This window comes from Proteus sp. G2609, from assembly GCF_963896135.1.
In the GTDB taxonomy this organism is placed as follows: domain Bacteria; phylum Pseudomonadota; class Gammaproteobacteria; order Enterobacterales; family Enterobacteriaceae; genus Proteus; species Proteus mirabilis.
Map to the genome: position 1 here is coordinate 57672 of NZ_CAWQNB010000029.1, position 57671 is coordinate 115342.

61 protein-coding genes (1 of these 61 only partly in view) are annotated in these 57671 nt (G+C 37.8%); 34 read left to right on the forward strand and 27 right to left on the reverse strand.

What is annotated here, in order from left to right:
- A protein-coding gene (locus AACV01_RS08515; RefSeq protein ID WP_161682702.1) for a phosphoethanolamine transferase crosses the window boundary here: on the forward strand, positions 1 to 221 show its final stretch. It extends 1147 nt beyond the left edge of the window; the window shows 221 of its 1368 coding nt (coding positions 1148-1368); its start codon lies beyond the left edge, outside the window; the stop codon is at positions 219 to 221.
- A 160-nt stretch (positions 222 to 381) separates the two neighbouring features.
- On the opposite strand, the gene cpxP is transcribed toward AACV01_RS08515, so the two are convergent.
- Positions 382 to 948 carry a cell-envelope stress modulator CpxP gene (gene cpxP, locus AACV01_RS08520; protein WP_161682704.1) on the reverse strand — a complete coding sequence of 189 codons (567 nt, stop codon included), beginning with the start codon at positions 946 to 948 and terminating at the stop codon, positions 382 to 384.
- Between the two features lie 183 nt (positions 949 to 1131).
- Between cpxP and cpxR the strand changes: the two genes are divergently transcribed.
- From cpxR to trmL, 13 genes are all read left to right on the forward strand, one after another.
- Entirely contained in the window at positions 1132 to 1830 is a 699-nt protein-coding gene (gene cpxR / locus AACV01_RS08525) for an envelope stress response regulator transcription factor CpxR (RefSeq protein WP_004246432.1), read from the forward strand.
- A gap of 12 nt (positions 1831 to 1842) precedes the next feature.
- Positions 1843 to 3231, forward strand: a complete 1389-nt coding sequence (cpxA, locus tag AACV01_RS08530; RefSeq protein ID WP_004246433.1) for an envelope stress sensor histidine kinase CpxA — start codon at positions 1843 to 1845, stop codon at positions 3229 to 3231.
- 82 nt (positions 3232 to 3313) lie between these two features.
- Positions 3314 to 4459, forward strand: coding sequence for a UDP-galactopyranose mutase (gene glf, locus AACV01_RS08535; RefSeq protein WP_161682706.1), 1146 nt, complete (start codon positions 3314 to 3316; stop codon positions 4457 to 4459).
- 14 nt (positions 4460 to 4473) lie between these two features.
- Entirely contained in the window at positions 4474 to 5232 is a 759-nt protein-coding gene (locus AACV01_RS08540; protein WP_161682708.1) for a DUF707 domain-containing protein, read from the forward strand.
- Between the two features lie 692 nt (positions 5233 to 5924).
- Positions 5925 to 6494: an acyltransferase gene (locus AACV01_RS08545; protein WP_126656216.1), complete on the forward strand. Its 570-nt coding sequence runs from the start codon at positions 5925 to 5927 to the stop codon at positions 6492 to 6494.
- Positions 6491 to 7666, forward strand: a complete 1176-nt coding sequence (locus AACV01_RS08550) for a glycosyltransferase (protein ID WP_126656215.1) — start codon at positions 6491 to 6493, stop codon at positions 7664 to 7666. The genes AACV01_RS08545 and AACV01_RS08550 overlap by 4 nt, the downstream gene beginning before the upstream one ends.
- Complete coding sequence (locus AACV01_RS08555) at positions 7653 to 8795, forward strand: O-antigen ligase family protein (protein WP_161682710.1); 1143 nt, start codon at positions 7653 to 7655, stop codon at positions 8793 to 8795. The genes AACV01_RS08550 and AACV01_RS08555 overlap by 14 nt, the downstream gene beginning before the upstream one ends.
- Positions 8776 to 9960: an oligosaccharide flippase family protein gene (locus AACV01_RS08560; protein ID WP_126656213.1), complete on the forward strand. Its 1185-nt coding sequence runs from the start codon at positions 8776 to 8778 to the stop codon at positions 9958 to 9960. The genes AACV01_RS08555 and AACV01_RS08560 overlap by 20 nt, the downstream gene beginning before the upstream one ends.
- Before the next feature lie 4 nt (positions 9961 to 9964).
- A complete protein-coding gene (locus tag AACV01_RS08565; RefSeq protein ID WP_126656212.1) occupies positions 9965 to 11068 on the forward strand; it encodes a glycosyltransferase in 1104 nt (367 codons plus the stop codon).
- Positions 11065 to 12177 carry a glycosyltransferase family 4 protein gene (locus AACV01_RS08570; protein ID WP_161682712.1) on the forward strand — a complete coding sequence of 371 codons (1113 nt, stop codon included), beginning with the start codon at positions 11065 to 11067 and terminating at the stop codon, positions 12175 to 12177. Before AACV01_RS08565 ends, AACV01_RS08570 begins: the two co-directional genes overlap by 4 nt.
- 14 nt (positions 12178 to 12191) lie before the next feature.
- Entirely contained in the window at positions 12192 to 13358 is a 1167-nt protein-coding gene (locus AACV01_RS08575; protein WP_004249909.1) for a nucleotide sugar dehydrogenase, read from the forward strand.
- A 25-nt stretch (positions 13359 to 13383) separates the two neighbouring features.
- Positions 13384 to 14394, forward strand: a complete 1011-nt coding sequence (locus tag AACV01_RS08580; RefSeq protein ID WP_012368665.1) for an NAD-dependent epimerase — start codon at positions 13384 to 13386, stop codon at positions 14392 to 14394.
- Between the two features lie 3 nt (positions 14395 to 14397).
- Complete coding sequence (trmL, locus tag AACV01_RS08585) at positions 14398 to 14901, forward strand: tRNA (uridine(34)/cytosine(34)/5-carboxymethylaminomethyluridine(34)-2'-O)-methyltransferase TrmL (RefSeq protein WP_161682714.1); 504 nt, start codon at positions 14398 to 14400, stop codon at positions 14899 to 14901.
- 137 nt (positions 14902 to 15038) lie between these two features.
- Here trmL and AACV01_RS08590 read toward each other — a convergent pair whose 3' ends face one another.
- The 6 genes from AACV01_RS08590 to AACV01_RS08615 all read right to left on the reverse strand — a co-directional run bounded on the left by AACV01_RS08590 (position 15039) and on the right by AACV01_RS08615 (position 19513).
- A complete protein-coding gene (locus AACV01_RS08590) occupies positions 15039 to 16016 on the reverse strand; it encodes a glycosyltransferase (RefSeq protein ID WP_161682716.1) in 978 nt (325 codons plus the stop codon).
- Positions 16017 to 16025: 9 nt separating this feature from the next.
- Positions 16026 to 16583 carry a serine acetyltransferase gene (locus tag AACV01_RS08595; RefSeq protein ID WP_161682718.1) on the reverse strand — a complete coding sequence of 186 codons (558 nt, stop codon included), beginning with the start codon at positions 16581 to 16583 and terminating at the stop codon, positions 16026 to 16028.
- 2 nt (positions 16584 to 16585) lie between these two features.
- Entirely contained in the window at positions 16586 to 17407 is an 822-nt protein-coding gene (gene cysE, locus AACV01_RS08600; protein ID WP_049196648.1) for a serine O-acetyltransferase, read from the reverse strand.
- Positions 17408 to 17518: 111 nt separating this feature from the next.
- Positions 17519 to 18532, reverse strand: coding sequence for an NAD(P)H-dependent glycerol-3-phosphate dehydrogenase (gene gpsA, locus AACV01_RS08605; RefSeq protein ID WP_004246453.1), 1014 nt, complete (start codon positions 18530 to 18532; stop codon positions 17519 to 17521).
- Positions 18532 to 19005: a protein-export chaperone SecB gene (gene secB, locus AACV01_RS08610; RefSeq protein ID WP_004246454.1), complete on the reverse strand. Its 474-nt coding sequence runs from the start codon at positions 19003 to 19005 to the stop codon at positions 18532 to 18534. The genes gpsA and secB overlap by 1 nt, the downstream gene beginning before the upstream one ends.
- A 70-nt stretch (positions 19006 to 19075) precedes the next feature.
- Positions 19076 to 19513 (reverse strand): rhodanese-like domain-containing protein, encoded by a 438-nt coding sequence (locus AACV01_RS08615; protein ID WP_004246455.1) that lies wholly within the window; start codon positions 19511 to 19513, stop codon positions 19076 to 19078.
- Between the two features lie 3 nt (positions 19514 to 19516).
- Between AACV01_RS08615 and AACV01_RS08620 the strand changes: the two genes are divergently transcribed.
- The 4 genes from AACV01_RS08620 (at position 19517) to AACV01_RS08635 (ending at position 23684) form a co-directional block, all read left to right on the forward strand.
- Positions 19517 to 19804 carry a hypothetical protein gene (locus AACV01_RS08620; protein WP_071531011.1) on the forward strand — a complete coding sequence of 96 codons (288 nt, stop codon included), beginning with the start codon at positions 19517 to 19519 and terminating at the stop codon, positions 19802 to 19804.
- Between the two features lie 65 nt (positions 19805 to 19869).
- Positions 19870 to 21201 (forward strand): 30S ribosomal protein S12 methylthiotransferase RimO, encoded by a 1332-nt coding sequence (rimO, locus tag AACV01_RS08625; RefSeq protein ID WP_004246457.1) that lies wholly within the window; start codon positions 19870 to 19872, stop codon positions 21199 to 21201.
- A gap of 219 nt (positions 21202 to 21420) precedes the next feature.
- Positions 21421 to 22713 carry a murein hydrolase activator EnvC gene (gene envC, locus AACV01_RS08630; RefSeq protein ID WP_036971897.1) on the forward strand — a complete coding sequence of 431 codons (1293 nt, stop codon included), beginning with the start codon at positions 21421 to 21423 and terminating at the stop codon, positions 22711 to 22713.
- A 2-nt stretch (positions 22714 to 22715) separates the two neighbouring features.
- A complete protein-coding gene (locus tag AACV01_RS08635; protein WP_161682720.1) occupies positions 22716 to 23684 on the forward strand; it encodes a divergent polysaccharide deacetylase family protein in 969 nt (322 codons plus the stop codon).
- 87 nt (positions 23685 to 23771) lie between these two features.
- Here AACV01_RS08635 and tdh read toward each other — a convergent pair whose 3' ends face one another.
- Positions 23772 to 24797 (reverse strand): L-threonine 3-dehydrogenase, encoded by a 1026-nt coding sequence (gene tdh, locus AACV01_RS08640; protein ID WP_004246460.1) that lies wholly within the window; start codon positions 24795 to 24797, stop codon positions 23772 to 23774.
- Positions 24798 to 24806: 9 nt separating this feature from the next.
- Positions 24807 to 26006: a glycine C-acetyltransferase gene (locus AACV01_RS08645; protein WP_017628701.1), complete on the reverse strand. Its 1200-nt coding sequence runs from the start codon at positions 26004 to 26006 to the stop codon at positions 24807 to 24809.
- Between the two features lie 267 nt (positions 26007 to 26273).
- On the opposite strand from AACV01_RS08645, the gene rfaD reads away from it, so the two are divergent.
- The 4 genes from rfaD to AACV01_RS08665 are packed head-to-tail and all read left to right on the forward strand — an operon-like array spanning position 26274 to position 29969.
- Positions 26274 to 27212 carry an ADP-glyceromanno-heptose 6-epimerase gene (gene rfaD / locus AACV01_RS08650; protein ID WP_004249924.1) on the forward strand — a complete coding sequence of 313 codons (939 nt, stop codon included), beginning with the start codon at positions 26274 to 26276 and terminating at the stop codon, positions 27210 to 27212.
- Positions 27213 to 27221: 9 nt separating this feature from the next.
- Positions 27222 to 28274: an ADP-heptose--LPS heptosyltransferase RfaF gene (gene rfaF / locus AACV01_RS08655; protein WP_012368660.1), complete on the forward strand. Its 1053-nt coding sequence runs from the start codon at positions 27222 to 27224 to the stop codon at positions 28272 to 28274.
- Positions 28271 to 29230: a lipopolysaccharide heptosyltransferase RfaC gene (gene rfaC, locus AACV01_RS08660; RefSeq protein ID WP_161682722.1), complete on the forward strand. Its 960-nt coding sequence runs from the start codon at positions 28271 to 28273 to the stop codon at positions 29228 to 29230. The genes rfaF and rfaC overlap by 4 nt, the downstream gene beginning before the upstream one ends.
- Position 29231: 1 nt before the next feature.
- The gene (locus tag AACV01_RS08665; protein ID WP_046334882.1) at positions 29232 to 29969 is read left to right on the forward strand and encodes a glycosyltransferase family 25 protein; all 738 of its coding nucleotides are present in this window, start codon (positions 29232 to 29234) and stop codon (positions 29967 to 29969) included.
- A 17-nt stretch (positions 29970 to 29986) separates the two neighbouring features.
- Here AACV01_RS08665 and AACV01_RS08670 read toward each other — a convergent pair whose 3' ends face one another.
- The 5 genes from AACV01_RS08670 to rfaQ are packed head-to-tail and all read right to left on the reverse strand — an operon-like array spanning position 29987 to position 35349.
- Positions 29987 to 31063, reverse strand: a complete 1077-nt coding sequence (locus AACV01_RS08670) for a glycosyltransferase family 9 protein (protein WP_161682724.1) — start codon at positions 31061 to 31063, stop codon at positions 29987 to 29989.
- 1 nt (position 31064) lies between these two features.
- On the reverse strand, positions 31065 to 32027 hold the full coding sequence (locus tag AACV01_RS08675) for a polysaccharide deacetylase family protein (RefSeq protein WP_161682726.1): 963 nt from the start codon (positions 32025 to 32027) through the stop codon (positions 31065 to 31067).
- Positions 32028 to 32063: 36 nt separating this feature from the next.
- Positions 32064 to 33161 (reverse strand): glycosyltransferase, encoded by a 1098-nt coding sequence (locus AACV01_RS08680; protein WP_060555866.1) that lies wholly within the window; start codon positions 33159 to 33161, stop codon positions 32064 to 32066.
- Positions 33158 to 34288: a glycosyltransferase family 4 protein gene (locus AACV01_RS08685; protein ID WP_049196628.1), complete on the reverse strand. Its 1131-nt coding sequence runs from the start codon at positions 34286 to 34288 to the stop codon at positions 33158 to 33160. The genes AACV01_RS08680 and AACV01_RS08685 overlap by 4 nt, the downstream gene beginning before the upstream one ends.
- On the reverse strand, positions 34285 to 35349 hold the full coding sequence (gene rfaQ, locus AACV01_RS08690) for a putative lipopolysaccharide heptosyltransferase III (RefSeq protein WP_046334887.1): 1065 nt from the start codon (positions 35347 to 35349) through the stop codon (positions 34285 to 34287). Before rfaQ ends, AACV01_RS08685 begins: the two co-directional genes overlap by 4 nt.
- Before the next feature lie 217 nt (positions 35350 to 35566).
- Here rfaQ and waaA point away from each other — a divergent pair, with 217 nt between their 5' ends.
- From waaA to coaD, 3 genes are read left to right on the forward strand one after another with little or no spacing between them, the layout of a single operon-like run.
- Positions 35567 to 36844: a lipid IV(A) 3-deoxy-D-manno-octulosonic acid transferase gene (gene waaA, locus AACV01_RS08695; RefSeq protein WP_161682728.1), complete on the forward strand. Its 1278-nt coding sequence runs from the start codon at positions 35567 to 35569 to the stop codon at positions 36842 to 36844.
- Positions 36844 to 37623, forward strand: coding sequence for a glycosyltransferase family 2 protein (locus AACV01_RS08700; protein WP_036971876.1), 780 nt, complete (start codon positions 36844 to 36846; stop codon positions 37621 to 37623). Before waaA ends, AACV01_RS08700 begins: the two co-directional genes overlap by 1 nt.
- Positions 37613 to 38098, forward strand: a complete 486-nt coding sequence (gene coaD, locus AACV01_RS08705) for a pantetheine-phosphate adenylyltransferase (protein ID WP_004246474.1) — start codon at positions 37613 to 37615, stop codon at positions 38096 to 38098. Before AACV01_RS08700 ends, coaD begins: the two co-directional genes overlap by 11 nt.
- Here the strand turns inward: coaD and mutM are convergent.
- Positions 38095 to 38919 (reverse strand): bifunctional DNA-formamidopyrimidine glycosylase/DNA-(apurinic or apyrimidinic site) lyase, encoded by an 825-nt coding sequence (mutM, locus tag AACV01_RS08710; protein WP_161682730.1) that lies wholly within the window; start codon positions 38917 to 38919, stop codon positions 38095 to 38097. The two genes, coaD and mutM, sit on opposite strands and share 4 nt — an antisense overlap.
- 121 nt (positions 38920 to 39040) lie before the next feature.
- Here mutM and rfaL point away from each other — a divergent pair, with 121 nt between their 5' ends.
- Positions 39041 to 40309: an O-antigen ligase RfaL gene (gene rfaL / locus AACV01_RS08715; protein WP_161682732.1), complete on the forward strand. Its 1269-nt coding sequence runs from the start codon at positions 39041 to 39043 to the stop codon at positions 40307 to 40309.
- On the opposite strand, the gene AACV01_RS08720 is transcribed toward rfaL, so the two are convergent.
- The 7 genes from AACV01_RS08720 to radC all read right to left on the reverse strand — a co-directional run bounded on the left by AACV01_RS08720 (position 40302) and on the right by radC (position 46337).
- Entirely contained in the window at positions 40302 to 41480 is a 1179-nt protein-coding gene (locus tag AACV01_RS08720; protein ID WP_049199796.1) for a glycosyltransferase family 4 protein, read from the reverse strand. The genes rfaL and AACV01_RS08720 overlap by 8 nt on opposite strands.
- Positions 41477 to 42583, reverse strand: a complete 1107-nt coding sequence (locus tag AACV01_RS08725) for a glycosyltransferase family 4 protein (RefSeq protein WP_036919452.1) — start codon at positions 42581 to 42583, stop codon at positions 41477 to 41479. Before AACV01_RS08725 ends, AACV01_RS08720 begins: the two co-directional genes overlap by 4 nt.
- Positions 42584 to 42586: 3 nt before the next feature.
- Positions 42587 to 43588 carry a glycosyltransferase family 9 protein gene (locus AACV01_RS08730; RefSeq protein WP_012368652.1) on the reverse strand — a complete coding sequence of 334 codons (1002 nt, stop codon included), beginning with the start codon at positions 43586 to 43588 and terminating at the stop codon, positions 42587 to 42589.
- Between the two features lie 138 nt (positions 43589 to 43726).
- On the reverse strand, positions 43727 to 44854 hold the full coding sequence (locus AACV01_RS08735; RefSeq protein WP_012368651.1) for a glycosyltransferase family 4 protein: 1128 nt from the start codon (positions 44852 to 44854) through the stop codon (positions 43727 to 43729).
- Positions 44855 to 45002: 148 nt separating this feature from the next.
- Complete coding sequence (gene rpmG / locus AACV01_RS08740) at positions 45003 to 45170, reverse strand: 50S ribosomal protein L33 (protein ID WP_004246483.1); 168 nt, start codon at positions 45168 to 45170, stop codon at positions 45003 to 45005.
- An 11-nt stretch (positions 45171 to 45181) separates the two neighbouring features.
- Positions 45182 to 45418 carry a 50S ribosomal protein L28 gene (gene rpmB, locus AACV01_RS08745; RefSeq protein ID WP_004246485.1) on the reverse strand — a complete coding sequence of 79 codons (237 nt, stop codon included), beginning with the start codon at positions 45416 to 45418 and terminating at the stop codon, positions 45182 to 45184.
- Between the two features lie 247 nt (positions 45419 to 45665).
- Positions 45666 to 46337: a RadC family protein gene (gene radC / locus AACV01_RS08750; protein WP_046334891.1), complete on the reverse strand. Its 672-nt coding sequence runs from the start codon at positions 46335 to 46337 to the stop codon at positions 45666 to 45668.
- A gap of 307 nt (positions 46338 to 46644) precedes the next feature.
- Here radC and coaBC point away from each other — a divergent pair, with 307 nt between their 5' ends.
- The 3 genes from coaBC (at position 46645) to slmA (ending at position 49020) form a co-directional block, all read left to right on the forward strand.
- A complete protein-coding gene (coaBC, locus tag AACV01_RS08755) occupies positions 46645 to 47853 on the forward strand; it encodes a bifunctional phosphopantothenoylcysteine decarboxylase/phosphopantothenate--cysteine ligase CoaBC (RefSeq protein WP_049219319.1) in 1209 nt (402 codons plus the stop codon).
- Positions 47837 to 48295: a dUTP diphosphatase gene (dut, locus tag AACV01_RS08760; protein WP_004246490.1), complete on the forward strand. Its 459-nt coding sequence runs from the start codon at positions 47837 to 47839 to the stop codon at positions 48293 to 48295. The genes coaBC and dut overlap by 17 nt, the downstream gene beginning before the upstream one ends.
- A 119-nt stretch (positions 48296 to 48414) precedes the next feature.
- Positions 48415 to 49020, forward strand: coding sequence for a nucleoid occlusion factor SlmA (gene slmA / locus AACV01_RS08765; RefSeq protein ID WP_004246491.1), 606 nt, complete (start codon positions 48415 to 48417; stop codon positions 49018 to 49020).
- 318 nt (positions 49021 to 49338) lie between these two features.
- Here the strand turns inward: slmA and pyrE are convergent, their stop codons facing one another.
- Entirely contained in the window at positions 49339 to 49983 is a 645-nt protein-coding gene (pyrE, locus tag AACV01_RS08770; protein ID WP_004246493.1) for an orotate phosphoribosyltransferase, read from the reverse strand.
- Between the two features lie 81 nt (positions 49984 to 50064).
- Entirely contained in the window at positions 50065 to 50781 is a 717-nt protein-coding gene (gene rph, locus AACV01_RS08775; protein WP_004249760.1) for a ribonuclease PH, read from the reverse strand.
- A gap of 126 nt (positions 50782 to 50907) precedes the next feature.
- Between rph and AACV01_RS08780 the strand changes: the two genes are divergently transcribed.
- The 3 genes from AACV01_RS08780 (at position 50908) to AACV01_RS08790 (ending at position 52653) form a co-directional block, all read left to right on the forward strand.
- Positions 50908 to 51771 carry a YicC/YloC family endoribonuclease gene (locus tag AACV01_RS08780; RefSeq protein ID WP_004249947.1) on the forward strand — a complete coding sequence of 288 codons (864 nt, stop codon included), beginning with the start codon at positions 50908 to 50910 and terminating at the stop codon, positions 51769 to 51771.
- 280 nt (positions 51772 to 52051) lie between these two features.
- A complete protein-coding gene (locus AACV01_RS08785; protein ID WP_004246496.1) occupies positions 52052 to 52273 on the forward strand; it encodes a type II toxin-antitoxin system Phd/YefM family antitoxin in 222 nt (73 codons plus the stop codon).
- Entirely contained in the window at positions 52270 to 52653 is a 384-nt protein-coding gene (locus AACV01_RS08790) for a type II toxin-antitoxin system death-on-curing family toxin (RefSeq protein WP_049196622.1), read from the forward strand. Before AACV01_RS08785 ends, AACV01_RS08790 begins: the two co-directional genes overlap by 4 nt.
- A 161-nt stretch (positions 52654 to 52814) precedes the next feature.
- Here AACV01_RS08790 and murQ read toward each other — a convergent pair whose 3' ends face one another.
- A complete protein-coding gene (murQ, locus tag AACV01_RS08795; RefSeq protein WP_161682734.1) occupies positions 52815 to 53714 on the reverse strand; it encodes an N-acetylmuramic acid 6-phosphate etherase in 900 nt (299 codons plus the stop codon).
- Positions 53715 to 53822: 108 nt separating this feature from the next.
- Between murQ and AACV01_RS08800 the strand changes: the two genes are divergently transcribed.
- Positions 53823 to 54560 carry a tetratricopeptide repeat protein gene (locus AACV01_RS08800; protein ID WP_004249950.1) on the forward strand — a complete coding sequence of 246 codons (738 nt, stop codon included), beginning with the start codon at positions 53823 to 53825 and terminating at the stop codon, positions 54558 to 54560.
- A gap of 95 nt (positions 54561 to 54655) precedes the next feature.
- On the opposite strand, the gene AACV01_RS08805 is transcribed toward AACV01_RS08800, so the two are convergent.
- Positions 54656 to 55114, reverse strand: coding sequence for a GNAT family N-acetyltransferase (locus tag AACV01_RS08805; RefSeq protein WP_004249766.1), 459 nt, complete (start codon positions 55112 to 55114; stop codon positions 54656 to 54658).
- Between the two features lie 128 nt (positions 55115 to 55242).
- Here AACV01_RS08805 and pdxR point away from each other — a divergent pair, with 128 nt between their 5' ends.
- A complete protein-coding gene (gene pdxR / locus AACV01_RS08810; protein WP_017826983.1) occupies positions 55243 to 56730 on the forward strand; it encodes a MocR-like pyridoxine biosynthesis transcription factor PdxR in 1488 nt (495 codons plus the stop codon).
- 55 nt (positions 56731 to 56785) lie between these two features.
- On the opposite strand, the gene AACV01_RS08815 is transcribed toward pdxR, so the two are convergent.
- The gene (locus AACV01_RS08815; protein ID WP_004249768.1) at positions 56786 to 57355 is read right to left on the reverse strand and encodes a class I SAM-dependent methyltransferase; all 570 of its coding nucleotides are present in this window, start codon (positions 57353 to 57355) and stop codon (positions 56786 to 56788) included.
- Positions 57356 to 57671: the final 316 nt, after the last annotated feature.

The following is a 57671-nucleotide window of genomic DNA, read 5'->3' on the forward strand; positions in this document are numbered from 1 at the left end:
CGAGTGATAGTCACGAGAAATATCACATAACAGCAAGAAGAAATGGTAGATATTTTATGACGTTATTTTCTGAGTGGATAGGCATTCAAGATCCCAAAATTTCTAATCATTGCCATATGATTTCAAATGATATTTGCACTGATCAAGACACGGTTATCAACTTTCAAAAAGAAGAAATCGATTATAATTCACTACCAGAAGATAAAATAATATATCAATAATAAAATTAAAAACGCAAAAAAAAGCCCCTCTCCAGAGGGGCTGCAAAAGACAGGGATGGTGTCTATGGCAAGGAAAAAACTTCGTTGTTGCTACTTACTCTCTAACTAGGTACTGCTTTACTACACTCTTACTACATTACTAAAGGACTTTACTTAATCACTAATTAGCTTTCTCTTGAGTTTGCTGGTTTTGCTGACTAACAGAAGAGACTCGCTGTTGATAATTCTTTTCTAGCTGCGCTTTTTGCTCTGGGGTTAATAGCTGATACATTTGATTATGAACTTTCGCCATTTCAACTCGGCGCTCTATTGCTTGTTTGTCCATATCTTGTATTTGCGCTCTTACCGCTGCTTCATCAAACTTATCCGCAGTAATTAGCTTATGCATATTTTCGTGACGCTGACGAAGATCACTGTTATTAAAACGATCTTGATGATGCTGGCGCATTAAATCGCGCATTTGAGTGCGTTGTTGCTCTGTTAATGTAATACCATTAAACATACGCGACTCACCGAAATTATTGTTACCCATCATATGGCCACGTTGTCCACGATGACCTCGGTTATCACGTCCATCATGCATACCGTAACCGTATCCACAATGGTAATTATCATTATACTGTTGTTGCCCTGCAGGCTGATTATTTGTATTTGATGTTTCAGCCATTACTACCGTCGGAGCTACTAAAAACATTGATGCTAGTGCAACCATTGCTACTTTACGCATTGTCCCACTCCTCATTCGGTTATAATACCGACTTATTAATGCTGACCTAAATATGTGTAATTGTTCTCGATGTGGATTACTATACCTTTACGGCTGCAAACTAGCGTCAGAGCGTGTAAAAGAACGTAAAGTCATAGATTCGCGCTATTTATTATCGTATTTTTCTCTTGGAGGAATTGACGAATGCATAAAATCTTATTAGTGGATGACGATCGCGAATTAACCTCGCTATTGAAAGAACTACTTGAAATGGAAGGCTTTAATGTTGTGCTCGCCACTGACGGCGAACAGGCCTTAAAACTTCTGGACGCGTCTATTGACTTGTTATTACTGGATATCATGATGCCACGTAAGAACGGGATCGAGACACTTAAAGAGTTACGCCAAAATTTCCAAACACCTGTCATTATGTTAACGGCAAGAGGCAGCGATCTTGATCGTGTACTTGGCCTAGAGCTGGGAGCAGATGACTATTTACCTAAGCCATTTAACGATAGAGAGCTAGTTGCACGCATTAGGGCTATTTTACGTCGTTCCAACTGGAGTGAACAGAAACAGACCGATGGCAACACCTCACCGATATTGCAAGTTGATAAGTTACAACTTAATCCGGGTAGACAAGAGGCCAGCTTTGATAATGAACCATTAGAGCTAACAGGTACTGAGTTTACGTTACTTTATCTACTTGCTCAGCATTTAGGACAAGTAGTATCGCGCGAGCATCTCAGCCAAGAAGTGTTAGGTAAACGCTTAACACCTTTTGATAGAGCGATTGATATGCATATTTCCAACTTACGTCGTAAGTTACCGGAAAGAACAGACGGGCAGCCTTGGTTTAAAACATTACGTGGCCGTGGTTATCTTATGGTTTCAATAACTTAATAAAAAATCTTTATGATAAACAGTTTGTCAGCGCGTATATTCGCCATATTCTGGCTGACACTAGCATTAGTTCTGGTGCTAGTTATGATGGTACCCAAGCTGGACTCGCGCCAGCTTACCACTTTACTTGAAAGTGAATACCGTCAAGGTGTTATGCTAGAGCAACATATAGAAGCCGAACTAGCGCAAGATCCGGCTAACGATCTGCTATGGTGGCGGCGATTAATCCGCGCCATTGATAAATGGGCGCCACCTGGTCAACGTCTTATTATTGTCACCAGTGAAGGTCGTATTATTGGTGCTCAACGTAATGAGATACAAGTTGTCAGAAACTTTATGGGGCAGTCTGATAACGCAGACCATCCGAAAAAGAAAAAATACGGTCGCTCTGAGATGTTAGGCCCCTTTTCCATTAGAGATGGTGAAGATCACTATCAACTTTACTTAGTGCGCCCATCAAGTAGCCCACAATCTGACTTTATCAATTTATTATTTGATAAACCGCTTTTATTACTGATATTCACCATGCTTATCAGCACACCGCTACTGGTTTGGCTCTCTTGGAGCTTGGCAAAACCGGCCCGAAAACTCAAAAATGCGGCGGATGATGTGGCAAAAGGTAATCTGCGCCCTCACCCTGAGCTGGAAACCGGCCCACAAGAATTTTTAGCGGCAGGCACCAGTTTTAATCAGATGATCAGCGCCTTAGAACGCATGGTTGAAGCGCAACAGCGATTGATTTCTGATATCTCCCATGAATTGCGCACCCCGTTAACTCGTTTACAGCTTGCCAGTGCATTACTACGTCGTCGTAGCGGTGAAAGTAAAGAGCTAGAGCGTATTGAAACAGAAACGCAGCGGCTAGATGGCATGATCAATGACTTATTAGTGCTTTCTCGCAACCAGTATAAAAATGAGTTATTACGCGAAACCGTAAAAGCGAATGAGCTTTGGAACGATATTTTAGATAATGCGAAATTTGAGGCTGAACAGAGCAATAAAACTCTAACAGTAACCGCCCCGCCAGGCCCATGGACGATTTATTGCAATCCTTATTCATTAGCGAGTGCCTTTGAAAATATCGTTCGCAATGCCTTGCGTTATTCACATTCTCGTATTGAAGTGGCTTTTACCGAACAAAATCAGGGTATCACTATTATTGTTGATGATGATGGCCCAGGGGTTAGCCCAGAAGATCGCGAGCATATTTTCCGACCTTTTTATCGTACGGACGAAGCACGTGATAGAGAATCCGGCGGCACAGGGCTGGGACTGGCAATTGTTGAAACCGCGATTAGTCAACATCGAGGCCATGTAAAAGCCGACGATAGCCCATTAGGGGGATTAAGAGTGGAGATTTGGTTGCCGAGAGGGAGTATTAGCTCAAGCAATAAATTATAATTATCATTTTTAACTATTGATAATTACTGTATATTTTACCCTATTAATTTATACAAAATGTACTAAGTTCTTAGGGTAAAATATGAAATTTTTAGTCGTAGGCTGTGGGTTAACAGGGGCTGTAATTAGCCGCCATCTAGCTGATGCTGGTCATTGCATCACGATAATAGACCAAAGATCACATATTGCTGGTAATTGCCATACAGAACGAGATAGAAATACCGGTATTATGGAACATGTTTATGGTCCACATATCTTCCACACTAGCGATGAAGTGGTATGGGAATATATCAATAAACATGGTGAAATGATCCCTTATGTAAATAGAGTAAAAACAACTTATCAAAATCAAGTATATTCTTTACCTATTAACCTACATACAATAAATCAATTCTACCAAAAAGCGCTAAATCCAGAACAAGCAAAAGCTTTTTTAAGTACTATCACAGATAAATCTATTACTGATCCTAAAAACTTTGAGGAACAAGCCCTAAAATTTATTGGAAAAGATTTATATGAAGCCTTTTTTAAAGGCTATACAGTAAAACAATGGGGTTGCGACCCTAAAAATCTACCTGCGAGTATTTTAAAACGCCTCCCTGTAAGATTTACTTATGATGACAATTATTATTCTCATAAATACCAAGGAATGCCTAAACATGGCTATACCGATATAGTTCGTTCTATCCTTGATCATAAAAATATACAAGTAATAACAAATAAAAAGTATGACCATAGCGAAAGCAAAGAATATGACCATATTATATGGACTGGAAAAATAGATGAATGGTTTGGCTATTGCGAAGGTAGATTAAACTATCGAACGCTAGATTTTATAAAACATGAAACTATAGGTGACTATCAAGGTACAGCTGTTATGAATTACGGCGATATCGCGGTACCTTATACTCGCATACATGAACATAAACACTTCTCACCATGGGAATCTCATGACAAAACGATTTATATTGAAGAACATAGTCGGGTATGCGAAGAGAATGATATTCCTTACTATCCCATTCATTTAGAAGAAGAAAATAAAATATTAAACAAATACTTAGAATTGGCTCAAAAAGAAAAATATATCACTTTTGCAGGTAGGCTAGGTACATATAGATATATGGATATGGATGTATCAATTAAAGAAGCACTTATGCTTGCAGAAAACTTAGTATCAGATTTAATAAATCAAAATGAACTTAAGTCGTTCTACCACAAACACCAATAACAAGAGAATATTCTATGTCAAAATTTTTAGCAGTAATTAGATGTGGAGATAATTCACTTCATAAAAACTGGGTTAATGATAATGCCCAATTTGATGTAATTCTTAGTTATTTTGGTGAAGATATCCCTTATTCTTTAGATAATATAAAATATGTACACCACTTTAAAGGATCAAAATGGGAAGGATTATACGATTTATTCCATAACCATCCAGAGTTATGGGCTGATTATGATTATATCTGGTTGCCTGATGATGACTTAGACAGTACCGTAGAAAATATCAACTTATTTTTTGAATTAATGCAAAAGTATCGATTCGATCTTTGCCAACCAGCATTAACGAATAATAGTTACTATTCCTATAAAGACTTACTACAAGAACCGGATTTAATATATAGAGAAACTAATTTTGTAGAAGTAATGGCGCCCTGCTTTTCAAAGAAAATCATTTCTAAAGCATATCAAACATTTAATGAAAATAAATCAGGGTGGGGACTAGATTTTTATTGGCCTATTTTATTTAAAGAAGAAAATATTAAAGTTGGTGTTATAGACTCTACACCAATACATCATACACGACCAGTAGGGATAGCAGGCCATGGAAGTAGTGATAAAACCTTATCGCCTTTAAATGAACTTCATCAATTATTAGACAAGTATTCACTTGAAATACCTACGTTTGTAGCAACTTCACTTCTAACCCAAAAAGGGAAAATGATACAAAAAGGCAGTTTCAGCTATTCTTTAAGAGAGTTTATGAAAAAAAGAAAATAACCCTATGATTAAATTAAGAAATTTACCATAAAATCACAATAAAACTACTTTTATATCAACCATAAGGACTGTTTTTATATTGAATAAATGCAGTCTAATTACCTGATACAAAGTAGATACATTTTGAGTAATGTAGTTTTAACGCTTACAGCAATACAATAAAAAAATTACTACATTAAAATATTCTGCCATTTATTGAAGAGTATGTGGCATATTCTTTTCATTCCCATCTTTATAGATATTTCAGAATGATCTTGCTAAATCAGTCGATATTCCGATACTTATATATACCTAATCAATGTTAGAATACCCATCAATTACTTGACCCGCTGGTTTGAAGAGTCTAATCTCAAAGCGGTTTAGCATACTGTTAAAGTATGCTTATATAATAAAACTCTTATATTACAGATAGATAAGGGTTTTAAAAGAGAAATTTTGGCGCTCTGGGGGCCGTAAACCCAGTGCGGTAGCTTTAGCCGTTTTAATTATTAAAGTAGTTCTTGTTATTAAATACAGTATAATCGGGCCTAAAGACAATATTTTTCATATTTTAGGCTATGTATAATCAGGAGCAGAAGGTAATGAATCAGTATTATTTACTATTAAATAGAATGCAATTAACGTTTTATTAAAAAAATAGATAATATTAATAATGAAAGACCAAGAATCGTAGCTATGAAGAAATAATCATTATGACCGGAAGAAATTTTTTTAAATATTTTGGAAAATTTATATCTTTAATTTCATTTTTATTATCAGTTTTCCCTAAAAAATTTAATTTATTTTTATTTAATCTATTTAGTGGATGCCCTACATACTGTGGTACCCTCATAAGATATATATTATTAAAATCAATCATTAAAGATTTAGGTAATAATGTCTATATTGGACGATGGTGTATAATAAAAAACATTAACAATCTGACTATTGGTAATAATGTTAGTATTCATGATATGTGTTATATAGATGCTCTAGGCGGTATAAAAATCGGTAATAATGTATCTATAGCTCACCAATGTAGTCTAATATCTTTTGAACATAACTATAATGATGAGCAAACAATACCGATAAAATATCAGAGAATTATAAAAAAAAATATAATATTACATGATAATATTTGGATTGGATGTGGTAGCCGTATTTTAGCTGGTACAATTATTCCTCAAAAAACAGTTATTGCAGCTAACACTGTAACTAAAGGTGAATTAAAACAAGGAGTAAATGCAGGAAGCCCAGCAAGAAAAATTAAGGATATACTATGAAGTTATTATTTCTACATGACCATTATATATATGTTGATAAAAATAATAATGCATTTTCCCCGGGTAAACTCTCCAGTGAATCTTTTTCTCGTTATCTAAATCATTTTGATAATGTTACAGTTCTAACTAGAAGTAAACTTATTGATGAAGATCTATCTAATTCTTTAAATTTTAATCAAATAAATACTGATAACATTAATTATATTCCTTTTGATAATCAATCAAATATTAAAAATAGATTTTTTAAGCGACAACTTTACAAGAGAAAATTAAAAAAAATAATTAATCAATATGATGCTATTATAGTTAGGCTTCCCAGTGAAATTGGCTTCTTGGCAGCAGAAATATGTATTTCACTACATAAGCCTTATGTATCTGAGGTTGTTGCTTGTCCAGTTGATGCTATGGATGGTTTTGATAATTTAAAATCTTACCTATATAAGCCAATTATAAAAAGAAACATGGAAAAATATGTCTATAATTCTATAGGTAGTCTATATGTTACTCGTTTTTTTTTACAGAGAAAATATCCAACTAAAGGATTCCAGTGCAGTGCATCAAATGTAGAAATTGAGAAGGTTTCTTTTATAAAAAGAGATATAAGCAATAAATTGAAAATAAACATTACATTAATAGGTAATCTTGATAGTCCTCATAAAGGTTATAATATTTTATATAAAGCATTAAGTTTATTAGATGATAAACTTATAGATAAATCACTAATAATTTATTTAGTTGGACCTGGTAATAAATATAAAATTATTCCTTCATATAAAAATATTATGATTAAGTATACAGGTTCACTGAATAAAAAAGAGGTATTTAAACTGTTATATAATACCGATATCTATATCCAACCCAGTAACCAAGAAGGATTGCCTAGAGCAACAATAGAAGCAATGAGTTTATCTATACCATGTATCACCAGCAATGCGGGAGGATTACCAGAATTAACTCACGAAAAGTGCATACATAATACTAATGATTATAAAGCTCTTGCAGAAAAAATACTATTTTTAATAAATAATCATGATTTTTATAAAGAGCTTTCTTCAATTAATGCCAATAAATCTGAAAATTATTTAAACGAAAAATTATCTCTTATTAGATCTGATTTTTTCAATAAATATAAGTCATTACTAATCTCAAAAATTGAAAATGAAAAAAAATAATAGTTTAGTAAAAAATTTATCGCTCATCTCTTTCTTTCTTATCTATCTATCATTGATAACAGATAAACTAAAATATAACTTAGAAGCGAATATACTTATTGTTATCACATTTTGTATATCTTTAATAATATTATTATATAATAATCTTAAAATTACTAATAAAGATATAGTATTAACTTATATAATTTACTTTAGTGTATTTTTTGGTATTATATCTACAATATTAGCTAATGACATAGAAGGCTTAATATCTATAATTAAATTTTTTTGTTTTATTTTTATTGGTAGTACAATTTCTATTTCTATATTAAGAAATATAGAAGTTATTTCAATATTAAATACTTATTATCTAATTGTTTTTTCATTGATTATCATTTTTCTTTATGGAGATAACTTAGGACGGAACTTTAAAGGTCCATTTTTAAATCAAAATTCTCTTGGTATGATTTTATCATTGGGTGTTTATTTTTCTTTATTATCAATATTTATTAATAAAAATAAAATTAAAATAACTATTTCATTTTTTGCTTTATTTTTATCAGTTCCTATTCTTCTATATACAAATAGTCGAACAGCTATTTTAGCTCCTTTTTTAGCCATAGGAGTAGTTTTCTTGTATTCTCTTTTTAAAATCAATAAATTGCATATAAAAAAAATATTAATATCATTCTTTTTTATTAGTTTAATAATTATTTCTTTATTTTTATTACAAGATATTCTTAATGAAACAATACTAGAAAAATTTAATCGTAAATCTGGTGATTTGACTAGTGGAAGATTAGAATTTATAAAAGCAACAATACCTTATTTGAATTATATATATTCCACTAAAGTTCCTGAATATATAATTATAGATAACACATTAGTTGCATATGCTGCTAATTTTGGAATTATCTCTTTGTCTTTCTTTGTATTAATATATTTTCTATATCCTATTACCTTTATATATATAAGAAAAAAATTGACATATACTCAATCCTTATTTATATCTAGTTTCTATATATATTATTTTTTCTATTCATTACTAGAAAGTATTAGGATATCCCCTAACACATTAATATTTTTAACAATTTATTTTTTCCTTTGTTATAAATTAAAAAATAGAAATAATGAAGCTATTAAAAGATAATATATACAACCTTATTGGAAATATTACTTATGCTTTATCACAGTCATTAGTAATTATAATTCTAAACAAACTAGGTAATCCTATCGATGTAGGTGCTTTTACTTATGGTATGGCTGTTATAATACCCTTTTTTATATTGGCTCAAGGAGGACTAAGATCTATTATTTCTATTGATGCAAAAAATAATTATAATTTTAATATTTATTTTTATTTAAGACTAATTTGTTGTGTTATTGCACTTTTGTTAGTAGCTCTAATTAATATAAGTAATAAATACTTTACAATAATAATTCTGCTTGCAACATTTAAATTTATGGATTCTATTTTTGATATATACTATGGGCAATATCAGAGAGATAGTAACTTTAAAAGTATTTATAAATCAAGAGTAATTAGATCCATTAGCAATATATTATCATTTACAGTAACATACTATTTTACTAAAAATCTTATTTTTTCATTAATAATTTATACATTATCCTCATTAATTATTTACCTAATATACGATTTTAGAGTATACAAAATAAATATTAAAAATCTGAAGCACTCTATTCTTTTTAAAGTTTTTATAATATCACTTCCATTAGCAATATCATCATTTCTAATATCATTAAATACTAATATACCTCGTATATTATTAGAAAATAAAGTTGGAATCATTACATTAGGAGCCTTTGGAAGCTTTATTTACTTGCTGAACATCTGTCAAATTGTAGTTCAATCTATATGCCAAGTGTTCTCTCCTCGTCTAGCCAAATACTATTTAGATAGTAATTACTCTGCATTTAAAAGAAACAGTTTTTTACTGATTTTTTTAATACTTTTAATATCTATTATTTTTGTTTTATTTGCAATTTTTTTACAAGATATAATATTTTATTTATTATTTAATTCTTCTTTCTACAAGTATAAAAATATATATGAATATATAATTTACATTTCTCCCATTATTTTCCTAGGTGTTGCCCTAGGGAACATATGCACTGCTCAACGAAAAATAAAAATTCAACCCTATATTTTTTCAGTCATAACAATTATTAATCTAACTTCAGCATATTTTACTATCAGTTTATATGGTATCTATGGTGCTATATTTTCTTTGCTATTAGTAGCATTATTGACTTGTGTATTTTTAACGTTTTACATAAAATTTTACAAAAGGTAACGCAATGAAAGTATTGCATATTTTAGGGCAATTAGATACCGGTGGAATAGAATGCTGGTTAAATGATTTAATAGAAAAATCTAATGAAATGGATTCAAAGATTGAATATACTATAATTGTAGATAAAGTACATATAGGTAATCTTGAACAAAATTTTTTAAATCTAAATGTTAAAGTTGTACATATAACACCAAATAAAAAATCAAAAATAAATTATTTGAAAGATATTTATAATATTATAAAAAAAGAAAATTTTGATGTCATACACTCACATGTAAGCTTTACTTCTGGAATTATTAATGCAATAGCTTATGTTAATAAAGTTAAAATAAGAGTTACTCATATACATAGTAATAGATTGCTAGAAATAAAAAGATCTTCTTTTTTAAAAAAAATAAAAATATTTTCCTTACTATTATTAATAGAACTTTTTTCTACAAATAAAATAGCAGTGAGTAACAACGCAAAAAGGACATTTTTGAAGAAAAAAAATAGTCTTATTATTCCTTGTGGGAAAAATTTTTCAAAAATATGGGATAAAACAGAGATCTCTTGTAACTTAGAATTATGGAAAAAAAATTGTATATTATTAATAAGTATAGGTCGATTAGAAAAAGTTAAAAATCATATTTTTCTATTAGAATTAATGAAGCATCTTAGCGATGATTTTAAGCTATTAATTATAGGAGATGGTTCAGAAAAAATTCATTTAGAAAACTTTATTGAAAAGAATAATCTTGAAGATAGAGTAAAATTATTTGGAATTAGTGATAACTGCTTAAATATAATGGTAAATTTAGGTAATGTCTTTCTTTTCCCTTCGTTACATGAAGGATTAGGAATGTCAGCAATAGAAGCTCAAGCTTGCGGACTCCCTGTAATTTGCTCAACTAATGTTCCTAAGGAAATAAAGCTAACAGAAAATGTATTTTTTCTACCTATAGAAAAAAATGATAAGAAATTATGGATAGATAAGATCTTAGATTTAAAAGATAAAAAGCAAGGGATAAAAGAAAAAATTATTACAGGAGAATATTCTATTGAAAATAATTTTAATAAAATACATGAAATCTACTTGCGCAACTCTTACCCAAAAGAATCAAAATGAAAAAAATTGCCATTACATCAAACACCAGTTGGTATTTATATAACTTTAGAAAAAATACTATAATATCTTTAATAGAAGCTGGATTTAAAGTTTATACTGTTTCACCTATTGATAGTTACTCTAACAAACTAAAAGAATTAGGTGCAGAACATATAAATATCAAAATTGATTCAGCCAGTAAAAATCCTTTGATTGACCTTTATACATTGATTTCATTTTATAAAATATTTAAACAACTTAGATGTAATGCTGTACTTAATTTTACTCCTAAAAATAATATTTATGGAACATTAGCAGCAAAATTAAACAAAATAAAAGTCATCAATAATATTGCAGGTTTAGGTACATTATTTGTAAATGATACTATTAGTTGCAAACTAGCAAGAAACTTATACCGCTATAGCCAAAAATATGCTGATAAAATATTTTTTCAAAATAACGATGACCTTTCATTATTTTTAGAAAAAAAATATGTCGATAAAGTACAAGTTGATAGATTGCCAGGTTCAGGTGTTGATTTATCTCGCTTTACATTATCATTATCAGAATATAAACATAAATTTAGATTTCTATTAGTGGCAAGAATGCTTTATGAAAAAGGGATTACTTTTTATGTTGAAGCTGCACGTATCTTAAAAGAAAGATATGGCGATAAAGTTGAATTTTGTCTTTTAGGATTTGTTGGTGTAAATAATCCTTCAGCAATCACACATAAACAAATGAATAACTGGGTAGCTGAGGGAATTATTAATTATTTAGGTACATCTGATACCGTAGAAAATGAATTAGCCCAAGCAGATTGTATAGTGCTACCTTCTTTTTACCGAGAAGGAGTACCAAAAACATTACTAGAAGCTGGAGCTATGGGAAAACCCATAATCACTACTGATAATGTTGGTTGTCGAGAAACAGTTACTCATGGTTTTAATGGATATATATGTCAACCTAAGTCTGTATCAAGCTTAGTTGATGCCATGGATAGATTTATTAACTTACCCTATGAAAAAAAATTAAAAATGGGTAAAAATAGTAGGCAGAAAATCGAAACTGAATTTGATGAAAGAATAGTCATAAAAAAATATTTAGATGCGTTAAAAGAAATTATGTAACTTTAGGATAAAAAATGAAAATCACCATCTCAGGAACCGGCTATGTCGGTCTATCTAACGGGATACTCCTTTCCCAGCACAACAAAGTTGTTGCATTAGATATCAATAAAGAAAAAGTCGAACTATTAAACAAAAAAATCTCTCCTATCTCTGATAAAGAAATTGAAGAGTTTTTAGCTACTAAAGAGCTCGACTTTACAGCAACTTTAGATAAAGAATTCGCTTATAAAGATGCTGAATTTGTTATCATTGCCACTCCTACCGATTATGATCCTAAAACTAACTACTTTAACACCTCTTCTGTAGAGTCGGTTATTCGTGATGTTTTAGAATATAATCCAAACACTACTATGATTATAAAATCAACCATTCCAGTTGGTTTTACTAAACAGATGAGAGAAAAATATCATACCGATAATATTATCTTCTCTCCTGAGTTCTTACGTGAAGGTCGCGCCCTTTACGATAACCTCTATCCGTCTCGGATTGTGATTGGTGAGCAATCTGCAAGAGCAGAGAAATTTGCTGAGCTTTTACAACAAGGGGCATTAAAAAAAGATATTGATGTTCTTTTTACTGACTCTACAGAAGCAGAAGCAATCAAACTATTTGCTAATACTTATCTCGCACTGCGTGTTGCTTATTTTAATGAACTCGATAGCTACGCCCAAGCTTACAATTTAAATGCAAGACAAATTATTGAAGGTGTTTGTTTAGATCCGCGTATTGGTAATCACTATAACAACCCCTCATTTGGTTATGGTGGCTACTGCTTACCAAAAGATACTAAACAACTATTAGCCAACTACGAATCAGTGCCTAATAATATTATTGGCGCCATTGTGGAAGCTAACCGCACTCGTAAAGACTTTATTGCTGATTCTATTATCGCTAAATCACCGAAGATTGTTGGTGTTTATCGTTTAATTATGAAATCAGGCTCTGATAATTTCCGCTCCTCTTCAATTCAAGGCATTATGAAGCGTATTAAAGCAAAAGGTATTGAAGTGGTAATTTATGAGCCAGAAATGAAAGAAGAGACTTTCTTTAACTCAAAACTAATTCATAATTTAGATGAGTTTAAAGCAATGTCTGATGTCATTATTACCAATAGAATGGCTTCAGCACTAAACGATGTTGAAGAAAAAGTTTATACTCGAGACCTCTTTGGTAACGATTAATTAATAGAAACGGATTAATTACGTAATGAAATATTTAGTCACAGGTGCTGCTGGATTTATTGGTTTTCATCTAATAAAAAAACTGATCCAGCAGGGTGAAACCGTTGTTGGTATTGATAACCTTAATGATTATTATGATGTTGCTTTAAAAGAAGCTAGACTTAATCTTTTAAATCAACTGGATAATTTCTCTTTTTCTTTTATTGATTTAGCTGATAGAGAAAAAATTGCTCAATTATTTGAGATTGAGAAATTTGATAGGGTTATTCATTTAGCTGCACAAGCTGGTGTTAGATATTCACTAATTAATCCGTTTTCTTACGCTGATAGTAATTTAACTGGTTTTCTAACTATTTTAGAAGGTTGCCGACACAATAACGTTAAGCATCTTGTTTATGCATCATCAAGTTCAGTCTATGGCTTAAATGATGAATTGCCATTTTCTCCTCATGATCAGGCTAATCATCCTGTTTCTTTATATGCAGCCACTAAAAAAGCTAATGAATTAATGGCGCATAGCTATTCTCATTTATATGGTATTCCGACTACTGGATTACGTTTTTTCACAGTCTATGGCCCTTGGGGACGCCCCGATATGGCATTATTTAAATTTACTAAAGCCATTATTAACAATCAGCCTATAGATATCTATAACCATGGTGAAATGAAACGTGATTTCACTTATGTTGAAGATATTGTAGAAGGTGTTACACGTATTGCTGATGTGATCCCTACAGCCCAGCAAGATTGGAAAGTAAGTACAGGTACTCCAGCAGATAGTTCTGCACCCTATAAGGTTTATAATATTGGTAATGGATCTCCGGTAAATTTAATGGATTACATTAGTGCATTAGAAATACATTTAGGTAAAAAAGCAGATAAAAATATGTTACCAATGCAACCCGGTGATGTGTACACCACATGGGCAGATACTGAGGATTTATTTAAAGCAACTGGCTATAAACCTCAAACAAGCGTTGATGAAGGTGTAAAACAGTTCGTTGATTGGTATAAAAACTATTATCAAGTAAAATAAATAATGCTCAATATCGTCTTATTTGAACCCGAAATTCCACCGAATACGGGTAATATTATCCGCCTGTGTGCCAACACAGGCTTTCATCTTCATTTGATCCAACCATTGGGTTTTACTTGGGATGATAAACGGCTACGCCGTGCAGGGCTTGATTATCGTGAGTTTGCTGATATCAAACAGCATCACGATTATTATGCTTTTTTAGAAAGTGAAGGATTAAGCCCTGATAATGCACAATCACCGACAGGTGCGCGGTTGTTTGCATTAACCACTAAAGGTACTCCCGCCCATAGTAATGTAAGTTATCAAGATGGGGATTATCTGCTATTTGGCCCTGAGACACGAGGTTTACCACCTTATGTGTTGGATAATATGCCAACAAAACAAAAAATCCGTGTACCAATGTTAGCGGATAGTCGCAGTATGAATCTTTCTAATACGGTTGCCGTGGTTGTTTTTGAGGCATGGCGTCAGTTAGGCTATCCGGGGGCATTATTAAGAGATTAATTTATCTTTTTAATTTATAACCATAAAAAATGACCTCTAGACTTCATTGTCTCGAGGTCATTTTTATGTATATGCTTTGTGCTAGTTTTAGCTTTTCTTATTTTATATCTTCTTTTTATCTTTTTTATCTTTCGGTTTTATTTCTTAGCTTTTTTAGTTATTTTTCTTATCAAGAAATACCATCTTGCACTTACTTTTATTAAAAATGATGAAAAATCAGTTACTAATATCTTTCTTTCTAATAATCTTTTCTTAAATTCATTTTTTTGTATTAACTCTTTTCGATACTCTTTAGCATTAAATTGTTGGTTAATCTTTTCAAGTAACCTTTTACAGCGTACTACTTGCTCTACTGTTTTTTTATCATTATCCAATAATAATGAATAATCCTCTTTATTCACGTTAATACCAAAATACATTAATAATTTTCGTCCTACTCTTTCCGCGGTATCTTTTTGTATCGCTTTATATTGCGAACGTTCGACATTTGGATGAGTACGATAATAAAGAAGTGGTACAGGAAGATTATGGAGCTTAAATTTTCCAGCAATAATTAAATTCACCCATAAACCATAATCTTCTGCATAGAGGTCTGCTTTATCATATCCACCAACAGATAATATATCTTGCTTACGATAGATAATGGTTGGATGCGCTAAGGAGCAATCATAAAGACTAGAAATCACAATATCACTATGTGTTTCTGGATAAGTATTAATTCTATTTGGCTCTTCTTGGTAGATAAAAGCACCACCACAAACACTCACTTCAGGATGTTGTAACATAAATTGATATTGCGCTTCTAGTCTGGTTGAAACGGCAATATCATCTGAGTCCATTCTAGCGACTAAATCACATGAAGCTAATTGTAATCCTTTGTTTAAAGAAGCGATCAATCCGATATTTTGTTCATTAATAATCAGTTTTATTCTGGGATCTTTTTTGGCGTTTTCTTTTAAGATAGATAATGAGTTATCCGTTGAGCCATCATTAATGATAAGAAACTCAAATTCTTTAAATGTTTGATTTAATATAGAATCAATAGACTCCTGAAGGTATTTCTCATCATTGTATACCGACATTAATACGGTAATTTTGGGCATATTGTTTTTCATTATCTATTTTCAGCAATATTTATTAATTTCAAAATTCATCTTATTGATATACCGACACCTTTCCCCCACATCCTTTAATACTAATGCATGGGCGCCAATAATCGCATTATCACCAATATTAATCTCTCCACCAATAATGGATGAATTACAGCCAATATAAACATGATCTCCTACTTGGATATTGGCTTTTCCCCCTTTCTCTTTTACGCCAATAGTCACCCCTTGCATAATAGTGACATATTCCCCCAGTTGGCAGTAATTAGTCAGTACAATGCCAATCGGGTGTGGTAAAGAAAGGCCTTTACCAATACGAGTTTTTAACGAGATATCATTACAGTATTTACGGTTATTGCTAGCACCGATCCGAATACCTAATTTATGTAAAAAGCGATGGGGAGAGAAATAAAAATACTGTGCTACCCGCCACCAAAATAGGTAACGGGAACGCTGACAGAAAAATACTCGATGAAATAGTCTTAACCAACTAAAGGGTTTTTTATCACCAATATATTCAGCCTGTAAGCAATCTTTTAGTTCAGCAAGGGTAACCTTAGCTTGAGCATGCATAGTTAAATACCATCACCACACTCAAAGCCGGGTACAACACCATTAAAGTGTTGATCCATATCGAATGACGGTTTTTCACTATCAGGACGACCGACAATGCGGGCAGGCACCCCCGCCACCGTAGTATGAGCCGGTACTTCATGTAATACTACCGAGCCAGCACCAATTTTAGCACCACGACCAATCTCGATATTACCAAGAATTTTAGCTCCTGCGCCAATCATTACCCCTTCACGCACTTTCGGGTGACGATCACCTCCTGTTTTACCTGTTCCCCCTAAGGTCACAGATTGTAAAATGGAGACATCATTTTCAACCACCGCCGTTTCACCAATCACAATACCTGTCGCATGGTCAAGCATAATACCGTGTCCAATACGTGCCGCTGGGTGGATATCCACCCCAAAGGTGACTGATATTTGGTTTTGTAGATAAATAGCTAGCGCTTGGCGATTTTGTTGCCATAGCCAATGGGCAATACGGTAGGCTTGTAGTGCATGAAACCCTTTTAAATAGAGCAGTGGGGTAGAATATTTATCCACCGCGGGATCACGTAGGCGTACCGCGGAGAGATCACAAGCAGCCGACTCAATCATTGAACTATCGTGACGATAAGCCTCTTCAACGATTTCGCGTACTGCAATGGCTGGCATAGTCTGAGTTGCCAGCTTATTGGCCAGCATATAGCTTAATGCACTACCTAAATTTTCGTGTTTGAGAAGTGTCGCATGAAAGAAACTGGCTAACATTGGCTCACAATCTGCCAATGCACGCGCTTCGCTTTTAATATGATCCCAGACTCTTGTTAGTTCTTCTAGCGACATACTCACTCTCATTTTTTACACGAAAGCCTAAGTAAATACTTAGGCTTTGAATTTTCAAACAAATGGATAGTTAAAACAGATACCCTAAGAATATTATTTAAAATAAACTGACTACAGGCTGCTGTCTATCTCATCTTTGGTTGCTCGCCCTAATAAAGCCAATGCAGCTTCTTTTACATCTTTATGTTGATATAAAATTTGGTAAATCTGTTCGGTGATTGGCATTTCTACACCCACTTGTTCGGCTAATGCGCGAACTTCTTTGGTGTTACGATAACCTTCGACTACCTGGCCAATTTTCTCTTGGGCTGTATCAACATCTAAACCTTGACCTAGCATCATACCGAAGCGACGATTACGTGATTGGTTGTCAGTACAGGTTAAAACTAAATCACCCAAACCAGCCATGCCCATAAACGTTGCCGCATCTGCACCTAAGGCTTTACCTAAGCGGCTCATTTCGGCCAGACCACGGGTAATAAGTGCAGTACGCGCATTAGCGCCAAATCCCATACCATCAGACATACCCGCACCAATAGCAATCACGTTTTTAACAGCGCCCCCCAGTTGCACACCGATAAAATCAGGGTTTTTATAGACTCGGAAGCTTTTACCACAATGAAATAGCTGTTGTAACTGCTCTAAAAAGAGATTGTCTGTCGAGGCCACTGCAATCGCGGTGGGCAAACCCGCCGCAAGCTCTTTAGCAAAAGTAGGGCCAGATAATACTGCGAGCGGGATTTCATTACCTAATACTTCACGGGCAACATCTTGTAATAAGCGACCAGTATGTGCTTCAAGACCTTTTGTCGCCCAAACAACACGTGCATCCTGACGTAAAAAGGGTTTGATTTGTTGCAGTACTTCACCAAACACATGGCTTGGGATCACCACAAGAATATTACGGCTCGCTTCAATCGCTTTTTGCAAAGAAGCTTCCATATATAAACTATCAGGAAAGGAAACATCGGGCAGAAAGGCTTGATTACAGCGCGCTTGTTCTAATGCCGCAACGTGCTTGGGATCATGCCCCCACAGCACAACATCGTGCCCATTACGCGCTAAGGTAATCGCTAAAGCGGTGCCGTATGAACCGGCACCGATAACTGTCATAGAAGCGTTCATTAAGCTTCTTCAACTCCTGAGTTTGCTGCATCCTGTTGCTGTTGTTGCTGTAAGTAGTTCATAAACAACGCATCAAAGTTAACAGGTGCTAAGTTTAATTGTGGGAAAGTACCACGACCTACTAAGTTGGTGATACATTCACGTGCATAAGGGAATAATACGTTCGGGCAGTATGCACCTAAGCAATGTGCTAATTGTGTACCTTCGATACCTTCAACAGTAAAGATACCTGCTTGTTGTACTTCACACAGGAAAGCGGTTTCTTCTTCCATTGTTGCCGTAACAGTGACACGTAAGATAACTTCATATACATTTTCAGCTAGCGTATTAGAAGAAGTATCTAAATCTAATTTAACTTCTGGTTGCCACTCTTTTTGGAAAACTTGTGGGGCATTTGGCGCTTCGAAAGAGATATCTTTTGTGTAGATACGTTGAATTTGAAAAGTCATCTCTTGGTTTTGCTGTTCTGACATAATAATCTTACCTTTTTATATCCTTATTAAATTGAATAGCAGTAAGTATAGAACTCAATCTGCCCGCTCGTTACTTTTTACCTTTTGCCAGTGGTAAATTCTCACCACTCCAACCTGAAAGACCATCTTTTAAAATAAAGACTTTTTCAAAACCTAATTTGATAAGGCTTTCAGCAGGTTTTGCACCCTCAATACCTGATGGTGATACCACAATTACCGGCTGTGATTTATATTTCTCCAGCTCAGCAATATTGTTACTTTTGATCTCAGAAGGCGTTAAATTGATAGAATCGATGATGTGTCCTTTACGGAACTCATCACGGCTACGGATATCAACACAAACCGCATTCTCTTTGTTTATCAAAGAAATCGCTTCTGTACGGGAAATATTTTTCGTTTTAGAAAAAAGGCCTTTAAAGGTCAATACAATGACCGCCACCAGCAGCGCAATCCAGATAAAACTTAACAGGGTGTGCCGGCTAAAAAATTGCATTACTTCTTGCAGCATAGGATGCAATCACTCTCGTTAGTTAAAAATAGTATTAAAGAGCCAAAGTATACCTTTGTCATGGCGCAATTACAGCCTATTCCTTCGTTTCTCTTTCAGTTTTTGCGGAAAGTTTCTCAACAATCATTTTTTTTATTGACGGATTTATGTACCATTAGCGCCGAAAAATCCTGTAAAACAGCGTTTAAAAGAGTCTCTCTTTTCACTTTACCGGATCTCTCTTCAGGTAAGCTATTAAGAAATCAGCATTCATCATCAAAGCCTGTGACAAAAATAGTCACTCGTACGTAGAATTTCACACCTGTCTGAGATACAACCACTATTTGTTATTTATTAAAAGTATTGAGAACACGAGCATGTCGCAAACAAATCAAGTGCCTAAAATTGGATTCGTTTCTTTAGGTTGTCCTAAAAATTTAGTGGACTCTGAACGTATCCTCACCGAACTGCGTACAGAAGGTTATCAAGTTGTTCCTACCTATGATGATGCTGATTTAGTCATCGTCAATACCTGTGGCTTTATTGATAGCGCAGTACAAGAATCTCTTGAAGCCATTGGCGAAGCACTCGATGAAAACGGTAAAGTTATCGTCACCGGCTGTTTAGGTGCCAAAGAAAATCAAATCCGTGAAGTTCACCCAAAAGTGCTGGAAATCACCGGCCCTCATAGTTATGAACAAGTGTTATCACATATTCATCACTATGTTCCCAAACCTTCCCATAACCCATTTACCAGCTTGGTTCCCGAGCAGGGCGTTAAATTAACCCCTCGTCATTACGCTTATCTAAAAATTTCTGAAGGTTGTAATCACCGTTGTACTTTTTGCATTATTCCTTCAATGCGAGGCGATTTAGACAGTCGCCCAATTGGTGAAGTGTTAAATGAAGCGAAAAGATTAGTCAATGCTGGAGTGAAAGAGTTACTGGTTATCTCACAAGATACTTCCGCTTATGGGGTTGATACCAAACATCAAACCGGTTTTTGGGATGGTATGCCCGTTAAAACCAGTATGGTCAGTTTATGTGAACAACTGGCAAAATTGGGGATTTGGGTACGTTTACATTATGTTTACCCTTATCCACATGTGGATGAGGTTATTCCATTAATGGCAGAAGGCAAAATTTTGCCTTATTTAGATATTCCGCTACAGCACGCTAGCCCGAAAGTGCTGAAATTAATGAAGCGTCCAGGCTCTGTTGAGCGTACTTTAGAGCGTGTAAAACGTTGGCGAGAAATTTGTCCTGAATTAACGTTGCGTTCAACCTTTATTGTCGGTTTCCCGGGGGAAACAGAAGAAGATTTCCAAATGCTATTGGATTTCTTGACTGAAGCTCGTTTAGATCGCGTGGGTTGTTTTAAATATAGCCCCGTTGAAGGTGCGAAAGCGAATGAATTACCCGATCAAGTTCCTGAAGAGGTAAAAGAAGAGCGTTACCATCGTTTTATGCAACTACAGCAACAAATTTCCACCGAGCGTCTGCAAGAGAAAATAGGTAAAGTTTTACCGGTTATCATTGATGAAGTGGATGAAGAAGGTGCTATTGGCCGTAGTATGGCGGATGCACCGGAAATTGATGGTGCTGTCTACCTTAATGAGCAGTTTGATGTCGAGCCAGGACAGATTGTACGTGTGCTAATTGAGCATGCCGATGAATATGATCTGTGGGGTACCATCGTCGAACAATAACTTATCCTGTGTACAGCGTGATAGCTATTCTATTGCGCTGTTACACATTGTGCTGCTTTTTTCCTCTTTCCGACTATTATTGCTTTATTATCATCTCTGAGTTCATTAGATTAACTGTTAGGTATTATCTGAAATTACGACTTTATTTCCTGTTAACTGGTCAGTTGATTAGCGACATGAAATAATCTTATAAACTGTTATTAAAGGTACTTTGGTCAGATGGCAGAGAAAAAGGATCTTCAGAACACAACACACCGTACTTACCGTGTATTTTCTTTACCGTTAATCACGCTACTGATTAGCACATCTCTGTTTTCTGCAACCAGCGCTTTTGCCAATACATTAACGGATAATCGTAGTCAGTTAAAAGATCTGCAAACCACCATTGCTGAAAAAGAAAAGCGCGTTCAAGAGCAACAAAAACAGCGTACTGCTTTACTTGGGCAACTCAAATCACAAGAAACGCAAATCGCTAATGCCAGCCGCTCTGTGCATGAGACGCAAAACCGCTTACAAACCTTAGCTAAAGAGATCAAAACCATCACCGCAAATATTGTTCGATTGCAAAAGCAATATAACGAGCAACAAGCACTGTTAGCACGCCAACTCGATGCGGCTTACCGACAAGGGAAACATCAAGGTATTGAGTTACTGTTTCGCGGTGAAGAAGGTCAGCGAGAAGAGCGGATCTTAGCCTATTACAGTTATATAAATGAAGCACGTAAACAGTCAATGGAGCAATTGGCGCAAACTTCTAAAGAGCTACAGGCAGAAAAAGACGCCCAACAAGCGAAACAGAACGAGCAAAAGCAGGTACTCACCAAACAGCAACAAGAGAAACAAAAACTGGATAATGCGCTAGCTGCACGTCAAAAAACATTAACGCAACTAGAATCAACCTTAAAAGAAGATCAACGCAATTTAGCCACCATGCGTGCTAATGAAACACGCTTAAGAAATAAAATTGCTCAAGCAGAGCGTGAAGCCAAAGCGCGAGCAGAGCGTGAAGCACGGGAAGCTGCTCGTATTGCCGCCAAGCAACGTGAAGCGCAACAGCGTGGTTCGACCTATAAACCCACCGCCGAAGAACGCTCTTTAATGTCCCGTACTGGCGGATTGGGTAAACCTGCAGGTCAGGCTATTTGGCCTATTAGAGGCAGTTTATTACACCGCTTTGGTGAGTCTATTTCAGGCTCGGGTGAATTACGTTGGAAAGGAATTGTGATCCCCGCGGCACAAGGCACTGAAGTAAAAGCGATTGCGGATGGTCGGGTGCTGTTAGCCGACTGGCTACAAGGGTATGGTTTAGTGGTCGTCGTTGAGCACGGTAAAGGGGATATGAGCCTTTATGGCTATAACCAAAGTGCGTTAGTCAATGTTGGTCAGCAAGTCAAAGCTGGACAACCTATCGCCTTGGTAGGAAACAGTGGTGGACAAGAGCGCTCAGCGCTCTATTTTGAAATTAGACGCCAAGGAAAAGCAGTCAACCCAGTTCCTTGGCTTGGGAGGTAGTTTTGCATTTACTTGGCACATTACAACGAAATATCGCGCTAACACTTAGTTTAATGTTGCTAAGTTTTCTATTCAGTGCACCTGCTTTTTCGGCAAAGTTGGCCATTGTTATTGATGATTTTGGTTATCGAAAAAAAGAAGATAACCAAATCTTACAACTGCCAACGGCCGTTTCTATTGCCATCTTACCCAACTCACCCCATGGTAAAGAGATGGCAACAAAAGCCCATGCCCAAGGACGAGAAATTCTTATTCATATGCCAATGGCACCCATTAGCAAACAACCATTAGAAAAAGATACCTTAAAGCCTTCCATGGATCAGGCTGAAATTAATCGCATTATTCAAAATGCAATTAATCGTGTGCCTTATGCTGTGGGTATGAATAATCATATGGGGAGTGCGATGACATCGGATAGGCAAGCGATGGATAGAGTGATCAAAGCCCTTAATCATTCTGATCTCTATTTTCTTGATAGTGTCACTATTGGCAATACGCAAGCGGCCACAGCAGCCAAAGCGGCTGGCGTTCCTTCTTTACGCCGGCATGTATTTTTAGATAATGTGCAAACAGAAGCAGAAACCCGACAACAGCTTAATCGTGCTATTAATTTAGCGCGTAAAAATGGCTTTGCCATTGCCATTGGTCACCCCCACCCTTCAACCGTAAGGGCATTACAACAACAGTTACCACTACTACCTGCCGATATTCAGCTAGTCGCGCCTAGTGGTTTGTTAACCCCTTCACCAGACAGCCCAATGGTACAAGAGCCACCCGCTGTTATACCGCCAACAGAACAATCTAAAGAGCCAAAACCTGCAACATGGTTAAAACCAGCACAACAAGCCATTATTTCAATGAAAAAAAGTACCTTGATTAATACATTATCAAAAGGATTTGATTCATCAGAAAAAAAGAAAATACCCGACCAGTCTGATCCTAAAGAAATAGATAAAGATAAAATAGAGTAATAGCGCAATAAAAAAGCGCCTATATCCTATATAAGGTAAGGCGCTGTAATACTTCTATTAATCGTTTATTATCAAAATAATATACTATTACTGCCAATCTAAAATTACTTTCCCCGATTGACCTGAACGCATAATATCAAAGCCTTTTTGGAATTCATCGATAGGAAATTGATGAGTAATAATCGGTGAGAGATCAAGACCCGACTGGATCAGCGCCGCCATCTTATACCATGTTTCAAACATCTCACGACCATAAATACCTTTAATAAATAATCCTTTAAAAATGACTTGTCCCCAATCAATAGCCATATCTGAAGGAGGAATACCCAGTAAAGCAATACGACCACCATGATTCATCGTACTAAGCATGGTACGAAAAGCCGGTGGCGCACCGGACATTTCTAATCCAACATCAAAGCCTTCGGTCATACCTAATTCTTTCATCACATCTGTTAGATTTTCCTTGCTAACATTGACTGCACGGGTGACACCCATTTTTTTAGCCAGATCAAGGCGGTATTCATTAACATCGGTGATCACCACATGGCGTGCCCCCACATGTTTACAGATTGCAGCCGCCATAATACCAATGGGTCCCGCACCTGAAACCAGTACATCTTCCCCCACTAAATCAAAAGATAACGCCGTGTGTACTGCGTTACCAAAGGGATCAAAAATAGCCGCCAGTTCATCCGGAATATTGTCAGGAATTTTAAATGCATTAAAAGCGGGAATAACCAGATATTCCGCAAAACAACCCGGACGATTTACGCCAACACCAATGGTATTACGGCATAAGTGTGTACGCCCACCACGGCAATTACGACAATGACCGCAAGTAATATGCCCTTCCCCCGAGACGCGATCACCAATATTAAAACCTTTAACCTCTTGGCCAATAGCAACAATCTCACCAATATATTCATGGCCGACCACCATGGGAACCGGTATGGTTTTTTGTGACCATTCATCCCAGTTATAAATATGAACATCTGTACCACAAATGGCAGTTTTACGGATCTTGATCATCACATCGTTATGACCAAGCTCAGGTACGGGTACATCGGTCATCCAGATACCGGGTTGTGCTTTTAATTTTGACAATGCTTTCATATTAGAACCTTATGCAATCACATTAAGTTGCTTACCGATTTTAATAAATGCAGCAACAGCACGTTCAATTTGTTCTGGAGTGTGCGCCGCTGACATTTGTGTACGAATACGTGCTTGCCCTTGTGGTACTACTGGGTAGAAAAAGCCGGTGACATAAATACCTTCATCAAGTAAACGTGCTGCAAATTGTTGCGCTAATTTGGCATCTCCTAACATCACAGGAATAATCGCGTGATCAGCCCCCGCCAAAGTAAAACCTGCTGCCGTCATTTTTTCACGGAAAAGTGCTGCGTTACGCCATAAACGAGCGCGCAGTTCATCCCCTGATTTCAGCATATCTAAAACCGCAATAGAGGCACTCACAATTGCAGGGGCTAAAGAATTTGAGAATAGATAAGGACGAGAGCGTTGACGTAACCACTCCACCACTTCTTTACGAGCTGCGGTATAACCACCCGATGCGCCACCTAAAGCTTTACCTAATGTTCCTGTGATGATATCGACGCGATCTAATACATCACAATACTCATGAGTACCGCGCCCTTGTGCGCCGACAAAACCCACTGCATGCGAGTCATCCACCATCACTAATGCGCCATATTCGTCAGCCAAATCACAGATACTTTTTAGATCAGCAATCACCCCATCCATAGAGAACACCCCATCGGTGGCAATCATAATATGGCGGGCATTATCTGCTTTGGCCTGTTCAAGTTGGGCACGTAACGCCACCATATCGTTATTGGCATAGCGATAACGCTTGGCTTTACATAAACGAACACCATCAATAATCGATGCGTGATTTAGCGCATCAGAAATAATTGCATCTTCAGATCCCATCAGTGTTTCAAATAACCCACCATTGGCATCAAAACAAGAGGAGTACAAAATGGCATCTTCCATACCCAAAAATTCAGCGATGTTCTTTTCTAATGTTTTATGTAGATCTTGCGTTCCGCAGATAAAACGCACCGACGCCATACCAAAACCGTGGCTATCCATTCCCGCTTTCGCCGCTGCAATAAGTTGTGGGTGGTTAGCTAAACCTAAGTAGTTATTGGCACAAAAGTTAATAACATGACTACCATCAGCAACCGCAATATCGGCACTTTGCGAAGAAGTGATGATCCGCTCATTTTTAAATAAGCCATCTTGACGTGTTTGTTCGAGTTGTTGATTAATTTGTTGATAGAAAGAGTGAGTAGACATGCTTTCTCCTAAGGCAGAGACGAAAAGAGATAAGAGCTAGAGTTGACTATAATATAATCATTATTGTTTCTTATTTTATGCTTTTGTTCGATTAAAAACGACAAATGTAAATAAATAATGTTATTTATGTAATTAAGATCACTAATAATCACTGCGATTTTCAAGAATTTCACTCTACTCTTCTATGATGAATGCTACCGTTCACGCTGTTCAGTGTTATTATAGTTGCAGAGCTAATTTTTAGATTTTATATAAAGGGGTAGCCATATGATTATCGTCACTGGCGGTGCAGGTTTTATCGGCAGCAATATTGTTAAAGCATTAAATGATGAAGGTTATACCGATATTTTAGTGGTTGATAACCTAAAAGATGGCACAAAATTTGTGAATCTTGTCGATCTTAATATCGCTGACTATATGGATAAAGAAGACTTTATTGCCAGTATTGTAGCCGGTGATGATTTTGGTGATATTGATGCCGTATTCCATGAAGGAGCATGCTCTTCTACTACCGAATGGGATGGCAAATATATGATGGATAATAACTATCAATATTCTAAAGAGTTACTGCATTATTGCCTCGATCGCCAAATTCCTTTCTTATATGCCTCTTCTGCTGCCACTTATGGTGGCCGTACTGATCATTTTATTGAAGAAAGAAAATATGAAGCCCCACTTAATGTGTATGGCTACTCTAAATTCTTGTTTGATGAATATGTGCGCCAAATTTTACCTGAAGCACAATCTATGGTGTGTGGTTTCCGTTATTTCAATGTGTATGGCCCCCGTGAAGGGCATAAAGGCAGTATGGCCAGTGTCGCCTTCCATTTAAATACACAAGTCAATGACGGGCAAAATCCCAAATTATTTGAAGGTAGTGAAACCTTCCAACGTGACTTTATTTATGTGGGTGATGTGGCTGCGGTTAATTTATGGTTCTGGCGCAACAATATCTCTGGTATTTATAACTGTGGTACCGGTCGCGCAGAATCGTTCCAAGCCGTGGCTGATGCAGTTATCGCTTATCATAACGATAAAGATCTCTCTGTTGAGCATATTGAATTCCCTGAGAAACTCAAAGGTCGTTATCAAGCCTTTACACAAGCTGATCTGACAAATTTACGCAAAGCAGGCTACAGCGCCCCTTTTAAAACGGTCGCAGAAGGTGTTGCTCTTTATATGCAATGGTTAAATCAGGATAAGTAATCGCGGTTTATGAAAATTTTTGTGGTAGGGCCTTCTTGGGTTGGGGATATGATGATGTCCCAAAGCCTATATCGTACATTAAAAGCGTTACATCCTGCGGCAACTATTGATGTGATGGCACCCGCTTGGTGTCGTCCATTATTAGAGAAAATGCCTGAGGTCGATAATGCCATTGCTATGCCTTTAGGTCACGGTGCCTTAGCAATTGGTGAGCGTCGCCGCTTAGGTAAACAACTAAAAGCCAAAGGTTATACTCATGCTTATGTTTTACCTAACTCATTTAAATCCGCTTTAGTGCCTTTCTTTGCCGCTATTCCTAAACGTACTGGCTGGCGAGGAGAAATGCGTTATGGATTATTAAATGATTTACGCCCATTGGATAAAGCTGCATTTCCATTAATGGTAGAGCGTTATGTCGCGCTAGCTTACGATAAACAGCAGGTACATTCAGCCGCTGATTTACCAAAGCCGTTATTATGGCCAAAACTGGCTGTCTCTGACAAAGATATCACTACCACACTTAAGCACTTTTCATTATCTACACAGCGTCCTGCTATCGGTTTTTGTCCGGGGGCGGAATTTGGTCCAGCTAAACGCTGGCCTCATTACCACTACGCGACATTAGCCCAGAAACTTATTAGCGAATATGGCTATCAGATTTTCTTATTCGGTTCACAAAAAGATAAGCCTGCAGGGGAAGAGATCAAACACGCCTTAACCCCCGATGCCCAAGCTGCTTGTATTAATCTGGCCGGTGAGACTTCTCTTGAGCAAGCCGTTAACCTCATTGCTGCTTGTAAAGCCGTGGTCAGTAACGATTCTGGCTTAATGCATGTCGCCGCAGCATTAGAGCGTCCATTAGTTGCCCTTTATGGCCCAAGTAGTCCCGACTTTACCCCCCCGTTATCCGATAAAGCCCGTGTTATTCGTTTAATTACTGGCTATCACAAAGTGCGTAAAGGCGATGCTGAACAAGGTTATCACCAAAGCTTAATCGACATTCAACCGGAACAAGTCTTTAGCGAACTCGAGCAATTACTCGCTACGGAGCCATCGCTATGAAGCGGGTACTGATTGTTAAAACCTCTTCCATGGGGGATGTACTGCATACCCTACCAGCATTAACTGATGCAAGAACAGCATATCCTGAGATCTGTTTTGATTGGGCCGTTGAAGAAGGTTTTGCGCAAATTCCAAGCTGGCACCCAGCTGTTGATACCGTTATTCCTGTCGCAATACGTCGTTGGCGTAAAAACTGGTTTAGTGCGCCTATTCGCGCTGAACGTGTACAATTTCGTCACGCGATACAAGCACATCATTATGATGCGGTAATTGATGCCCAAGGTTTACTAAAAAGCGCTTTTTTAGTTACACGCTATGCGAAAGGCACTAAACACGGCTATTCTCGTCAAAGTGCTAGAGAGCCTTTAGCAAGTTTTTTCTATGATATTCGCCACAATGTCAGTAAAAAAATGCATGCGGTAGAGCGTATCCGCCAGCTATTTGCCCTTAGCCTTAATTACCCACTCCCCACCACTCAAGGGGACTATGGTATAGCACAGCATTTTCTCTCATTACCCGCTATTGATAAACGCCCTTATTTAGTCTTCTTACACGCCACTACCCGTGATGAGAAACATTGGCCCGAGGCCCATTGGCGAGAGTTAATTGCATTACTGGCGGATTCAGATTTGCGTATCAAACTACCTTGGGGTGCAGAGCATGAACATCAGCGTGCAATACGCCTTGCACAAGGTTTTGACTATGTTGATGTATTACCCAAAATGTCACTCGCAGAAGTAGCTCAAGTGATTGCTGGAGCGCAAAGTGTCGTTTCTGTCGATACCGGATTAAGCCATTTAACCGCAGCCTTAGATAAGCCGAATATTACCCTCTTTGGCCCTACCGATCCGGGATTAATCGGCGGTTATGGTAAGGCACAAAGGTCATTAAAAGCAGCAGGTGGGGATATTGGTGAGATCACAGCTAATAATATTTTTTCAATGATACAGAAATAATATGAAAATATATATTGTAAATTTAGAAAAAGATATTGAAAGAAAAGCATCTATCAAAGCACAGCTTGATGCTTTAAATTTAGACTATCAATTTATTTCCGCAGTTTATGGAAAAGCGCTTTCTCAAGAAGAAATTGCTCAATTAAGCCCAGATTTTGAGAAAACTCGCCTAACATTACCTGAGCTAGGTTGTGCTTTAAGCCATTTAAAGGTCTATAGAGAAATTATAAAAAATAATGATGAAATAGCACTTATATTAGAAGATGATGTAAGGATCAATAGCGATCTTATAGAGTTACTCGAATATATATCAAAACAAAATAATTCTAATAAAGCTGAGGTTATTATATTGGGTAAGGTCAATGAGTATATTGATAGTTTTAAGAAAAAAATAAATAAACAGTATTCAATTGCTAAAGCTATTGACTCATCTGGTACCTATTGTTATTGCGTAAATCATTTAGCTGCAAAAAAATTACTGGAATTTTTACAACCTGTTTGGCTTGTTGCTGATGAGTGGAAACTGTTACGTGAAAAAAATATTATTAGCCTAAAAGCAGTTGTTCCTTCTCCCATAACATTTACGGAACTTGCTGATATATCAACTATCTCAGATACTCCCAGAGCTTTACTCACTAATTTCGATAAAGAAAAAAGAAAAAGAAGCTTTAGTGAAGCTATTAGGCTTTTATTTTGGCGCATCTTTATTCGTAGTTGGGTAAAAAAAATTAGGCCTTAAAAGAAAATTTTTATTATCTACTCTTCAAGAGATAACACTTTTAAAACTTTTTGAAAAACTTCATGGATCTCTATTTGGTCCATTGGATGATCATATCGTGAATCAGGCTCTTTCTTAATAACCTGATGAATATGAATATCTTGGTAAGGACCAGAATTTTTAGGGTCTGCCGTAACAAATAAACTTACTGTTGGTGTTTTTAAAGCAATTGCAAGATGTAAAGGTCCTGTATCACCTGTAACCAATACTGTCATATTATCAATATGAGCAATTAATTCAGGTAGTGATGTTTTGCCTATTAAATCAACGATATTAGATTGATATTGTGATGGCATCAAACTCATAAATTGAGATGCTAACGATAATTCCCTTGGTGAACCAATTAGCTTTATCACTGAATGTGGATTGTTGTTTATTATCTTTTTTGCTAATTCAACATAATTGTTAATACTCCATGTCCTGATAGGGCTTGATGTTCCTAATTGAAACCCAATCACAGGCTGACTAGATGGTTCTAATGGTGAAAATGGGCAAGTTGACATCATTTCAGGCGATATATTCTCTGTGATATTTAACTGCTTTAATAAATTTAATTTTCTTTGGATAAAATGCCCTGATTGTGGCTGATATTCGGCCACAAGCCACTTTCTAAACCATGCTGGAATAACATCATAAGTATTACGTAAAATATATTGGCAACCTGCCATCACGGCAAATAATACGTCATAAGGAAGATGGGAATGTAAAATAATCGCTAACTCAGGTTTATACTTTTTAGCTTGTAAAGCCACCGGTAACAAGTTTCTGATCTTATTATCCCAATACACCACACTATCTATTTGCTCATAGTTTTCCACTAATAGCTTATTTTTTACACTAGAAACCAGTGTGATATGTGCATCAGGATAATGTGCACGAATTGCTCTGATTGCTGGGGTATTAAACATAAAATCCCCCAACGCTGTGGTTGAAAAAATAACAATACTGTTAAATTTGATATCAGATGAAAATGTTGCCGTTTTTTTCATCTTACCAAAGAGTGGGTTATAGAGATTTAGAAAGTAGTGCACCCATTTTAATTTCTTTAACTTCATCTTATTTTGCCTGCACTTTATTTTGATAATACTCAGCCAATGTCATTCCCTGTACTTTATCTTGTAAGAAATTAAATAGTGTTTCTAAATCATGATATAAGCTATCAATATCTTGATCTGTTCTAAAAGTAGGGCTTCCACCAGGCATAAACTCTGAAGAGTGCAACATAAATTCAATATGAGAGTGACCTTGGGCTAAAGATTTTTGTGCCACTTCAATCATCTGTTGGGCATTTCCCCCTTTAGGGCGTAACCAATTAACAGAAGGTGAACGTTGTTTACCTCTTAGCTTATCGTACCCTTGCTTAATTTTATTCATAAAAGGGGAATGTTTATATTGAATACTCATTGGCACTTCAAGTAACGTTGAATCCCCTGCTTTGCTGATATCATTAACATCCATAAAGTACGCATGGCTTGGGAAATTACTGTAATCTGTACCGCCTGATTGTGCCGGATCACCTTTAGTAAAACGCCAATCGACTTTGGGTGTGACTGAGCAATCCACTTGATAACCAAATTCAATCAATAGCTGCGCATAAGTTTCATTAAATGCCCAACGCCCAGCACGGTGACTTAACATTTTTGTTTGTAGTTTATTTTCCAGTAAGTCAGTCATAAAGGCAATTTTATCGCGCATCTGCGATTTGGGGTATTCAATTAAATAAGGCTGATAATGGAGATCATTGTCCGTTAACGCAACAAGTGGGGGACTATTCCATGCATGAAGGTGCATACCAATTTCCCCAGTGTTACGGGCAATCACATCTTGTGCAAACTCAATATAGGCTTCATCTATTGCCATTTCATAGTTGGTTAGCCAAACGGGTTTAAATTGAAAACGTTCGCAAAGTTGCTGAAAACGGGGTAAAAAATGCGTATTTTGTGTAGTAATATTATGCTCATTTTCCCAAAGATTATCGCCTTCGGTATCTAATGTGATAATAAATGCTGGTTTTTTCATTGAAAAATACCTAAGTCCTCTTTGAGAATAAGATAGCTAAATTAATGAAATATACTGACGGATCACTTCATCAATATCAAATTTTTGATACATATTAGGCGTAATTTTAGGCGGGTTAAAGTAAGCTAAACGCATTTTTTCAGCCAAGGCTGCTGAATTTAATTCAGACTTATAACCTGCTAATTCACCTTCCATAATTTCACTGATCCCACCAAGGCAATTAGTACTCACTATAGGGGTATTACAAATAAGTGATTCGACTAAAACATTTCCTAAGCCTTCACTATCAGAGCTTAATACCACCGCTTTAGCATCTTTGATCACAGGGAATGGATTGGCTAAAAAGCCAATTAAGCTCACTTTATTTTCTAAATTTAGTGCAACAATTTTATTTTTAATATTGCTGGTGACCTCAGAAGATCCCTGTCCTGCAATCAATAATTTACAAGGTAGATTGGCTAAAGCAAACGCTTCTAATAAGCGGTCATGGCGCTTTACTTGATGAAAACGACCAATATGCAATAAATAATCCTGCTTTTGGTAGGGATTATTTTCTGATGCCAGTGTTCTGATTTCTTGAATATCAAATGGGTTATAAATTGTTTTTAATTGATTAGGGACAATTTTAATATTCTCTATTAAATCTTGTCCTGCCGCATTTGATACCGTAATAATATTTTTACCCTGATAGACTTTTTGAATTTTCTTCTGTTTTAACCAGCGGGAAAAACCTTTTTTATTGCCTAAATAAGACTGTGAAAAAATACCGTGAATACAATACCATATATTCTTATCTGCCAGTTGTTTTGATAGTGCAACAATTCTGTCAGTCTTATGTAAGTTAGAGACAATTAACGCAGGAATGCCTTTGCGCGCAAACAATGCCTGAAGGGTCTTATCCATCGAGTTGGCACGTCGTTTTAATTCTGTTTGTCGATAAAATAAGCCATGGTAACTATCTGCATCAATTAATAGTTCAATATCTGCAGGAATGGCATAGTCACATTTTTCTGCTAATGAGAGTAATGTAACTTGATAACCACGTTGACTTAAGCCATGACAAAGCCTGATCGTGACATTTTCAGCGCCACCACCCGGTAATCCATCAATAATAAAAAGTATATGTTCCTTCATAGGCTAAGAACCTTTTGGTAAAGCTCGATCAGTTGTTGAGACAAATTCTCAGGCGTATAGGGTAGTATCTTATTTCGTGCAGCCTTAGACATCTTATTACCTAAGTTATCGGCCGGAATACTCTCTATTGCACCGATCATTGCAGGTGTATCTAATGCATCTGTGACAAATCCATTTATACCTTGTTCAATAAATTCTGCTCCACCACATGTATCACTGGTGATCACCGGTAATCCACATGCCATAGCTTCTAAAATAACATTAGGAAAAGGATCATACAGAGTGGGTAACAATAGTCCATCAGCCATTTGATAGAAAGGTAAGGTGTCTTTCTGTACACCTAAAAATAAGATCCGCTGATGACAGTTTAATCGATGAGCTAATTGTTGGTATTTCTTGTACTCTTTGTCTTGGCCAATCACCAACAGGTAAGCATTAGTATGACTAATCGCCTCAATAGCAGCTCTTAACCCTTTACGTTCAAACCCTGAGCCGACATAAATAAAACACTTACCCTCAACCGGAATATGATATTGCTGACGTAATTGTTGCCGATAAAGAGCCGTGGCAGGGAAAAAACGCTGATGATCAATCGCATTATAAATCACACTAATACGTTCACTTTCAACGCCAAAATCTTCCATCACCTCACGTTTGACCATTTCTGAATTGCAAATCACCCGTTTTAGCTCAGGAGATTGATACATCTCTTTTTCTGCGTTCATTACATAACGATGATAACAACTATTTAGCAGTAATTTACTTCGTAAAGGTGATAAAACCCGAGAGCGTTGCAGTAACCAACGGCGATGTACACCATCTCCTGCGCGATAAATATCACAACCAGCAATGCGTTCATGGCTTTGTACTAAATCAAACTTTTCTTGTTGCCAACAGTGTCTTGCTGCTTGTGCAAACCCTTTTTCACGGCTAATCCGTCCCCATTTAAAAGGGTTAACAATATGAATATGCCATTGTGGTTGCACCGCGCCAATCCAAGATCGTGTAATTACATTCAACTCTACGGATTGATTATCTAACGCTTCCAGTGCGCGAGAAACAAAACGCTCAGCGCCACCGTCTGGCCGATATTTTTGACGTACTATCGCCAAGCGGAATGTATTCATTTTAGTTGTCTCCTTACGGCATCAAGTACATCTTTAACAGGAATTAAACTTAAATAACGCGTTTGCGTGTTGGTATGTACATCATCAGGATCTGGGAGTTCTCCATAATTTCCCGCCCATAAAACTTCGCCAATATGTTGCCATGGCGACCAATGAAATAATTTTGATGGACCAAACAGTGCCACCAACGGCGTTTTTAGTGCTGAAGCCATATGCATTGGTACTGAATCAACTCCAATGAATAACTCAGCATTATCAATCAATGCACCAAGTTGCGGTAAAGATAACTGCCCTGATAAAGAGACGCTATCATTTGTCTTACATCCTTGAATAATGGTTTCAACCATCTCTTTTTCTCGGGAGTCGGGTCCTGATGTTAAAACAATTTGATGTCCCTGCTGTTGTAGGGTATCTATTAATTCAGACCATTTATGCTCATCCCAACATTTAAAGAACCATCGAGACGTCGGCTGGATCACAATATAAGGGGTTAACACACCATAAGCTTTTAATTTTTCCACCACGGCCTGTTTATCTTGATGGCTGTATGTCATGGATACTTGCGTATCTATTTGTTGCAATGATAGCGGTTGTAGTAGTGCTAAATTTTGTTCAACAATATGTCGATGATCAACTGAGCCTAATGGGATTAAATCACTAAAACACTTTTTCCAAACAGGGCTTTGTCGTTTATAAATATCATAGCCGATACGGACTTTTGCGCCTGTAAAGCGGGTAATAAGCGCACTATTCCACTGATCAGCTAAATTAATCACCACATCATACTGTCGATGTCTTAACTGATTAACTAACCGCCACTCATGGCGAAACCGAGCTAATTTACCCTCTTTTTTCCAAGCCTTGTCTAAGGAAAAAATATTTTCAATAGCAGAGAAATTCTCAATCATGGGTGCGGTTTCTTTGTTAATTAAAACATCAACCTCCACATTTGGATAATTCGCTTTTAGCGTATTAATAACAGGGGTAATTAACAACGTATCACCATGATGGCGTAGTTTTATAATTAGAACCCGTTGTATTAATGTCATTTTTTTACTCATAACGCTCCAAAAGCACCCTAGTGATCCGTTCTATTATTTGATTATAAAAAATTTCCTCACTAATTTCTTAAATAATCTGAATAATCTGTTTTTAGTACACCAAAAAGCCGTTAAATGATAAATAACGTGGTCTATCATCATATCATTTGTTTTTACACACTTTCTCCTACACAGTGTGGTACTATAGGCTTTCGTCCAGATAAGTGAATTTGATAGCATGTTGTTGCGTTTATATCAGGTACTTCTTTACCTTATTCAACCTCTGATTTGGCTACGTCTTTTATTACGCAGCCGCAAAGCACCCGCCTATCGCAAACGGTGGGGTGAGCGCTATGGCTTTTGTCGAGGCAAAGTCGCGCCTCATGGCATTTTATTGCACTCCGTTTCAGTGGGTGAGACACTTGCCGCTGTACCTCTTGTTCGTGCATTACGCCACCATTATCCCGATTTACCTATTACCGTCACCACCATGACACCAACAGGCTCAGAGCGCGTACGCTCTGCATTTGGTGACGATGTGTACCATGTCTATCTTCCTTATGATTTACCCGGCTCGGTTAATCGTTTTCTTACAACGGTTGATCCGAAATTGGTGATCATCATGGAAACAGAGCTGTGGCCAAATCTTATCTCACAGCTTTATCGTCGCAAAATCCCATTGATAATCGCTAATGCTCGCTTATCAGAGCGCTCAGCAGCGGGTTATCAAAAACTAGGTAGTTTTGTCAAAACGATGCTGAGAAAAATTACCTTAATTGCTGCCCAAAATCAGGAAGATGGCGAACGTTTTATTGCTTTAGGGCTAAAACGCTCACATCTGCATATTACCGGTAGCTTAAAGTTTGATATTTCGGTCACCCCTGAACTCGCTGCTAAAGCCGTGGCATTACGCCGCCAGTGGGCAGCACATCGCCCTGTCTGGATAGCCACCAGTACCCATGAAGGGGAAGAGGCGATTGTCTTAGATACCCATAAAAAATTACTGGCACAATTTCCTCAACTGTTGCTGATTTTAGTTCCCCGCCATCCTGAGCGTTTTGCAAAAGCAGAGCAACTTACCCAAGAGGCCGGCTTTAAATATACCCTACGCAGTAGCGATGCTATTCCTGATGCACAAACCCAAGTGGTGATAGGCGATACTATGGGGGAGTTAATGTTGCTATATGGTATTGCTGATCTGGCCTTTGTTGGAGGCAGTTTAGTCGAGCGCGGTGGACATAACCCATTAGAAGCCGCAGCCCATGCCATTCCGGTATTAATGGGGCCTTATACTTTTAATTTTAAAAATATCTGTGCCAAGTTAGACCAAGCTGAAGGGCTAATTACCGTCATTGATAGTGACTCTATGGCGACGGCAATCGCCTCATTACTCAATGATGAAGATTATCGCCGCTATTATGGACACCATGCCGTTGAGGTACTTCATGAGAATCAAGGGGCGTTATTGCGCTTATTAACCTTACTCTCTCCTTATCTGCCACCACGGAGTCACTGATGAGTGAAAATAAACGCCTCTCGGTCGTGATGATCAGTAAAAACGTTGCGGATGTTATTGAAGCATGTTTAGACTCGGTACAGTGGGCTGATGAAATTATTGTTTTAGACTCAGGGAGCGACGATGCAACTTGCCAATTAGCCCGTGAAAAAGGGGCTAAAGTATTTAGCAACACCTCATGGCCGGGGTTTGGTAAACAGCGGCAATTAGCACAGCAATACGCCACAGGCGATTATATTTTTATGATTGATAGTGATGAGCGTATTACCCCTGAGTTAAAAGCCAGTATTCAAGCCGTGTTACAACAACCTGAATCGGGTGTGGTTTATAATTGTGCTCGCCGTAACCTGTTTATGGGGCGTTTTATGAAACATAGTGGTTGGTATCCCGATAAAGTAACCCGCCTTTATGCTCGTGAACAGTATCAATATAATGATAATTTGGTTCATGAATCATTAGAAACCCAAGGTGCAACCATTAAAACTTTACCTGGGGATCTGCTGCATCTTACTTGTCGTGATTTAATCGAGTTCCAACAAAAACAGCTAAAATACGCTAAAGCATGGGCACAAGAGCGCAATCAGCAGGGTAAAACCACCCGTTATAGCGCCATTATTAGCCATACGCTGGGGGCGTTTTTTAAAACTTGGTTACTGAGAATGGGTATTTTAGATGGAAAACAGGGATTAATATTGGCATTTGTTAATGCACAGTATACCTTTAATAAATACGCCTCATTATGGGAACTTAGCCGGAAAAACCGTGAATATGAAAAATAAAGCTATCTACCCTGGAACCTTTGATCCCATCACCTATGGGCATATTGATATTCTCACTCGTGCTGCGGGTATGTTTGACACGGTGTTATTAGCTATTGCTGCCAGCGCCCGTAAAAATCCTATGTTTAGTTTAGAAGAGCGTGTCGCTTTAGCAAAAGAAGTCACCCAACACCTGCCTAATGTGGAAGTTGTCGGCTTTTGTGAGCTAATGGCGAATTTTGCTAAAAAACAGCAAGCGACCATTTTGATCCGTGGCGTACGCTCGGTTTCTGATTTTGAATATGAGTGGCAACTGGCGAATATGAACCGTCATTTTGCCCCAGATCTCGATAGTGTCTTTTTATTGCCTTCACAAAATCTCTCTTTTGTTTCTTCTTCACTGATCAAAGATGTAGCACGTCATGACGGCGATGTATCGACTTTTTTACCTGAAGTGGTTGCTACAGCAATGCTACAAAAACTCGGTAAGCGTTAATCGGTTATTTCACCATGTTGGCAATGTCGGCAAAAGAAAGTGCTACGTTGCCCCTGCTTAATACTTTCAATAATATGACCACAAATTAAGCACGCTTTATCTTTGCGCCCGTAGACAAATAGCTCTTGGGCAAAATAACCTGGTTTACCATCAGATTGTAGAAAATCTTTTAAGGTGGTTCCCCCTTGCTCTATCGAGCGAGTTAATACCGTTTTAATGGCATTAACCAATGCGTCACACTCTTGCTCGGTTAAGCTACTGGCTTTTCTATCTGGCATGATCCCTGATGAAAAGAGTGCTTCGTTCGCATAAATATTGCCAACACCCACCACCAGCTTGTTATCCATTAGCCATGGTTTGATGGCGATTTTTTTATTTTTGCTTTGTTGATATAAATATTGCGCGTTAAATTGCGCCGAAAGCGGCTCTGGCCCTAAATGGGCTAATACGGAGCTGGTGGCTAGATCTTCACACCATAGCCATGCACCGAAACGACGCGGATCGGTATAGCGTAGTACCTTGCCATCACGAAACACTAAATCAATATGATCGTGTTTCTCTTCAGGCTGCTCTTCTGGCAAGATACGTACACTGCCGGACATGCCTAAATGAACAATGATCCACCCTTGATTTAATTCAATTAACAGATATTTAGCGCGCCGTTTAACACTTAAAATCGGTTCATCCAGCAAGGTTTTGATTTTTTCAGAAACAGGCCAACGTAATTTACTGTTACGCACTATTGCGTAGTGCAAGATATTGCCCACTAGATGAGGCTCAATACCTCGGCGACTGGTTTCAACTTCTGGTAATTCTGGCACAAGTCACTCCATTATTGTCACTTGAGAAATACAGCGATAACATCATTTTTATTGTATGATGAGCCATTCATCCCCACAAACCGCTAGAGCAATATAACATAAAGGACAGTGGTAGCTTATTATGATGTTGTTTAAAGACGATAGTAAAAAATCTTTATGGAATTTATCCATTATTGGACTTTACATTATATTGATCTACTTACCCGATATCACTCGCTATAAAAATATAGTGATGGGGTTGATTGGTGCAACGGCACTTTGGTATTTGGTGCGTGATTTTCGCACTATTGGTCAGATTTTTAAAAATAATCTCGCCTATGCGTTGTTTTTCTTATTGCTCGCCATTGGCTATTCAGTGGTGATTTCCGTAGAGCCCGCACTGAGTCTAAAAGAGATTAATAAGCCGATTTTAAATGGCTTACTGCTCTTTTCCATTGCGTTTCCCATTGTATTGTATAAAGAAACACCTACGGCAATTGCGAAGATGGTGCTGGTGTCATTCGCCATGGGGTTATTGGTGATTATGGCAAAGGAGTTGGTGCAGTATTATTTGGAATATCAGCAAAATATTTTGCCTTTTACAAAAAAAAGTCAATTAGCGCATAGAGAAATCTCTTATGCACTACTATTTTTCTTTCCTATTATATTGGCCTTATGGGCATTGAAAAAAAATCATTCGATAATTAATTGGCTTTTATTAAGTGTGGTTAGCCTATTATTTTTATTTGCAATTTTAGGGACATTAGCACGCGGGGCTTGGGTCGCATTAGCGATTAGTACATTACTTATCTTAATCATTAATCGCCAGTGGATATTTACTTTACTCAGCATGGGTATCTGCGTTGCGCTCTTTTTCGGTGTAACACAATTACCTAATAGCCAATTTATTAACGCCAAACTTAAACATAAACTATCGCAAACCAATAGCGGACTAAGATTTGATGGTGGTACCCAAGGTTCAGCCTTAGATTTGATCTTAGAACAACCTATTAAAGGCTATGGTTATGGTAATCAGCTTTACCATAATGTTTATAATCAGCAAGTAAAACAGCATAAAAACTGGGTATTTAAAAAATCCATTGGTCCCCATAATGTATTTTTAGCTTTCTGGTTTGCCGGCGGTATTTTGGGGTTAATAAGTCTACTCTATTTTTGCGCGTCTTTTATCGCTCAGGGTATTCAATTGATCCGCAAAAATCAGGGGATTACTCGCCAAGCAGCACTGGTGTTATTAATATCGTTTTTAGGGGTTTATGTACTACGTGGATTATTTGAAAATGCCTATATTAATCAAGTGGGTATTTTATTAGGGTTAATGTTAGCATTGCGCTATTCATTATTAAATCAGCCCTCAGCAACACCGACCCAAGAAGATACATCCGTTAGCTAATCAGTTTATTGATGGTATGTAAAATCGTCTCTGCCCGTTTATCCCAGTTGTAATAATTTTCAACTAATGAGCGGGCGTGATTGATTTTCTCACTGGTACGTTGTGGCTCTTCTCTTAGTAATTTAATTTGTTGGGCAAAACTCTGCGCATCACCACTATCAGCAAAACTTACCGCTTTTTCATCCACCACATCACGAATTGATGGAAAATCTGAAATAACCACCGGTTTTCTCATCGCCATATATTCAAACAGTTTTAACGGAGAGGTGTAGCGACTACCGATACTGGTTAAGGTTAAAGGCAACACACAAATATCATGTCGAGCAATCGCCTGAAAGCGTTGTTTAGGATCGATAAAACCAAGAAAGTTAACTTTCTCTTTTACATCCATCTCCTTAGCAAGCAATTGTAGCCCTTTAATTTGCTCAGCCGTTCCACCGGCAATATTCAGTCTAGCATTATCCAGATATTTCATCGCTCGCATCATGGTGGGGATCCCTTTCCATTTATGCAAACTACCTAGATAAAGTACCTCTGTTACATTATTGGTCGTAGCGGTTATATCTCTATGGCTATCTTTGTTGCTATCTGCGGCATATAAATCCACTCCATCGGGTACAATAGTAATAGGCGTGGTTACTTGATATTGCGAAATAATATCGTCCCTTAACAGCGAGGTCAGCACAAATACTGCCGTTGCGCGACTGTATACCAACTTCTCCATTTTTAGCAGTTTATGGTATTTCAGGCGATTTTTTTTCGTTTCAAAAGAGTGCGACTCTGCAAAAGATTGCGCAAAAATCTCATGGCTTTCGAAAAAAAGCGGAATATCTGCATGGTTCTCAGCCAAATAGCAGGCCAGTTTTAAATTACGCGTAAATAGTGCATCAACAGGGTGTTGTTTTAACCAACGTGCAATTTGTAATGAAAATAGCTTTTGCGAATTAAAGGGAAAATACCATTTACGTCTGATATCTCTTAGCGCAATTAACCGCGCATTGTTATGAATATCACGCCCGAGAATATCGCTATCTCGATACTGTCCTTTGGGGGTGACTAGCGTCACTTGTGCACCGGCACGGGCAAACGCATCAACGTTTTGCAATATTTGCAATGAAGCCACACGCAAATCGGGAACGGGATAAGGATCAAGATAGGCGATTTTCATCATTCTGTTTTTAATGCCTGTAGTAATCGTTGTGCTGAATGTTGCCAAGTATAGTGAGAAGCAATGCGTTGGCGTGCATTTTCACCCATCGCTTTACCTCTATCCGGCAATGCCCGAAGATGGTTGATGGCTTTCACCATCGCGGTTACATCACCTGGGGTTACCAATAATCCTGCACTTTGCTCATTGCCTACCACCTCAGGAATACCGCCGATATAGCTGGCAATCACCGGTTTTCCACATGCCATTGCTTCTGCAATGGTGATCCCAAATGCTTCATCGCCGATACTTGGGAAAACCCCTGCATCACAAGCGGCATAAAACTCAGGTAACATTGCGTGCTCAACTGGTTGATGAAAAATAACTTGTTCAGCAACACCTTTTACCATCGCTTTATTTTTTAATTGTTCCAGCGCATCCCCCGCGCCGATGATCAGTAACTTAACGTCTTCATCTCGCAATTGGGCTATTGCATCAATAGCAACACTTAAGCCTTTCCAACCGACTACACGCCCCGCAAATGCCAATAAAAATGTAGGCTCACTCACACCGAGCTGTTGGCGCAAAGATGTTGTCATAGGCTTAAACTTTGCCATATCAACACCATTATAGATAACCGCAGGAAATTGTTTAAAATGCTGCTGAATTTGCCAAGCATTAAAATGGCTACACGCAACCCAAGCAGAGATTTTTTTCGCCAGTTTACGATCACCTTTAAAAAAGCTGGTGCCACCACTCATATAACAAAAACGTGTCGAGCAAGATTTGGGCATCATTGCAGGCCAAAAGAAATCAAACGGCTTAGTTAAAATAACCCAATCAAAATTTTGTCGAATAACATCTTGTTTAGCATAGCGAGCAAAACTATAACGTTCAACAATACGACGAAAACGACCACCGAGATCGATAACTTTCTCTCTTGGTGTATAAGGATAGGTATGAATATGAATTTGTCGGCCTGCTAGTTCATGCCTGACATCACCATTGCCCCCATAAAGATGTACCTCATGTCCCGCATCATGTAACTGTTTGGCAAGCTCCCATACTGCGGTTTGGATCCCACCATAAGACATTGTGATTGTGACATCAATTAAGCCAATCTTCATGAGTTACTGTTTCACCTTTATTCCATTTAAAATATCGCTAACGGCATGCCAAACATTGGCGACAGAAATATCAGACATACTATCTTCACGACTTGCATCGGCTAACGCAATAGGATGTTGGATAATATGACAACATGAATGTTGTAATGGCGCTAAATAACATCCGGGATGATAGCTGTGATACATGGCTACCATCGGAATACCTAACGCGCCAGCTAAATGCGTCGGCCCTGTATCAACCCCGATATAGAGCGACAAATGCGCCATAATGGCAGCATTTTCGCGCATAGAGACTTGCCCTGCTAATGCCAAACAATGCTCAGTACCTATTTTTTTCGCCAGCTCAATGGCGACTTGTTGGCTCTCTTTCCCACCTAATAACAGAAAATAGGCCTGCTCGTCATGAGTCATTATCTGTTTGGCTAACTGCAAAAAGTGTTCTATAGGCCAATCTCGGTAAGCTTTGGCAGGAAAACTTTGTAATTGTAAGCCAATAATGTGCTTATTAATTAATGCATTACTCTCTATAAACTGTTGGGCAAATTGCTTTTCTTCTGAACTAATAGAGTAGCGTAATTGCCAATTGGTTGGGTAAATTCCTAATGCATTAATTAATAAAGCACGCTCTTTTTGTGCCACCATTAACTCTTTAGGGTAAGCCACCCATGTTATGTCTGATTGCTTTTGGTTATTTTCAGCAAAAGCCACTACATGTTGTGATTGACGGCGGGCATACTGCACTAATGAATGATCATTTCCATATACCAAAGCTAAATCATAAGGTTTATGGGGTAACCATCCTCGCCAACGGGCGCGCTTTTTCGAGAAAGGCTTAACACTAAAAATATCAGGATTGTGCTGCAAAATGCAGGCACTGCGTTTATGCGCCAATACATGAATACGCGCATTCGGCCAACGCTCTTTTAGTGCGTGGATCACCGGCGTGATCAGTAACGTATCACCAAAACGCGCAATTGCTATAACCAATATGTTTTTTGGATCCATACACTTTTTATTTAGTTTAAATGATACATTTACTTTCCAGACTATACACTAAAAAGCATTACAAATATTCATAAACAGAATGAAAATATAACATCAGATACAGGATAATTAGCCCTTAGCGACTTTATTGGATATCAATTATCGTGATTTATCTTTAAGGCTAATGGCGTTAATAAATATTTTTTCCATTTTATCTAGCATGTTATCTAAACCAAACTGAGCTTTGGCATGGGCTAATGACGCTTGCCCCATTTGTTGACGTAACTCATCAGAGGCCATTAATTTAGCAAGGTAATTGATTAGGGTTTCTTGTACTTGAGGTGCCAATGTAAAGCCGGTTTTACCATCAATCACCGCTTCACTAATTGCACCTACTGTGGTTGATACCACCGGTAATCCGCAAGCCATCGCTTGCATAATACCTTGCGGTACTCCTTCGTTACCAAAAGAGGGTAAGGCAAATAAATCCATTGCATTTAAGCAATCCGGCACATCATTGCGGTTGCCTAAAAAAAAGACACTCTCTTCTAACCCTGCAAGTTTAACCATCGGTTGTAAATTTTTACGTTGTGGACCATCTCCGACGAGAAGTAGTTGCCAGTCAGGAAATTGTAGATGCAATGTTTTCCAAGCTTCTATTAGGTATTTATGTCCTTTCCATACCCGCATTGTTGCCACAATCCCTAATGTAGGTTTATTAGGCACACCTATTTTTTCTCGTGCTTGCTGTTTATTTTGTGGCGAGAACTTTTCTAAATCGATCCCCGTAGGAACTGAGGTCATTTGACTGAGCGGAAAACGATTATATTGATGTAAGGTTTGGCGTAATTTTTCACCGGTAGTGACAATATGGGCACTTGAAGACAGGTAGAGCCAACGCGTAGGCAGTGAACGTGATACATCGGTAGATACATGGCGAGTACGTACTATGGCGGGAGAGTGGCGTAATGAAGCACAAGATAACGCAACTAACCAAGCATCTGTCGAGCTATGGGTATTAATCACATCAAATTGCTGACGATGGACTTTTAACCAATTACGCAATGCCATCAGTGCAGATCCGCGTTTTTTTTCAATCGGTAATGTGACAACCTCAATACCATAGTCAGGGGCTGCTTTGGCAATTTTTGAGTTTGGACAGCAAACCAGTGTCACATGGTGCCCTCTTTGCACCATGCCTTGAGATTCTGTCAAAATGCGGATTTCTTGACCACCCCAACCACAAGACGACTCTGTATGTAAGATAGATAACACCGATTTACTCATCTGCAACTATTCACTCGATAGATAAAAAGGGCACTAGTATAACGAAAGAGTCAATAAAGATCATAATAGCTTTACTTTGTTATACTTAGCGCAAGCCAGATAACAAAAAACCCGACACTAAGGTCGGGTTTTTTTCAGAGAACTAAAATTATTTAATTTTAGCTTCTTTATAAGTCACATGCTGACGAACAACTGGATCGAATTTTTTCATTTCCAGTTTTTCTGGCATAGTGCGTTTGTTCTTCGTAGTGGTATAGAAGTGACCTGTACCAGCAGAAGAAACGAGTTTAATTTTCTCGCGAATACCTTTAGCCATTTTTCAGCTCCTTAGTACTTCTCACCACGGGCACGTAAATCTGCTAATACAGATTCGATGCCTTTCTTATCGATCACACGCATACCTTTAGCAGATACACGCAGAGTTACGAAACGTTTCTCAGACTCAACCCAGAAACGGTGAGAGTGCAGGTTTGGCAGAAAACGGCGTTTAGTCGCGTTTAATGCGTGAGAGCGGTTGTTTCCACTCACAGGACGCTTGCCGGTAACTTGGCAGACTCGGGACATGTCTATTCTCCAAAAATCTAATCAGCTCGAGCTTTAGTATCAGGTTTGACCGCCTCGTCAGGCTTTGGAGCCCATCTCAGCAACTTTTAACGATTGAAAAACTGTGTAAACACCTCAGAAAAAACTTGCTGAGATAGGCTCTTCTCGCCAAACCCAAGATCCTCAAAGGTGGCGTAGTATACGCCCAATGGCCTCAACGCTCAAGACCCGTACAATAAAGATTGTCAATAATTTTAAAAAATATTGGCTATAACCAACCCCGTTCAGCAAAAGAAACACAGTTATCATGCCCTACCACAAGGTGATCAAGCACTTTTATACCGACTAATTGACAAGCTGTAAAAATTTTTTCTGTTATTTGCTTATCGGCAAGACTTGGCTCAGATAGACCTGAAGGATGATTATGGGCTAAAATAATCGATGCTGCGTTCTTTTTAATCGACTGGCGAATAATTTCTCTGGGGTGAACTTCAACACGATCCACCGTTCCTTTAAACATTTCCTCACAATCGATCATTTGGTTTTGGTTATCTAAAAATAGCACGACAAATACTTCTCTATCACGCCAATTAAGTCGTTTTTGCAAATAACTTTTGGTTTCTGCGGATGAGGAGAGGATATTTTTATGCATAAACTTTGTTTTAATAAAGCGTTGAGCCATCTCATTAATGGCTTGTAATTGGGTAAATTTACCCACGCCTATCCCCTTAAAACAGCCTAAGGTTTCATAATCCGCATTGATCACATGATAGAGAGAACCACACTTTCTAAGTAAGAAGTCGGCTAATTCTAATACCGATTTTTCATAGGTGCCTGTACGTAAAAAAATGGCCAATAACTCTGCATCCGTTAACGATTCTACACCATGCAACAGCAGTTTTTCTCTCGGTAAGAGTATCTCTATGGTTGCGTTTTCCATTCTTTGTGCTCTCCCTTTTCGCCAAGCATTTAAACATCAATACGTTATAATTGGCCTATGTTGTTATTTTATCTTTCAATTATTTAATTTTATCTTTCATGTAATATTTATCACAAAACAACTGTTGTTATATACAGTTAATTTACTATAAACTGTACAAGTTGAATAAAAAAGCCACAGATAAAATTTGTGCGAGGTAATACACAATAATTTATTTTATAAAACATCGTATTACATAGAATGCCTAACTCTGGCTTAGCTTGTGGTAAAATTATGGACATTTATTTATGCAATTAGGCATTTCATCATGACTACACTTCACGACAAAAAGATTATTCTGGGTATCAGTGGTGGTATTGCGGCCTATAAAGCGCCTGAGCTAGTCCGTCGTTTACGTGATAAAGGCGCTATTGTGCGCGTCGTTATGACGCCTGCAGCACATGCCTTTGTCACCCCGTTATCGCTACAAGCGGTATCAGGCTTCCCTGTTGCGGATGATTTGCTTGATCCTGCCGCAGAAGCCGCAATGGGACATATCGAACTAGGAAAATGGGCTGATCTGATTTTATTAGCCCCTGCTACCGCGGATTTAATTGCTCGTTTACGCATGGGGATGGCAAACGATCTGTTAACCACACTCTGTTTAGCCAGTGCAGCACCTATTGCGATTGCCCCAGCGATGAATCAACAAATGTATCGTGCGGCGATTACACAAGAAAATTTAACGGCTTTGGCACAACGAGGTTGTCTTATCTGGGGGCCTGACTCTGGTAGCCAAGCCTGTGGTGATGTAGGACCCGGTAGAATGTTAGATCCTCTTGAATTGGTGGCATTAGCAGAGCAACAATTTGCGATTCAACACGATTTTAAAGGTAAAAAAATCACCATTACCGCAGGCCCAACACGTGAAGCCTTAGATCCAGTACGCTTTATCAGCAACCATAGCTCAGGAAAAATGGGCTTTGCTATTGCGCAAGCGGCCGCTCAACGGGGGGCAGAAGTGACACTCATTGCCGGCCCTGTCACATTGCCGACACCTGCTTGTGTTAAACGTATCGACGTCGAAAGTGCCCAAGAGATGTATCAACAAGTGATGGATATTGCGCCATCCCAAGATATTTTTATTGGTTGTGCTGCCGTTGCCGATTATCGAGCCAAACAGGTTGCCCCTGAAAAAATTAAAAAACAAGGTGATGAAGTAACGATAACTATGATAAAAAACCCCGATATTGTTGCCAGTGTCGGAAAAATGGTTGAGCATCGCCCATTTGTTGTCGGATTTGCAGCCGAAACCCAGAATGTGGAAGAATATGCCCGCCGTAAACGAGAACAAAAACAACTCGATTTAATCTGTGCTAATGATGTATCACTAAAAGATGCTGGTTTTAATAGTGATAACAACGCATTACACCTTATCTGGGCAAATGGAGAAACGCGTTTACCACATAGTAGTAAAACGCAACTGAGTCATCGCCTACTTGACGAGATAGCCAAACATTATGATGAAAAAAATTGACGTTAAAATCCTTGATCCACGAATTGGACAAGAGTATCCACTCCCTGCGTATGCAACAACAGGCTCTGCTGGTTTAGATTTACGTGCTTGCCTTGATGCTCCACTGGTATTAGCACCAGGACAAACTGAGCTGTTACCTACAGGTCTTGCTGTACATATTGCTGATGAAGGGTTAGCGGCAATGGTGCTTCCTCGCTCAGGTCTCGGTCATAAACATGGGGTGGTACTCGGTAACTTAGTGGGATTAATTGATTCTGATTATCAAGGTCAACTGATGGTATCGGTATGGAATCGTGGTCAACAAGCGTTCACTATTGAACCCGGCGAACGTATTGCCCAGATGGTTATCGTACCTGTTGTTCAAGCAGAATTTAATATTGTAGAAGATTTTACGGCAACAGAGCGTGGTACAGGCGGTTTTGGACACTCTGGTCGCCAATAAGCACGACGTCTTGCATTTATTTTAATATCAATGACGATATCACTCCCTTTGCACTAACACTTTTATTTAGTGCAAAGGTTTACTGATTTGTTTTGCTTTTAGCAGGGGCCTTATCAGTCATGGCAGAAGAAAAAGAAACCAAAAAGAAACGCAGAAATAGACGGGATGAAATACTACAATCGCTCGCTCAAATGTTGGAGTCTAGTGATGGTAGTCAACGTATTACTACAGCCAAATTAGCGGCTACCGTTGGGGTATCTGAAGCAGCACTTTATCGACATTTCCCCAGTAAAACAAAGATGTTTGATAGCCTAATTGAGTTTATCGAAGATAGCTTAGTTTCGCGTATCAACCTGATTTTAAAAGATGAGAAAGAAACTATCGCGCGCATTCGCCTTATTCTTATCTTGATCCTTGGTTTTGCAGAGAAAAACCCTGGGCTATCTCGCATTCTTACCGGACACGCATTAATGTTTGAGCAAGATAGATTGCAAGGGCGCATTAACCAATTGTATGAGCGAATTGAAGTACAACTTCGCCAAGTGATTAAAGAGCGTAAAATTCGCGAAGGAAGTGCCTTTTTACATGATGAAGCATTACTCGCTTCACAACTGCTTGCGTTTTGTGAAGGTATGCTAGCACGTTTTGTACGTACTGAATTTCGTTATCATCCTACACAAGAATTTGAAGCACGTTGGCCATTAATTCAGGCACAATTACAGTGAGCAAGTAACAATGAAAGAGTGGACTCGTGACTTAACTCAATAATTTGAAAATGACATATATGCCGTTTTTTTCTTATTTGTGTTAACATGCGCTCTATTGATATCAGAGTATCTAAATAGATTTACTGGGAATGGCACTAAGCGATCCCCAATCTGTGGCAGTGGCAACGCGCCTTGTCCCTACTGTAAAAGTCCTTTTTATCTTTCAATATCTGTGATAATTATCGCAGAAAATTCATTGTACTACTCACCCCGCCCATTATTGGGCGAGGGCTTTTTTTTACAGCTATTGAGCGATTTTATTGTATTTTTGCTTTTTTAATTAATGCCATAACGTTCACGATAGGCTTTTACTGCTGGCAAATGTGCCGATAATGTCTCACTTTCAGTTAAGTAGCTAATTAAATCATCCAAAGTAATAATTGAATAAACTTGGCATTGATAATCGCGCTCTAATTCTTGTATTGCAGAAAGCGAACCACGCCCTTTTTCTTGTCTATCTAAACTAAGCAATACCCCTGACAGCGTCGCATCATGTTGTTTGATTATTTCCATCGATTCACGAATAGCCGTTCCAGCGGTAATAACATCATCAACAATCACCACATTCCCTGTTAATGGACTGCCGACTAATGTCCCTCCTTCACCATGATCTTTAGCTTCTTTACGATTAAAGCAGTAAGGTACATCCATATCATGATGTTCAACTAAGGCCACTGCGGTCGTTGTCGCGATGGGAATACCTTTATAAGCCGGTCCAAACAGCACATCACAAGGCACATGATTATCTATTAATGTTTGTGCATAAAACTGTCCCAATAAAGCCAAGTCACGCCCAGTATTAAATAAACCTGCATTAAAAAAGTAAGGACTAACACGACCTGATTTCAGCGTAAACTCACCAAATTTTAATACATTTTTTGCTAATGCAAGTTCGATAAAGTGGCGCTGGTAGGCTTTCATTTTTTTCTCCTATTAAGATTGCTTAATGACAGATTTTAGACATAAAAAAAGCGACTTTTCAGTCGCCTTAAAAAATAGAATTTATTGCTTCAGCGCCTCTTTTTGCGCTTCAAATATCTTTTCTAATCCCCCTTTCGCAAGGGCGAGTAAAGCAAGTAACTCTTCATGACTAAATGGTGCACCTTCTGCCGTACCCTGTACTTCAATCATACGGCCATCATCGATCATCACCACATTCATATCCGTTTCGGCTGCGGAATCTTCAACATATTCCAAATCGCATAATGGTTGACCATCAACGATACCCACAGAAACAGCAGCTACCATTGATTTAAGAGGGCTCTTTTTCAGCTTACCTTCTGTAACCATTTTATTTAAAGCATCCACTAACGCGACACAAGCACCAGAAATAGAGGCGGTGCGAGTACCCCCATCAGCTTGAATAACATCACAATCAACCGTGATAGTAAATTCACCCAAGGCCTTTAAATCCACAGCGGCGCGTAGTGAGCGAGCGATTAAACGTTGGATTTCCATTGTGCGGCCAGTTTGTTTGCCGCGAGCGGCTTCACGAGCATTACGACTGTTAGTGGCGCGAGGAAGCATGCCATATTCTGCAGTCACCCAGCCTTGCCCTTGTCCTTTAAGAAAACGAGGTACACCCTCTTCTACAGTGGCATTACACAAGACTTTGGTATCACCAAATTCAACTAATACAGAACCTTCAGCATGTTTTGTATAGTGGCGAGTAATGGTAATCGGACGTACTTGGTCTGCTTGTCTGTCTGCTGGACGCATGGTGTTATCTCCGCTTTCTCTGACATATTGGGGGCGCATTATACGACCTAAAACGGCTTATGCCTATCCTTGTGTTGATACCTAGGGTTATAATCGTTACATCATTTACAATATTGAGACCCTATTATGATCCGTAGTATGACCGCTTTCGCTCGTCGAGATATCAAAAAAGAGTGGGGTAGCGCCGCATGGGAACTGCGTTCCGTTAATCAACGTTACCTTGAAACATATATCCGTTTACCTGAGCAATTACGTAGTTTAGAGCCTGTTATTCGTGAACGTCTACGTAATCGCTTAACACGCGGTAAAATAGAATGTAACTTGCGTTTTGAACTCAATGCTCACTCACAAGGTGAACTGACTTTGGATGAAAATTTAGCAAGGCAACTGATTGTTTCTGCTAACTGGGTAAAAAGCCAAAGTCATGAAGGTACTATCAGCCCATTTGATATTTTACGTTGGCCTGGGGTTATCTCAGCCCAAGAGCAAGATTTAGATGCCATTGGTAGCGAACTATTAGCAGAGCTTGATGTAGCTATCGATGCCTTTATTGCAAGTCGAGAAGCTGAAGGCCAAGCACTCAAAACGCTGATTGAGCAACGTTTAGATGCCGTAAGTGCTGAGGTCGTAAAAGTAAGAGCACAGATGCCCGAAATTCTCCAATGGCAACGTGAGCGCTTAACCAGCAAATTAGAAGAAGCACAAGTTCAAGTTGATAATAATCGTTTAGAGCAAGAATTAGTGATGTTAGCGCAACGCTTAGATGTCGCTGAAGAGCTTGATAGATTAGATGCCCACGTTAAAGAAACACGCAAAATTCTCAGTAAAAAAGAGGCTGTCGGTCGTCGCCTTGATTTTATGATGCAGGAGTTTAATCGTGAATCCAATACACTAGCATCCAAATCAATTAATACGGATGTCACCAATTCCGCTATTGAATTAAAAGTATTAATTGAACAGATGCGAGAGCAGATCCAGAATATTGAGTAAATTATCGATTATATTTATTCAGTCTCACGACATCACCCAACGCAGTAAGCCAGTGTAAATGCTGGCTTTTTAAGTTACTTAAGTCATATTTTGATATCACTAAATAAAAGCGCAAGAGAATTTGGACGAGTTTAAAAAGCTTGTTTGGTTATACCTTAGCGCTGTAATCCCTCACCCAATATAAACTACATCAACAAATAGTTATCTCTGATCACTGAGTACAATTGCATATTTATTATTTAAAATGTACACTTAAGATGTACATTATAGGAGAAATATTATGCGTACATATACCTCGACACAAGCCCGAGCCAATATCTCAGAAGTATTAGATATTGCGACCCACGGTGAACCTGTTGAAATCACCCGCAGAGACGGTTGTTCAGCGGTTGTTATCAGTAAAACTGAATTTGAGTCATACCAGAATGCTAAGCTAGATGCAGAGTTTGATATGATGATGCAACGTCATGGACATACCGTAGAGGCACTGACAAATCGATGATATGGGTTAGCGCACAGGAAGTTATCGCTTTCCATGATCGTATATTACAACGTTTCCCAGGTGTGGCCGGTATGTCCGATCCTGGCAGAGCGGAAGCTCTTATTTACCGGGTGCAAAACCGTAAACATTATGAAGGCATTACAGATGTGTTTGAACTGGCAGCAACTTATTGGGTCGCTATCGCTCGAGGGCACATATTTAATGACGGTAATAAACGTACCGCATTTTTTGTGACCATGACATTTCTCTATCGTAATGGCATCAGGATCCGCGATACCGACAATATGCTGGAAAACTTAACAGTGGAAGCAGCTACAGGTGAGAAAACCGTCGACCAGTTAGCAAAACATCTACAAAACTTAGTAGAGAAAACTAACTAAAATAGTTTTCATTAGCAAAATAAAGGCTCCTTTCAATATTTCATACCAAATATGACAAGGTAGTGACATATTGAATTTTCGCTGATTAACATTGCGACGGATCACTCACCAATGCGAAGATAGCATTTATCATTCCGTTTAAAAGCAAATCTGTAAAGCTATCATTTAGCTAGAGCTTGTCTAATAAACCCTTTATTTTGCGCCAACAACTGTGTTGCTTGTTGTGCATTTACGCCGGCTAAAATCATCAAAATCGCTGTTTTACAATGACGTCGGCATTGTGCTAGTGCTTGTTCAGCTGTGGCTCGTTCACACTCTGTCGCTTGCATCACAATACGAATTTGGCGCTCAATTAATTTGGCATTAGTGGCTTCAACATCCACCATTAAATTACCAAATACTTTACCCATCTTTATCATGGCACCTGTGGTTATCATATTTAATACCAGTTTTTGTGCCGTGCCTGCTTTCATACGTGATGAGCCAGTTACCACTTCAGGCCCCACAATCGGCGTAATGGCAATATCGGCACGTTGCGCTATGGGACTATCAGGATTACAACTAATTGCCCCGGTCACCGCACCTAGTGAGCGTGCATATTCTAATGCGCCAATCACATAAGGCGTTCGACCACTGGCTGCAATCCCAACTAGCACATCCTTAGCATTAAAATTAAGCTGGCGTAAATCCTCTGCCCCCAATTGGACATTATCTTCTGCATTTTCAACCGCTTGTAAAATGGCTTTGTGTCCCCCGGCAATTAAGCCAATCACCATATCATGGGGGGTTCCATAGGTTGGAGGACATTCACTGGCATCTAAAATTCCCAAACGACCAGAAGTACCTGCACCGCAATAAATTAATCGACCACCTTGAGAAAATGCTGTTACGACCTTATCCACCAGCCGTGCAATATGGGGTAATGTGGCTTCAACCGCAAAAGGCACTTTTTTATCTTCATTATTAATGACTTTTAGCATTTCAAGTGTTGAAAGTGTATCAATATGTTCACTGTGATGATTGCGACTTTCCGTGACAAGATTGCTAAGGTCAATAGCCATTATTACTCTCCAAATATTATTAATTATTTGATTAAGACAAAGAAATTAACTGCTTTTATACCACTATTATTGGTAATATTTTCAAAATCATTATAAACGGTACTCTACATGACATTTATTAAATCTATTTCGACCTTTATCAGTCTAATAACACTTTTTTGCTCATTTTCTTTACACGCTAATTTCGAAGAGCAAGATAAAAAATTATTTGAAGATACCCGCAAAGAAGCACTAAACCATAATGCACTCGCTCAATATCAGTTAGCCGAAATGTATTTACTGGGGGATGGCGTAGAAAAAAACCTGCTAAATGCACAGCTGTGGGCAAATGAAGCAATAAAAAGTGGCTATGCCGATGCCTATGCGCTCCTTGCTGACATTTACCTCTTTAATGCCGACCCTTATTTTAAAAGCTATTATGTCGAAGCAAAAGAGTTAGCCACCACTGCCGTTAATAAAGGAAGCATGAGAGGAAAAATCAGCTTAGCAACCGCGCTTATTGCTCCTTTATCTGGTGAAGTAGATTATCAGCAAGCGATGGTATTACTTGAAGAAGCCACACAAGCGCATCAACAAGAACTTGTTTATGCCCCCATTTGGTTAGGTATTTTATATAGTGGTATAGGTAATATTCCTGTCGATATGGAAAAAACCAATAAATTATTTGCACAAGCCAATGAAATGACATTTGAAGGATTTGCTCAAGCAATGGCCTCTTTTATGTTCTCAGGTCAATATCATATTATCGAGCCCAACAAACAAAAAGCAGATGCATTTATGAAACAAGCCTGTGAAGAAGCGAGAAAAGTTGGCAATGAATTTTATTGCCAACCAGAATTAAATTAACCGAAATTAAAGCTAATAAATGCCCCTAGCTCAGAAAAGGGATGGTTATGCTTATATCATCTCTTTTCTATTCATCTCGACGTGATACCTATTTTTTACAACGCCATACGGTATTCAATTACACCTGGTTTTTCAGCCACCCAATCATACAGACGTTGACCCCGTAAATTGGTTTCCTGTGTATGCCAGTACAAACGAGCACAATTACGTTGTTTAGCCTGTTGATTTACAAAATCGATTAATTTTTTCCCCACATGACAACCACGAGCTTCAGGTGAAACAAACAAATCTTCGAGGTAACAAAAATCACTTTCAGCCCAAGTTGAACGATGAAAAAGATAATGAACAAAACCCAGTATTTTTTTGCCATCTGTTGCAACAGCACAGTAAATCGGCTCTTTCTCATCAAAAAAGCGCGCCCATGTTTTTAATGTTATCTCTTCTGATAATTCAACGTTATAAAATTCCTGATAACTTAACCAATATGGTAACCATTGAGCATAATGCTCTTGCTCAATAAGTTGAACGGAAACTGCCATCGATATTGTGCTCATTTATTTACTTCCTTCTACTCTCATCAACGCGATAAAAAGATATCACTCGGCCTGTTATTGCTGTCATAGTACGTTTAATTCTGGCTCTTAATAAGGTACACTTTTTGTGTTTTTATAGGATCCACTTTATGAAACAGAAACCAACAGCTTATTTCCCTAACCTTGTATTAGAAGAAGGGTCTATTAGCTCACAAGTCTATTACGCCGTTAGAAAGGCTATTTTAGAAGGCGTTCTATCTCCGGGTAGCCGTCTACCGTCAAGTCGCACATTGGCTGAAATGATGTCGATTTCTCGCAATTCTGTTATTGCCGGATTTGAACGTTTAATTGATGAAGGCTATTTATTTACTCGTCGCGGGTCGGGCACTTTTGTTACGAATACCATTCCTGATAGCATTAATTCCAATCAGTGGGTTAAAACAACCCTGCCGACGTCTTCATTGCATATCGATAATGAATTAGGAACCCTTAATCCTAATTTGCAAAAGATGCATGCTTTTTGGCAACAATCACAACTAAATACCAATAGTCGCTTTATGTTTCATGTGGGTGTTGGGTGTATTGATCTTTTCCCCCATGAGCTTTGGGGAAGATTATTAGGACGAGTTTGGCGACACTCCAAAAAAGAACTCGCAACCTTTAACTCGCCAACAGGCTATACACCATTAAAAAAGATGATATGCCAATATGCCCAATCAACACGTGGGCTTAACTGTCAACCTGAGCAAGTCATCATTGTCAATGGCACACAGCAAGCGATTAATCTTGCTACTCGAGTGCTATTACAAGAGGGAGATACTGCTTGGTTAGATGATCCTGGTTATGACAGCGCTCGAGCTATCTTTACATCGTATGGTATAAAAATACACCCCGTTCGTTCAGATAGTGACGGTATGGATATTTCTCAAGCTATAGACCAATGCCCGCAAGCAAAACTAGTTTTCACCACACCTTCACATCAATTCCCTTTAGGTAATACTCTTTCACTTTCACGTCGTATTGCCTTATTAGAGTGGGCATCGTCCAATAACATGTGGATCTTTGAAGATGATTACAATAGCGAGTTTCGCTATCACACTAAACCCATTCAAGCTCTACAAGGATTAGACAAACATCAGCGGGTTATTTATGCCGGAACCTTTTCAAAAATGATGTACCCGGGATTTCGTTTAGGCTTTTTAGTGGTACCTCCATCTTTAATTGACAGTTTTAAAGTCGCTAAATACTACACCGACTCTCATTCTGGTTTTTTAGAACAAGCAACATTAGCGCTATTTATATCTCAAGGACATTATGCTCGCCATGTTAGACGGATCAGAAAAGCCTGTTATGAACGTTATCTAACGTTAACCAATACGATAAAAAAGTATCTCTCTCACATTTTTCGTATTGAACCGACTGATTCTGGCATCCATATTGTCTGCTGGTTACAGTCTGGTTATACAGAAGAATATATTGTGAAAGAGGGACGGAAAATTGGGTTAGCCATACAGCCTTTATCGCGTTATTGTATTCAATCTTATCCTAAACAGGGTATATTATTAGGGTATGCCGCACACCATCCCTCTGAAATTGAAAAAAATATTATTTTGCTTGCTCAAGCTTTATCTAAATAAATAACATTTATTCTTATTTATCATTTTCACTATAAAAATCGAATAAGATTTCTATTTACCCTATTTTATTTTTGGGCGTGCAATAATAAACCCAAGCTGGCGGTACATTTAACATCACACGTTTTTTCTCTAAATGAAAATAACGAGATAATGTTTTTTCATATCGAGTGGTATATTGAAACAACACAAAACAACCTTGGGTTTTTAATAATTCGCTATGTACCCGCTTTAAGATTTTTAACCCTAACCTTCTGTTAATAGACAAGAAAGGCAACCCAGAAATAATCATATTATAATGACTATCTAACTTTTCAGCAGACGCTGTATAGATGGTTAAACGGGGATCATTAATCTTATTCAGCTCATTAGCGAATGCCGGCTCTATCTCAAAAACATCTAATACCGAGTTTGATGACATACGTTTTAAGATCTGTTGCGTAATCACCCCAGTTCCCGCACCTAATTCGGCAATTTGGATATCTTGTTGCCAATTTAATTTATTGAGCATTTCATAACATAACCAACGTGATGAAGGCGCAATAGTTCCCATTGTGGTAGGAGACAGTACAAACCGCTTTAAATATGAATAATAGGTTGATAATGGAAAGTAGGTTGATAAATCCATCTTGCGCCCCCTAAAGCTTTTATCTAGATAAAATAAAAATCAGATAAAATGAAGTACATTCATCGTTATTTTTTATTTATGAATTTATGTCATCTCACTAATGACGGATTTCAGTATAAAGCTTGGAGCTATCTCTAAGTAAATACGTTTTTCTTATATATTACACTATTTTACATTTTTCTATTTTTATCATTGTTTATTAGACAAGAATATAAATTTATTTATCAAAAAAATGAAATAAGTCATAACGGAATCATCTTAATCTTTTTTATAAATGATTTATGCTTAATGTTCACTTAATTAATGGCGCATTATT

Bases quoted from the DNA above. Each gene is read 5' to 3' on its own strand.
- trmL (WP_161682714.1), top strand. From the start codon at position 14,398: ATGCTCAATATCGTCTTATTTGAACCCGAAATTCCACCGAATACGGGT.
- AACV01_RS08730 (WP_012368652.1), bottom strand. From the start codon at position 43,588: ATGGATCCAAAAAACATATTGGTTATAGCAATTGCGCGTTTTGGTGAT.
- AACV01_RS08780 (WP_004249947.1), top strand. From the start codon at position 50,908: ATGATCCGTAGTATGACCGCTTTCGCTCGTCGAGATATCAAAAAAGAG.
- AACV01_RS08565 (WP_126656212.1), top strand. From the start codon at position 9,965: ATGAAAGTATTGCATATTTTAGGGCAATTAGATACCGGTGGAATAGAA.
- AACV01_RS08670 (WP_161682724.1), bottom strand. From the start codon at position 31,063: ATGAAGTTAAAGAAATTAAAATGGGTGCACTACTTTCTAAATCTCTAT.
- AACV01_RS08685 (WP_049196628.1), bottom strand. From the start codon at position 34,288: ATGAATACATTCCGCTTGGCGATAGTACGTCAAAAATATCGGCCAGAC.
- pyrE (WP_004246493.1), bottom strand. From the start codon at position 49,983: ATGAAAGCCTACCAGCGCCACTTTATCGAACTTGCATTAGCAAAAAAT.
- AACV01_RS08540 (WP_161682708.1), top strand. From the start codon at position 4,474: ATGTCAAAATTTTTAGCAGTAATTAGATGTGGAGATAATTCACTTCAT.
- AACV01_RS08620 (WP_071531011.1), top strand. From the start codon at position 19,517: ATGCAATCACTCTCGTTAGTTAAAAATAGTATTAAAGAGCCAAAGTAT.
- coaD (WP_004246474.1), top strand. From the start codon at position 37,613: ATGAAAAATAAAGCTATCTACCCTGGAACCTTTGATCCCATCACCTAT.
- AACV01_RS08675 (WP_161682726.1), bottom strand. From the start codon at position 32,027: ATGAAAAAACCAGCATTTATTATCACATTAGATACCGAAGGCGATAAT.
- rfaL (WP_161682732.1), top strand. From the start codon at position 39,041: ATGATGTTGTTTAAAGACGATAGTAAAAAATCTTTATGGAATTTATCC.
- envC (WP_036971897.1), top strand. From the start codon at position 21,421: ATGGCAGAGAAAAAGGATCTTCAGAACACAACACACCGTACTTACCGT.
- cysE (WP_049196648.1), bottom strand. From the start codon at position 17,407: ATGTCGCTAGAAGAACTAACAAGAGTCTGGGATCATATTAAAAGCGAA.
- AACV01_RS08570 (WP_161682712.1), top strand. From the start codon at position 11,065: ATGAAAAAAATTGCCATTACATCAAACACCAGTTGGTATTTATATAAC.
- AACV01_RS08790 (WP_049196622.1), top strand. From the start codon at position 52,270: ATGATATGGGTTAGCGCACAGGAAGTTATCGCTTTCCATGATCGTATA.
- rfaC (WP_161682722.1), top strand. From the start codon at position 28,271: ATGAAGCGGGTACTGATTGTTAAAACCTCTTCCATGGGGGATGTACTG.
- cpxP (WP_161682704.1), bottom strand. From the start codon at position 948: ATGCGTAAAGTAGCAATGGTTGCACTAGCATCAATGTTTTTAGTAGCT.
- AACV01_RS08560 (WP_126656213.1), top strand. From the start codon at position 8,776: ATGAAGCTATTAAAAGATAATATATACAACCTTATTGGAAATATTACT.
- AACV01_RS08580 (WP_012368665.1), top strand. From the start codon at position 13,384: ATGAAATATTTAGTCACAGGTGCTGCTGGATTTATTGGTTTTCATCTA.
- AACV01_RS08700 (WP_036971876.1), top strand. From the start codon at position 36,844: ATGAGTGAAAATAAACGCCTCTCGGTCGTGATGATCAGTAAAAACGTT.
- AACV01_RS08815 (WP_004249768.1), bottom strand. From the start codon at position 57,355: ATGGATTTATCAACCTACTTTCCATTATCAACCTATTATTCATATTTA.
- AACV01_RS08680 (WP_060555866.1), bottom strand. From the start codon at position 33,161: ATGAAGGAACATATACTTTTTATTATTGATGGATTACCGGGTGGTGGC.
- rpmG (WP_004246483.1), bottom strand. From the start codon at position 45,170: ATGGCTAAAGGTATTCGCGAGAAAATTAAACTCGTTTCTTCTGCTGGT.
- cpxA (WP_004246433.1), top strand. From the start codon at position 1,843: ATGATAAACAGTTTGTCAGCGCGTATATTCGCCATATTCTGGCTGACA.
- cpxR (WP_004246432.1), top strand. From the start codon at position 1,132: ATGCATAAAATCTTATTAGTGGATGACGATCGCGAATTAACCTCGCTA.
- AACV01_RS08595 (WP_161682718.1), bottom strand. From the start codon at position 16,583: ATGCATGCTCAAGCTAAGGTTACCCTTGCTGAACTAAAAGATTGCTTA.
- AACV01_RS08785 (WP_004246496.1), top strand. From the start codon at position 52,052: ATGCGTACATATACCTCGACACAAGCCCGAGCCAATATCTCAGAAGTA.
- AACV01_RS08615 (WP_004246455.1), bottom strand. From the start codon at position 19,513: ATGCTGCAAGAAGTAATGCAATTTTTTAGCCGGCACACCCTGTTAAGT.
- pdxR (WP_017826983.1), top strand. From the start codon at position 55,243: ATGAAACAGAAACCAACAGCTTATTTCCCTAACCTTGTATTAGAAGAA.
- AACV01_RS08645 (WP_017628701.1), bottom strand. From the start codon at position 26,006: ATGTCTACTCACTCTTTCTATCAACAAATTAATCAACAACTCGAACAA.
- AACV01_RS08550 (WP_126656215.1), top strand. From the start codon at position 6,491: ATGAAGTTATTATTTCTACATGACCATTATATATATGTTGATAAAAAT.
- AACV01_RS08665 (WP_046334882.1), top strand. From the start codon at position 29,232: ATGAAAATATATATTGTAAATTTAGAAAAAGATATTGAAAGAAAAGCA.
- rfaQ (WP_046334887.1), bottom strand. From the start codon at position 35,349: ATGAGTAAAAAAATGACATTAATACAACGGGTTCTAATTATAAAACTA.
- rph (WP_004249760.1), bottom strand. From the start codon at position 50,781: ATGCGTCCAGCAGACAGACAAGCAGACCAAGTACGTCCGATTACCATT.
- AACV01_RS08805 (WP_004249766.1), bottom strand. From the start codon at position 55,114: ATGAGCACAATATCGATGGCAGTTTCCGTTCAACTTATTGAGCAAGAG.
- waaA (WP_161682728.1), top strand. From the start codon at position 35,567: ATGTTGTTGCGTTTATATCAGGTACTTCTTTACCTTATTCAACCTCTG.
- AACV01_RS08720 (WP_049199796.1), bottom strand. From the start codon at position 41,480: ATGATGAAAATCGCCTATCTTGATCCTTATCCCGTTCCCGATTTGCGT.
- AACV01_RS08575 (WP_004249909.1), top strand. From the start codon at position 12,192: ATGAAAATCACCATCTCAGGAACCGGCTATGTCGGTCTATCTAACGGG.
- AACV01_RS08735 (WP_012368651.1), bottom strand. From the start codon at position 44,854: ATGAGTAAATCGGTGTTATCTATCTTACATACAGAGTCGTCTTGTGGT.
- rfaD (WP_004249924.1), top strand. From the start codon at position 26,274: ATGATTATCGTCACTGGCGGTGCAGGTTTTATCGGCAGCAATATTGTT.
- glf (WP_161682706.1), top strand. From the start codon at position 3,314: ATGAAATTTTTAGTCGTAGGCTGTGGGTTAACAGGGGCTGTAATTAGC.
- rpmB (WP_004246485.1), bottom strand. From the start codon at position 45,418: ATGTCCCGAGTCTGCCAAGTTACCGGCAAGCGTCCTGTGAGTGGAAAC.
- gpsA (WP_004246453.1), bottom strand. From the start codon at position 18,532: ATGAACGCTTCTATGACAGTTATCGGTGCCGGTTCATACGGCACCGCT.
- coaBC (WP_049219319.1), top strand. From the start codon at position 46,645: ATGACTACACTTCACGACAAAAAGATTATTCTGGGTATCAGTGGTGGT.
- tdh (WP_004246460.1), bottom strand. From the start codon at position 24,797: ATGAAAGCATTGTCAAAATTAAAAGCACAACCCGGTATCTGGATGACC.
- rimO (WP_004246457.1), top strand. From the start codon at position 19,870: ATGTCGCAAACAAATCAAGTGCCTAAAATTGGATTCGTTTCTTTAGGT.
- slmA (WP_004246491.1), top strand. From the start codon at position 48,415: ATGGCAGAAGAAAAAGAAACCAAAAAGAAACGCAGAAATAGACGGGAT.
- AACV01_RS08590 (WP_161682716.1), bottom strand. From the start codon at position 16,016: ATGAAAAACAATATGCCCAAAATTACCGTATTAATGTCGGTATACAAT.
- AACV01_RS08545 (WP_126656216.1), top strand. From the start codon at position 5,925: ATGACCGGAAGAAATTTTTTTAAATATTTTGGAAAATTTATATCTTTA.
- secB (WP_004246454.1), bottom strand. From the start codon at position 19,005: ATGTCAGAACAGCAAAACCAAGAGATGACTTTTCAAATTCAACGTATC.
- murQ (WP_161682734.1), bottom strand. From the start codon at position 53,714: ATGGCTATTGACCTTAGCAATCTTGTCACGGAAAGTCGCAATCATCAC.
- radC (WP_046334891.1), bottom strand. From the start codon at position 46,337: ATGGAAAACGCAACCATAGAGATACTCTTACCGAGAGAAAAACTGCTG.
- rfaF (WP_012368660.1), top strand. From the start codon at position 27,222: ATGAAAATTTTTGTGGTAGGGCCTTCTTGGGTTGGGGATATGATGATG.
- AACV01_RS08725 (WP_036919452.1), bottom strand. From the start codon at position 42,583: ATGAAGATTGGCTTAATTGATGTCACAATCACAATGTCTTATGGTGGG.
- AACV01_RS08555 (WP_161682710.1), top strand. From the start codon at position 7,653: ATGAAAAAAAATAATAGTTTAGTAAAAAATTTATCGCTCATCTCTTTC.
- AACV01_RS08800 (WP_004249950.1), top strand. From the start codon at position 53,823: ATGACATTTATTAAATCTATTTCGACCTTTATCAGTCTAATAACACTT.
- dut (WP_004246490.1), top strand. From the start codon at position 47,837: ATGATGAAAAAAATTGACGTTAAAATCCTTGATCCACGAATTGGACAA.